This window comes from Curtobacterium sp. P97, assembly GCF_023712445.1.
GTDB lineage: Bacteria > Actinomycetota > Actinomycetes > Actinomycetales > Microbacteriaceae > Curtobacterium.
Genome location: NZ_JAMAYF010000011.1, coordinates 1 through 56,233 on the forward strand (window position 1 = coordinate 1; position 56,233 = coordinate 56,233).

Annotated in this window: 55 protein-coding genes (1 of these 55 cut by a window edge); 27 read left to right on the plus strand and 28 right to left on the minus strand. The window is 73.4% G+C overall.

What is annotated here, in order from left to right; genetic code table 11:
* Positions 1–258 precede the first annotated feature (258 nt).
* From M3677_RS12470 to M3677_RS12480, 3 genes are all read left to right on the plus strand, one after another.
* On the plus strand, positions 259–429 hold the full coding sequence (locus tag M3677_RS12470; protein ID WP_066656081.1) for a CsbD family protein: 171 nt from the start codon (positions 259–261) through the stop codon (positions 427–429).
* Positions 430–494: 65 nt separating this feature from the next.
* Positions 495–1,670 carry an Asp23/Gls24 family envelope stress response protein gene (locus M3677_RS12475; RefSeq protein WP_251160701.1) on the plus strand — a complete coding sequence of 392 codons (1,176 nt, stop codon included), beginning with the start codon at positions 495–497 and terminating at the stop codon, positions 1,668–1,670.
* Positions 1,667–2,080, plus strand: coding sequence for an MFS transporter permease (locus M3677_RS12480; RefSeq protein WP_251160702.1), 414 nt, complete (start codon positions 1,667–1,669; stop codon positions 2,078–2,080). The genes M3677_RS12475 and M3677_RS12480 overlap by 4 nt, the downstream gene beginning before the upstream one ends.
* Positions 2,081–2,107: 27 nt before the next feature.
* Here M3677_RS12480 and M3677_RS12485 read toward each other — a convergent pair whose 3' ends face one another.
* From M3677_RS12485 to rimK, 4 genes are all read right to left on the minus strand, one after another.
* Positions 2,108–3,082: an NAD(P)-dependent oxidoreductase gene (locus tag M3677_RS12485; protein ID WP_066658648.1), complete on the minus strand. Its 975-nt coding sequence runs from the start codon at positions 3,080–3,082 to the stop codon at positions 2,108–2,110.
* Positions 3,079–5,838: an alpha/beta fold hydrolase gene (locus M3677_RS12490; protein ID WP_251160703.1), complete on the minus strand. Its 2,760-nt coding sequence runs from the start codon at positions 5,836–5,838 to the stop codon at positions 3,079–3,081. The genes M3677_RS12485 and M3677_RS12490 overlap by 4 nt, the downstream gene beginning before the upstream one ends.
* Positions 5,835–6,908 (minus strand): 3-oxoacyl-ACP synthase III, encoded by a 1,074-nt coding sequence (locus M3677_RS12495; RefSeq protein WP_066658652.1) that lies wholly within the window; start codon positions 6,906–6,908, stop codon positions 5,835–5,837. The genes M3677_RS12490 and M3677_RS12495 overlap by 4 nt, the downstream gene beginning before the upstream one ends.
* Before the next feature lie 68 nt (positions 6,909–6,976).
* Positions 6,977–8,155, minus strand: a complete 1,179-nt coding sequence (gene rimK / locus M3677_RS12500) for a 30S ribosomal protein S6--L-glutamate ligase (protein ID WP_251160704.1) — start codon at positions 8,153–8,155, stop codon at positions 6,977–6,979.
* A gap of 68 nt (positions 8,156–8,223) precedes the next feature.
* Here rimK and M3677_RS12505 point away from each other — a divergent pair, with 68 nt between their 5' ends.
* Together M3677_RS12505 and M3677_RS12510 are read left to right on the plus strand one after the other, a co-directional pair.
* Positions 8,224–8,685 carry a RimK/LysX family protein gene (locus M3677_RS12505; protein ID WP_066656091.1) on the plus strand — a complete coding sequence of 154 codons (462 nt, stop codon included), beginning with the start codon at positions 8,224–8,226 and terminating at the stop codon, positions 8,683–8,685.
* A 289-nt stretch (positions 8,686–8,974) separates the two neighbouring features.
* On the plus strand, positions 8,975–9,655 hold the full coding sequence (locus M3677_RS12510; protein ID WP_251160705.1) for a peroxiredoxin-like family protein: 681 nt from the start codon (positions 8,975–8,977) through the stop codon (positions 9,653–9,655).
* 105 nt (positions 9,656–9,760) lie between these two features.
* Here the strand turns inward: M3677_RS12510 and M3677_RS12515 are convergent, their stop codons facing one another.
* On the minus strand, positions 9,761–10,315 hold the full coding sequence (locus tag M3677_RS12515) for a TetR/AcrR family transcriptional regulator (RefSeq protein WP_251160706.1): 555 nt from the start codon (positions 10,313–10,315) through the stop codon (positions 9,761–9,763).
* Positions 10,316–10,338: 23 nt separating this feature from the next.
* Between M3677_RS12515 and M3677_RS12520 the strand changes: the two genes are divergently transcribed.
* The 5 genes from M3677_RS12520 (at position 10,339) to M3677_RS12540 (ending at position 15,621) form a co-directional block, all read left to right on the plus strand.
* Entirely contained in the window at positions 10,339–11,568 is a 1,230-nt protein-coding gene (locus M3677_RS12520; protein WP_251160707.1) for an MFS transporter, read from the plus strand.
* Positions 11,569–11,578: 10 nt separating this feature from the next.
* Positions 11,579–12,847, plus strand: a complete 1,269-nt coding sequence (locus M3677_RS12525; protein ID WP_209685822.1) for a sensor histidine kinase — start codon at positions 11,579–11,581, stop codon at positions 12,845–12,847.
* The gene (locus M3677_RS12530) at positions 12,829–13,536 is read left to right on the plus strand and encodes a response regulator transcription factor (protein ID WP_251160708.1); all 708 of its coding nucleotides are present in this window, start codon (positions 12,829–12,831) and stop codon (positions 13,534–13,536) included. The genes M3677_RS12525 and M3677_RS12530 overlap by 19 nt, the downstream gene beginning before the upstream one ends.
* Before the next feature lie 130 nt (positions 13,537–13,666).
* Complete coding sequence (locus M3677_RS12535) at positions 13,667–14,548, plus strand: ABC transporter ATP-binding protein (RefSeq protein ID WP_251160709.1); 882 nt, start codon at positions 13,667–13,669, stop codon at positions 14,546–14,548.
* On the plus strand, positions 14,545–15,621 hold the full coding sequence (locus tag M3677_RS12540; protein WP_209685828.1) for an ABC transporter permease: 1,077 nt from the start codon (positions 14,545–14,547) through the stop codon (positions 15,619–15,621). The genes M3677_RS12535 and M3677_RS12540 overlap by 4 nt, the downstream gene beginning before the upstream one ends.
* Positions 15,622–16,177: 556 nt before the next feature.
* Here M3677_RS12540 and M3677_RS12545 read toward each other — a convergent pair.
* Complete coding sequence (locus M3677_RS12545) at positions 16,178–17,242, minus strand: YeiH family protein (protein WP_251160710.1); 1,065 nt, start codon at positions 17,240–17,242, stop codon at positions 16,178–16,180.
* Positions 17,243–17,295: 53 nt separating this feature from the next.
* Here M3677_RS12545 and M3677_RS12550 point away from each other — a divergent pair, with 53 nt between their 5' ends.
* Entirely contained in the window at positions 17,296–17,988 is a 693-nt protein-coding gene (locus M3677_RS12550; protein ID WP_251160711.1) for a hypothetical protein, read from the plus strand.
* 19 nt (positions 17,989–18,007) lie between these two features.
* Here the strand turns inward: M3677_RS12550 and M3677_RS12555 are convergent, their stop codons facing one another.
* Positions 18,008–18,631 carry an LppP/LprE family lipoprotein gene (locus M3677_RS12555; protein ID WP_251155782.1) on the minus strand — a complete coding sequence of 208 codons (624 nt, stop codon included), beginning with the start codon at positions 18,629–18,631 and terminating at the stop codon, positions 18,008–18,010.
* Positions 18,632–18,803: 172 nt separating this feature from the next.
* Between M3677_RS12555 and M3677_RS12560 the strand changes: the two genes are divergently transcribed.
* A complete protein-coding gene (locus M3677_RS12560) occupies positions 18,804–19,145 on the plus strand; it encodes a hypothetical protein (RefSeq protein WP_066656115.1) in 342 nt (113 codons plus the stop codon).
* Between the two features lie 100 nt (positions 19,146–19,245).
* Here M3677_RS12560 and M3677_RS12565 read toward each other — a convergent pair whose 3' ends face one another.
* Positions 19,246–20,103 (minus strand): ABC transporter permease subunit, encoded by an 858-nt coding sequence (locus M3677_RS12565; RefSeq protein WP_251160712.1) that lies wholly within the window; start codon positions 20,101–20,103, stop codon positions 19,246–19,248.
* Positions 20,100–21,020 (minus strand): ABC transporter ATP-binding protein, encoded by a 921-nt coding sequence (locus tag M3677_RS12570; protein WP_209685835.1) that lies wholly within the window; start codon positions 21,018–21,020, stop codon positions 20,100–20,102. The genes M3677_RS12565 and M3677_RS12570 overlap by 4 nt, the downstream gene beginning before the upstream one ends.
* A 214-nt stretch (positions 21,021–21,234) precedes the next feature.
* On the opposite strand from M3677_RS12570, the gene M3677_RS12575 reads away from it, so the two are divergent.
* Positions 21,235–21,693: a DUF4383 domain-containing protein gene (locus M3677_RS12575; RefSeq protein WP_066656120.1), complete on the plus strand. Its 459-nt coding sequence runs from the start codon at positions 21,235–21,237 to the stop codon at positions 21,691–21,693.
* A 237-nt stretch (positions 21,694–21,930) separates the two neighbouring features.
* Here the strand turns inward: M3677_RS12575 and M3677_RS12580 are convergent, their stop codons facing one another.
* Genes M3677_RS12580 through M3677_RS12590 form a run of 3 tightly spaced genes read right to left on the minus strand, consistent with a single transcriptional unit; the run spans position 21,931 to position 24,693 of the window.
* On the minus strand, positions 21,931–22,872 hold the full coding sequence (locus M3677_RS12580) for a 3-oxoacyl-[acyl-carrier-protein] synthase III C-terminal domain-containing protein (protein ID WP_251160713.1): 942 nt from the start codon (positions 22,870–22,872) through the stop codon (positions 21,931–21,933).
* On the minus strand, positions 22,869–23,696 hold the full coding sequence (locus M3677_RS12585) for an MBL fold metallo-hydrolase (RefSeq protein ID WP_251160714.1): 828 nt from the start codon (positions 23,694–23,696) through the stop codon (positions 22,869–22,871). Before M3677_RS12585 ends, M3677_RS12580 begins: the two co-directional genes overlap by 4 nt.
* On the minus strand, positions 23,689–24,693 hold the full coding sequence (locus M3677_RS12590) for an NAD(P)-dependent oxidoreductase (protein WP_251160715.1): 1,005 nt from the start codon (positions 24,691–24,693) through the stop codon (positions 23,689–23,691). Before M3677_RS12590 ends, M3677_RS12585 begins: the two co-directional genes overlap by 8 nt.
* A 51-nt stretch (positions 24,694–24,744) precedes the next feature.
* On the opposite strand from M3677_RS12590, the gene M3677_RS12595 reads away from it, so the two are divergent.
* Positions 24,745–25,998, plus strand: a complete 1,254-nt coding sequence (locus M3677_RS12595) for a glycosyltransferase (RefSeq protein ID WP_251160716.1) — start codon at positions 24,745–24,747, stop codon at positions 25,996–25,998.
* 56 nt (positions 25,999–26,054) lie between these two features.
* On the opposite strand, the gene M3677_RS12600 is transcribed toward M3677_RS12595, so the two are convergent.
* The 3 genes from M3677_RS12600 to M3677_RS12610 are packed head-to-tail and all read right to left on the minus strand — an operon-like array spanning position 26,055 to position 29,415.
* A complete protein-coding gene (locus tag M3677_RS12600) occupies positions 26,055–27,212 on the minus strand; it encodes a Gfo/Idh/MocA family protein (RefSeq protein ID WP_251160717.1) in 1,158 nt (385 codons plus the stop codon).
* Positions 27,209–28,051 carry a sugar phosphate isomerase/epimerase gene (locus tag M3677_RS12605; RefSeq protein ID WP_251160718.1) on the minus strand — a complete coding sequence of 281 codons (843 nt, stop codon included), beginning with the start codon at positions 28,049–28,051 and terminating at the stop codon, positions 27,209–27,211. Before M3677_RS12605 ends, M3677_RS12600 begins: the two co-directional genes overlap by 4 nt.
* The gene (locus M3677_RS12610) at positions 28,048–29,415 is read right to left on the minus strand and encodes an MFS transporter (protein WP_251160719.1); all 1,368 of its coding nucleotides are present in this window, start codon (positions 29,413–29,415) and stop codon (positions 28,048–28,050) included. The genes M3677_RS12605 and M3677_RS12610 overlap by 4 nt, the downstream gene beginning before the upstream one ends.
* Before the next feature lie 302 nt (positions 29,416–29,717).
* Here M3677_RS12610 and M3677_RS12615 point away from each other — a divergent pair, with 302 nt between their 5' ends.
* Entirely contained in the window at positions 29,718–30,023 is a 306-nt protein-coding gene (locus M3677_RS12615) for a putative quinol monooxygenase (protein WP_066656138.1), read from the plus strand.
* Positions 30,024–30,143: 120 nt separating this feature from the next.
* Here the strand turns inward: M3677_RS12615 and M3677_RS12620 are convergent, their stop codons facing one another.
* Positions 30,144–31,400 (minus strand): endo-1,4-beta-xylanase, encoded by a 1,257-nt coding sequence (locus M3677_RS12620; RefSeq protein ID WP_251160720.1) that lies wholly within the window; start codon positions 31,398–31,400, stop codon positions 30,144–30,146.
* Positions 31,401–31,603: 203 nt separating this feature from the next.
* On the opposite strand from M3677_RS12620, the gene M3677_RS12625 reads away from it, so the two are divergent.
* The 6 genes from M3677_RS12625 (at position 31,604) to M3677_RS12650 (ending at position 39,098) form a co-directional block, all read left to right on the plus strand.
* Positions 31,604–33,655, plus strand: a complete 2,052-nt coding sequence (locus M3677_RS12625) for a glycosyltransferase family 39 protein (RefSeq protein WP_251160721.1) — start codon at positions 31,604–31,606, stop codon at positions 33,653–33,655.
* Positions 33,656–33,683: 28 nt separating this feature from the next.
* Complete coding sequence (locus M3677_RS12630) at positions 33,684–34,292, plus strand: molybdenum cofactor guanylyltransferase (protein ID WP_251160722.1); 609 nt, start codon at positions 33,684–33,686, stop codon at positions 34,290–34,292.
* Positions 34,293–34,296: 4 nt separating this feature from the next.
* Positions 34,297–34,629 (plus strand): DUF6457 domain-containing protein, encoded by a 333-nt coding sequence (locus M3677_RS12635; RefSeq protein WP_251160723.1) that lies wholly within the window; start codon positions 34,297–34,299, stop codon positions 34,627–34,629.
* Positions 34,626–35,822, plus strand: a complete 1,197-nt coding sequence (locus tag M3677_RS12640) for a molybdopterin molybdotransferase MoeA (RefSeq protein WP_251160724.1) — start codon at positions 34,626–34,628, stop codon at positions 35,820–35,822. Before M3677_RS12635 ends, M3677_RS12640 begins: the two co-directional genes overlap by 4 nt.
* Positions 35,823–35,928: 106 nt before the next feature.
* On the plus strand, positions 35,929–36,795 hold the full coding sequence (gene fdhD, locus M3677_RS12645; RefSeq protein WP_066656158.1) for a formate dehydrogenase accessory sulfurtransferase FdhD: 867 nt from the start codon (positions 35,929–35,931) through the stop codon (positions 36,793–36,795).
* 38 nt (positions 36,796–36,833) lie between these two features.
* The gene (locus M3677_RS12650; RefSeq protein WP_251160760.1) at positions 36,834–39,098 is read left to right on the plus strand and encodes an FdhF/YdeP family oxidoreductase; all 2,265 of its coding nucleotides are present in this window, start codon (positions 36,834–36,836) and stop codon (positions 39,096–39,098) included.
* A 145-nt stretch (positions 39,099–39,243) separates the two neighbouring features.
* Here the strand turns inward: M3677_RS12650 and M3677_RS12655 are convergent, their stop codons facing one another.
* From M3677_RS12655 to M3677_RS12675, 5 genes are all read right to left on the minus strand, one after another.
* Complete coding sequence (locus M3677_RS12655; RefSeq protein WP_251160725.1) at positions 39,244–40,113, minus strand: hypothetical protein; 870 nt, start codon at positions 40,111–40,113, stop codon at positions 39,244–39,246.
* Positions 40,110–40,670, minus strand: coding sequence for an RNA polymerase sigma factor (locus M3677_RS12660; RefSeq protein ID WP_066656163.1), 561 nt, complete (start codon positions 40,668–40,670; stop codon positions 40,110–40,112). Before M3677_RS12660 ends, M3677_RS12655 begins: the two co-directional genes overlap by 4 nt.
* Positions 40,671–40,737: 67 nt before the next feature.
* Positions 40,738–41,247: a hypothetical protein gene (locus M3677_RS12665; protein WP_251160726.1), complete on the minus strand. Its 510-nt coding sequence runs from the start codon at positions 41,245–41,247 to the stop codon at positions 40,738–40,740.
* Between the two features lie 128 nt (positions 41,248–41,375).
* On the minus strand, positions 41,376–42,977 hold the full coding sequence (locus M3677_RS12670; RefSeq protein ID WP_251160727.1) for an MFS transporter: 1,602 nt from the start codon (positions 42,975–42,977) through the stop codon (positions 41,376–41,378).
* Positions 42,978–43,165: 188 nt separating this feature from the next.
* Positions 43,166–43,390 (minus strand): PLDc N-terminal domain-containing protein, encoded by a 225-nt coding sequence (locus M3677_RS12675; RefSeq protein WP_066658679.1) that lies wholly within the window; start codon positions 43,388–43,390, stop codon positions 43,166–43,168.
* Between the two features lie 111 nt (positions 43,391–43,501).
* On the opposite strand from M3677_RS12675, the gene M3677_RS12680 reads away from it, so the two are divergent.
* From M3677_RS12680 to M3677_RS18470, 3 genes are all read left to right on the plus strand, one after another.
* Positions 43,502–43,918, plus strand: coding sequence for an HIT family protein (locus M3677_RS12680; RefSeq protein ID WP_209685867.1), 417 nt, complete (start codon positions 43,502–43,504; stop codon positions 43,916–43,918).
* A gap of 106 nt (positions 43,919–44,024) precedes the next feature.
* The gene (locus M3677_RS12685) at positions 44,025–44,456 is read left to right on the plus strand and encodes a hypothetical protein (RefSeq protein WP_251155735.1); all 432 of its coding nucleotides are present in this window, start codon (positions 44,025–44,027) and stop codon (positions 44,454–44,456) included.
* Between the two features lies 1 nt (position 44,457).
* Positions 44,458–45,888: an FtsX-like permease family protein gene (locus tag M3677_RS18470; protein WP_251155734.1), complete on the plus strand. Its 1,431-nt coding sequence runs from the start codon at positions 44,458–44,460 to the stop codon at positions 45,886–45,888.
* A 32-nt stretch (positions 45,889–45,920) separates the two neighbouring features.
* Here the strand turns inward: M3677_RS18470 and M3677_RS12695 are convergent, their stop codons facing one another.
* Both M3677_RS12695 and M3677_RS12700 read right to left on the minus strand, forming a co-directional pair.
* Positions 45,921–46,349, minus strand: coding sequence for a hypothetical protein (locus M3677_RS12695; protein WP_251160728.1), 429 nt, complete (start codon positions 46,347–46,349; stop codon positions 45,921–45,923).
* Between the two features lie 211 nt (positions 46,350–46,560).
* A complete protein-coding gene (locus M3677_RS12700) occupies positions 46,561–47,010 on the minus strand; it encodes a DUF4383 domain-containing protein (RefSeq protein WP_066656188.1) in 450 nt (149 codons plus the stop codon).
* Positions 47,011–47,171: 161 nt separating this feature from the next.
* Between M3677_RS12700 and M3677_RS12705 the strand changes: the two genes are divergently transcribed.
* Complete coding sequence (locus tag M3677_RS12705) at positions 47,172–47,894, plus strand: tyrosine-protein phosphatase (RefSeq protein WP_251160729.1); 723 nt, start codon at positions 47,172–47,174, stop codon at positions 47,892–47,894.
* A gap of 101 nt (positions 47,895–47,995) precedes the next feature.
* Here M3677_RS12705 and M3677_RS12710 read toward each other — a convergent pair whose 3' ends face one another.
* Positions 47,996–48,862, minus strand: a complete 867-nt coding sequence (locus tag M3677_RS12710) for an SMP-30/gluconolactonase/LRE family protein (protein WP_251160730.1) — start codon at positions 48,860–48,862, stop codon at positions 47,996–47,998.
* Between the two features lie 29 nt (positions 48,863–48,891).
* Positions 48,892–49,920, minus strand: coding sequence for an LLM class flavin-dependent oxidoreductase (locus tag M3677_RS12715; protein WP_251155731.1), 1,029 nt, complete (start codon positions 49,918–49,920; stop codon positions 48,892–48,894).
* Between the two features lie 59 nt (positions 49,921–49,979).
* On the opposite strand from M3677_RS12715, the gene M3677_RS12720 reads away from it, so the two are divergent.
* On the plus strand, positions 49,980–51,890 hold the full coding sequence (locus tag M3677_RS12720; protein ID WP_251160731.1) for an ABC transporter ATP-binding protein: 1,911 nt from the start codon (positions 49,980–49,982) through the stop codon (positions 51,888–51,890).
* Positions 51,891–51,997: 107 nt separating this feature from the next.
* Positions 51,998–52,765, plus strand: a complete 768-nt coding sequence (locus M3677_RS12725; protein ID WP_251160732.1) for an SDR family NAD(P)-dependent oxidoreductase — start codon at positions 51,998–52,000, stop codon at positions 52,763–52,765.
* Here M3677_RS12725 and M3677_RS12730 read toward each other — a convergent pair.
* The 3 genes in view from M3677_RS12730 to M3677_RS12740 are tightly spaced (each overlapping or abutting the next) and all read right to left on the minus strand, a layout consistent with a single transcriptional unit that may run on beyond the window.
* Positions 52,722–54,980: a beta-galactosidase gene (locus M3677_RS12730; RefSeq protein WP_251155728.1), complete on the minus strand. Its 2,259-nt coding sequence runs from the start codon at positions 54,978–54,980 to the stop codon at positions 52,722–52,724. The two genes, M3677_RS12725 and M3677_RS12730, sit on opposite strands and share 44 nt — an antisense overlap.
* Positions 54,977–55,876: a carbohydrate ABC transporter permease gene (locus M3677_RS12735; RefSeq protein ID WP_251155727.1), complete on the minus strand. Its 900-nt coding sequence runs from the start codon at positions 55,874–55,876 to the stop codon at positions 54,977–54,979. The genes M3677_RS12730 and M3677_RS12735 overlap by 4 nt, the downstream gene beginning before the upstream one ends.
* Positions 55,873–56,233 carry the 3' portion of a carbohydrate ABC transporter permease gene (locus M3677_RS12740; RefSeq protein ID WP_251155726.1) on the minus strand. 590 nt of this gene lie beyond the right edge of the window, so the window shows 361 of its 951 coding nt (coding positions 591–951); its start codon lies beyond the right edge, outside the window; the stop codon is at positions 55,873–55,875. The genes M3677_RS12735 and M3677_RS12740 overlap by 4 nt, the downstream gene beginning before the upstream one ends.

Consider the following 56,233-nt stretch of genomic DNA (forward strand, 5'->3'; position numbering starts at 1 on the left):
ACCGTCCTCGACGCCGTCGACCACGCCCTGACCACCCTCGACCAGACCCTCGGCCGACAGATCCCGGTCCTGGTCCACCTCACCGGCGGCACCCGCACCGCACTGGCACGCACCACCCGCGTCCAGTGACGCCACCCGGCGGACGACGCCGGACACGAACGCACCACCAGCACCACCGCAACCCGGTCGGACGAGGCAGACCGAGCCTCCCGACCGTCACCACCGGGCACCAGCCCACGAGAGAGAAGGGAACCCACCATGGGACTCGACGACAAGATCAAGAACGCCGCACAGGACCTGACCGGCAAGGCCAAGGAGGCCTTCGGCAACGCGACGAACAACGACGAGAAGGTCGCAGAGGGCAAGAAGGACCAGGCCGCTGCGAGCGCCAAGCAGACCGGCGAGGACGTCAAGGACGTCTTCAAGTAACAGCGGACCACGGCCGTCGCTCCCCGTGGGGAGCGACGGCCGTCCTGTTCACAGAGGAGGAAGCCATGCAGCACGATCCGAACGCCCGGACGCAGATCACCGAGGTCGACCTGCCGCCCGAGCTGACCACCCCGCTCCCCGAGGATGCCGGGCCCCTGGTGGTCGCCGCCCGCACCGCGGCGGAGACGGCGCTCGGCGTGCCGGGCGTCCACCACCTGGGCGGGCTCGTCGCCCGCGCCGCCGACCGCGTCCGCTCGCAGCTCGGCCGCACCGCCGGAGCGCCCGGGGTGCAGGTCGACGACAACGACGGCACGCTCGACGTGACCGTGTCCGTCGTCATCAGCTACCCGCAGCCGGTCCGCGAGGTCGCCGAGGAGGTCCGCCGCCAGGTGGCCGCCGCGGTGTCGCAGCTCGGCGCCGGACAGCCCACCACGGTCGACGTCCGCGTGCTCGACGTGCACGGACCCTTCGACGACGAGCCGACCCCCGTCGACCGGGCCCGGGAGGCCGTGGGCGATGCGGTGGACCGCACGAAGGAGGCCGTCTCGGGTGCCGCGGAGGACGTCCGCGGCGGTGCCGCCGAGGTCGCCGAGCGTGCACGGGACGCTGCGCAGGACGCGGCGGGTGCCACGCGCGAGGCCGCCGGTCGCGCACGCGACGCCGCCGGCGGCGCCGTCGACCGGGCACGGGAGACCGCGGGGGACCTGCGCGAGCGGGCGTCCGACGCCGTGGACACCGCGCGGGCGAAGGCGGCCGACGCCGTCGACACGGCGCGCGAGACCGCATCCGACGCGGCGGAGCGTGCCGCGGAGAAGTCCTCCGACGCCGGCGACGCGGCGAAGCAGGCCGTCAGCGCGGCGAAGGACGCCGCGGCGGACGCCTCGCAGGAGGTCCGCGACCGTGCCTCCGGTGCTGCCTCGGCAGCGACCGACGCCGCGGCCGACGCGGGCGCAGCGGCCTCGGACGCCGCCGACTCCGCAGCGACCGCGACGCAGGACGCGGTGACCGCGACGCAGGACGCAGCGGACGGTGCACGTCGCGAGGGCAGCACCGACGCCGACGAGCCGTCGGTGGAGAGCGCACCCGCCGCGGACGAGCAGGTCGCCGACGCGCTGGACGAGGCGGCCGACCGCATCGAGCACGCCGCGGACGTCGTCCGCGACGAGGCCGACGCCCGCCACGACCAGGCCGCCGCCCACCGCAGCGGCAGCGGCGACGGCGACGGCGAGGCACAGCGATGACCGCGTGGGCGGGACGCCGGGGCACCACCGCCCGGCGTCCTCGCCCGCGCGGCGTCTGGACCACGTCGGGCATCGGCATCGTGCTGGTGCTCGCCGTGGCCCTCGGCGGGTACCTGCCGCTCGTCGGGTTCCTCGGCGGCGTGACCGCCACCACGGCGGGGCTCGTGCCGTTCCCGTTCGTCCGGATCGCCCTCGTCACCGCGCTCGGCCTGGTGGTGGTCCTCGCCCTGTTGCTCTGGGCGCTGACCCGACGGCACACGGTCACGTCGGTGTTCGCCGTCGTGCTCGCGATCCTGGTCAGCCTCGCGGTCACGGCCTACCCCGTGGTGACGATCGCCATCGCCTCGGCGGACCGCGCGGGCGACGTGTGGCCGATCGTCACCGAGCTCTGGCAGCGCTTCACCGGCTGACGGTCCGCCCACCCGACCGACGGCCGGTCAGTGTCCGGCGGCGGCCGCCAAGCGGGCCAGGCCCTCGTCGATCGTGATCGTCGGGGACCAGCCGAGGTCGTGGCGCGTCCGTCGCTGGTCGAACCAGTGGGCGGTGGACAGCTGCTCGGCGAGGAACCGCGTCATCGGCGGCTCGTCCGCCCCCGGACGCACCCGCCACACCGCCTCGACCACGGACCCGGCTGCACGGGCGACGGCGGCGGGCACGTGCAGCCGCGGTGCAGGGACGCCGGATGCGGTGCAGATGCCCGCCAGGAGCTCCCCCACCGGCCGCGGCTCTCCGTTCGTCACGACGTAGGCGTTGCCGTGCACGGCGTCGTCCGCCGCGTGCTCGAGCGCAGCGACCATCGCCGAGGCCGCGTTGTCGACGTAGAGCGTGTCGATGAGCGCGGCGCCCGAGTCGAGGAGCGGCAGCCGGCCGGCACGTGCCCGGTCCACGATGCGTCCGACCAGCTGCGTGTCGCCCGGTCCCCACACCAGGTGCGGGCGGACGGCCACGACCGCGAAGCCCGGCTCGTCAGCCGCCAGCGCGAGGAGCTCCGCGGCGCCCTTCGTCCGCGCGTAGTGCCCGCGGGCGGCCATCGGCTCGGCAGGGTCGGCAGCGGCGCCGGCCAGCGACGACCCGGTGTGCGCCACGGACGGCGACGACACGAAGACGAAGCGCCCCACCCCGGCGGCCCGCGCGGCGTCGAGCAGCGCGCTCGTCCCGGCGATGTTGACCCGCGCGAAGTCGGCCGGGTCCCCGGCGAGCGAGACCTTCGCCGCCAGGTGCACCACGGCGTCGACGCCCTCGACCGCGCGCGCGACCGCAGCGGTGTCCGTCATCGTGCCGAGCGAGTCCTCCACACCGTCGACCCGGGACGGCCGACGCTGGAACGTGCGGACGTCGTGCCCGGCGTCCCGGACGGCAGCGGCGGTCGCCCGGCCGAGGAAGCCGCTGGCACCGGTGACCAGGACCCTCACGGGCGGGTCATCCGGCCGCCGCCGAGCACCGTCGTCGCCCATCGCGACAGCCGGGCGCGGTCGACCTTCGAGTTGTGCCGGACGTCCGTCGGCAGCACCGGGACGACGAGCACCGCGGCGAGCGGGACCCCGGCGGCGGTGCGGACGGCGGCGGCGAGCTCGGCCGACGCGAGGCCGGGACGCCGGGCTGCGGGGACGGTCTCGACCACGGCGACGACCTGCTGGGTGCCGGACGGTCCGGTGCTCGCGATGCCGGCACGGCCGACGCCGTCGACGCGCTCGATGCGCTGCTCGGGTCCGACGGGTGTCACGACACCGTGCGGGGTCGTCACGACGTGCTGGAGCCGGCCCTCGATCCACAGGCGCCCGTCGGCGTCGAGGTGCCCCACGTCGCCGGTGCGGTGCCCGCGCGGGTCGTCGACCCCGAGCCGCGAGACGCGGTCCGTGCGCCAGAGTCGGTCGTAGTGGTCGCGGACGTGCGGGGCCGCGACGACAACCTCGCCCGTGACGCCGGCCTGCTCCGTGAGGTCTCCGGTCGGTGCGCCGTCGGCGTCGAGCGGCGCGATCCGCACGCGCACACCGACCGCCGGTCGACCGACGCAGATGCCGTCGTCGGGAGCGGAACCCGCCGACCGGACGCCGTCCAGGTCGACGTCCGTCATGAGCAGGCCCTCGGTCATGCCGTAGGGCGTGTGCGCCGCTGCGTTCGGCATGAGGTCGGTGGCCGCCCGGAGGAGCGCCGCGGGCACCGGTGCCCCCGCGGACAGGAACAGACGCACCCGACCGAGGGCATCGCGGTCGCCGGCCGCCAGCGCCGGTGCCGTCGCGACGACGTTCGCCAGCGCTGCGGGTGAGAGGAACACCACGGTCGCGTCCACGGCGGCCACCGCGTCGGCCACCGCCGACGCCGTCAGCGTGCGCGGACGGGTGACGTCCATGTCCGGGGCCACCGACCGGGCACCGAGGGCGGGACCGAGCAGGGCGAACGGCGCGAAGCCGGCGACCAGCCCCGTGCCGACGCCGACGCCGTACTGCGCCGCGAGGACGTCCCGCACCGCGGTGAGCTGCCCGTGCGTGTAGACGACGCCCTTGGCCGGACCGGTCGAGCCCGAGGTGAACAGGACGGCCGCGGGTGCGTCCGGCGACGGTGCAGCGGGCAGGCCTGCTCCGGCTGCGAGTCGTCGGGCGCCACGTCGGGCGACCTCGGTCAGGGTGTGCTCCACGCCGAGGACCGCTCGCGCGGGGGCCGGGAGCGCGACCGTCGCGATGCGTCGACCCGGCCACCCGAGTGCGCGCGCAGCTCCGAGACCGGGCAGCGCCCCGATCACCCAGTCCGGCCGGGCGCCGCGGACGGCACGGGTGAGCCCGCGCAGACCGAGGCCGGCGTCCGCGACGACGACCACGGCACCGATCCGGACGCAGGCGTACAGGACGGCCGTCAGGTCGGCCCCTGGCGTGACGAGCAACGAGACGCGGTCGCCGGGACGCACGCCGAGGTCGGCGAGACCGACGGCGACCTCGCGGACACGGCGGGCGAGCAGCCGCCACGAGACCGTCCGCGGGCCGCCGGGAGCGGCCATCTCGACGAGCGCCGGGCTCGCGTCGTCCGCGAGGTCGTCGAGGGCTGCCCAGAGCGGTCGGTCGGTCGCGGGGCCCTCGGTGGTCGCGCCGGTCGCGTCGCTCGCGTCGGCCGTCCGGGCGTCGGCCGTCCGGGCGTCGGCCTGGAGGCTCGACTCGCCACCGCCGGGCGCGTGCCCGTCCGGCAGGCGGTCGCCGAGCCAGTCGAGCACCGTGCCCGCGACGTCGGCGTCGTCCGGAAGCAGGTGACCGGCACCCTCGAAGCGGTGCACGTCGGCGTGCGGCAACCGGTCGGCCAGGTCGTCGAGGTACCGCTCGAGGAACACCGGGTCACGCGGTCCCCACATGACGAGCGCCGGGACCTCGAGCGCCGCGACACCGGCCGCGATCCGGTCGAGCTCGGTCGCGCTGGGGTGCGCGGCGTCGACGGGGATGTCCGCCACGAACCCGCCGATGCCCCCGCGGCGGGCTGCTCCGCGGTACGGCGCCCGGTAGGCGTCGGCGGTCGGCCGGTCGAGCGTCGGGTGCGCGATGGCGAGCGTCGTCTCGAGGAACGCGGGCGTCAGGACGGTGCCGCGACCGAGCACGCCGGGACGCAGGGCCAGCCGCAGCGGTGCGGGGATCGGGGCGTCGTCGGGCTGGTGCACGGCGGTGTTGCACGTCGCCACGCCCACGACGAGGTCGGGGTGGTCGACCGCCCAGCCGAGCGAGACGACGCCGCCCCAGTCGTGCCCGAGCGTGACGACGGGTCCGGCGAGTCCGAGCTCGTCGGTCAGGGCACCGAGGTCGCGCACGCGGTCGGCCAGACGGTGCTGGTCGGCGATGCGCTCCGAGAAGCCCATGTCGAGCTGGTCGACGGCGATCACGCGCCAGGCCGGGCCACCGGCCCGGGCGACGCTGAGCGTGCGGGCCGCGACGGACCGCCAGAGGTAGGACCAGGTGGGGTTGCCGTGCACGCAGAGCAGGGTGCCGACCGGGGTGACGCCGAGCGCCTCGAGCTGACCGGCCGTGTCGAGGAGGTGCCAGGTGCGCGCGGGGTGGTGCGTGCCTCCCGGCCGGCCGTCCGGCGACCCGGGGACGGTGACCAGACGGGACCAGGCCGGGTCGAGTCCGGGCAGGGGCGGCGGGAGCGTCGCCGGGGCCGTGCTGGCAGCGACGCGCGGGAGGCCGGACCTCACCAGCGCAGTTCCATCATCGCCGTGTTGATGCCGGAGCCGACGCCGCCCAGGAAGACGCGGTCACCGCGGGTGATGCCGCCGCGGTCGACCTCGTCGGCCAGGGTGATCGGGATCGACGCCGGGCCGACGTTGCCGTAGCGCTGGTAGGTGGTCGGGACCTTCGTGCGCGGGATGCCGATGGCCTCGACGAAGGCGTTCGTGTGCACGTCGGAGACCTGGTGGAGCACGTAGCGGTCCATGTCCTGCCAGTCGAAGTGCGAACGCGCCTCGGTCCAGGCGGCGACGACGAGCTCCATGCCGCCCTTCAGCAGCATCTTCGCGTCGGTGAACATGCCGTCCACGCTGCCGACGCACAGGTCGTACCACTGCGTCGCCGCGCGGGTGACGCCGCCGATGATGCGGTGCCCCTCGGGGTGGACGTCGGACGGGCCGAGCACGGCGGCCGCGGCGCCGGACCCGAGGGTCAGGCTCGCGAACTCGCTCATGAAGTCCTTGCGGTTCCGGCCACCCTGGTTCAGGCGGTCGATCGTGTTGAGCTGCACCTGGTCGGCGTCCTCGCCGTCCACGATGAGCGCGTACTTGATCTGCCCGGAGTCGATCATGCCCGCGGCGACGCTCATCGCGTTGACGAAGCCGAGGCACGCGTTCGCGATGTCGAAGTTGATGGCCGACGTCGGCAGCCCGAGCCCGTGGTGCAGGCGGACGGCGACGCTCGGCTCGAGGTGCGGACGGGTCACCGAGGTGTTGATCAGCAGGCCGACGTCCTCCGGGCGGATGCCGGCCTCGGCCATCGCGCGACGGCCGGCGTCGATCGCGGCGTCCTGGAAGGTCTGCCCCTCGCCCCAGTTGCGGCGCTCGGTGACACCGGCGACGCGCTCGAGGAGACCGGTCGGGAGACGGAGCCGACGCAGCGCCCCGCGGAGCTTCGCCTCGATGTCCGCGGAGGTCGTCACGCGGTCCGCGACGGTCGTCGCCACCGACAGCAGCGACACGTTCTGGTGCTTCGCCGTGGCGTTGCCGGGGCGCTCCGGTTCGCTGCTCGTCGACTGGTCGACCGGTCGTTCCGTCATGATCGTCACCGACACATACTTCCGCATCCGACCTGGATGTGCGATCCGGGTGCGCTGGGCGGCACCGGTCAGGTGTCCTTCGGCAGCTTGCGGACCTTCGACCGGCGACGCCGACGGTCCGGGATCATCGACCGCATCTCCTCGAGCTTGCCGAAGCAGAGCAGGCGGTCGCTGGCCTGCAGCTCGACGCCGCTGCGGGGGTTCGGGATCACCGAGGCGCCGCGGTGCAGGGTCAGGACCGTGATGTCCCGGTCCCAGAGCCCGGACTCCTTGATGGTCTTGCCGACCAGGTCGGCGTTCGTGTGCACGAGGAGCTCGGCCACGCCGTAGCCGGTCGAGACGCTGAGGCGCTGACGGACGTCGATCTCCGGGAACGCGACCTGGTTGCCGATGAAGTCGATGATCGCGCCGGCGACGTCGAGACCCGTCGCACGCTCGATGCCCTCGAGCCCCGGCGAGGAGTTGACCTCCATGACGAGCGGTCCGTCGTTGCCCTCGAGCATGTCGACGCCCGCGACGCGGAGCCCCATGATCTGCGCCGAGCGCACCGCCGCCTCCTCGTACTCGGGGCTCAGGGTGACCTTCTCGACGGTGCCGCCGCGGTGCACGTTCGAGCGGAACTCGTCGCCGGAGGCACTGCGACGCATCGCAGCGACGACCCGGTCCCCCACGACCAGCGCACGGATGTCCCGGCCCCGGCTCTCGGAGACGAACGCCTGGATGAGCACGTTCTGCTTCGTGGAGTGCAGCGTCTCGACGATCGACTCGGCGACCTTCGCCTCGGGTGCCAGGATCACGCCGATGCCCTGCGTGCCCTCGAGCAGCTTGATGACGACCGGCGCCCCACCGACGCTGTCGATCGCCCCGCGGACGTCGGCACGGCTGTTCACGAACGTGGTCGCGGGCATGCCGATGTGGTGGCGGGACAGGATCTGGTTCGCCCGGAGCTTGTCGCGCGAGTTCGTGATGCCCGTCGCCGTGTTCGGCGTGTAGACGTCCATCTGCTCGAACTGCCGCACCACCGCGGTGCCGTAGTAGGTGATCGAGTTGCCGATCCGCGGGAGCACGGCGTCGTAGTCGCTGAGCAGCTTGCCCCGGTAGAGCAGGTCGGGCTCGTCCCCGGACAGGTCGATGGCGAACCGCAGGGTGTTCAGCACCTTGACCTCGTGGCCGCGATCGACCGCTGCGGCACGCAGACGCTGCGTCGAGTACGCGTGCGGGGCGCGCGACAGGATGGCGAGTTTCATCGGGGTTGCTCCACGGGGTCGAGACGTCGACGGCGACGCTCAATCAAAGCATGCGACAGGATGGGCACATGGCCCGGAACCCGACGATCGCAGGATGGCGTGAGTGGGCTGCCCTGCCCGGGCTGGACCTGCCCTGGATCAAGGTGAAGCTCGACACCGGGGCGCGGAGCTCGGCACTGCACGCGTTCGACCTCGAGGAGCTCCCCGGCGACCGCGTCCGCTTCTCGGTGCACCCGTGGCAGGACACCGACGCCGACGCCGTCACGCACGAGTGCGACGTGCACGACCGACGGATCGTCCGGAGCTCGACGGGGCACACGCAGGAGCGCATCGTCGTGCTGACGCCGATCACGCTCGCGGGTCGCACGATCGACGCCGAGGTCACGCTGAGCAACCGCGACCAGATGGGCTTCCGCATGCTCGTCGGCCGCGAGGCGCTGCGCCAGGGCTTCCTGGTCGACCCCGCGCGGTCGTTCATGGCCGGCCGGGCCCCGAAGGAGATCCGGCGGCGCAACCGCGGTCGCGCCTGAGGCGCGGGGCGGGCCGCTTGCGCGACGGTGCGCGCCGCGCGCAGCGCGCTCCTCGTGGCCGACGGCGTCTGGCCGTGCGCGGCGCTCCCGCACAACGGGGAGCAATCCGCGCCACGTCGTTGCGTGGTGCGGCGTGCTCTCGGTTGTGCGCGCCTCCCGTCCGCCGCTCGGGTCGCGCTCCGCAGCCCGGATGACGCTCCGTGACGACGCCCGTTCCCCCGCCGAGGTGACGTGCCTACGCTCCACGCACCGGCCCAGTCGCCGGCGTCCCGGACCCGAGGAGACCGACGTGACCGACGTGACCGACCAGACCATCGCCCGCCAGGTGGACGACTTCAACCAGGGCTTCACCACCCAGATCGGCCCGGAGCTGTCCGCGGTCTTCGACGGCGAGCAGGCCGACCTGCGCGCCTCGGGGGTGCCCGACGGGGTCGTCGGTGTCGGCGAGACCGCCCCGGACGCGCGACTCGTCACCCCGACCGGCCACGAGACGTCGTTCGCCGCCGTCCGCGGCTCCACGCCGACCGTCGTCGTCTTCTACCGCGGCGCCTGGTGCCCCTACTGCAACATCACGCTGCGCACCTACCAGCAGGAGCTCCTGCCGGCGCTGCGGGAGCGGGACGTCCAGCTCGTCGCGGTCTCGCCGCAGACGCCGGAGGCCGCCGAGCAGTCGATCGCGAACGGGGAGCTGGAGTTCCCGGTGCTGACCGACCCGGAGAACGTGCTCGCCGGACGCTTCGGCATCGTCACGGAGCCGAGCGCAGCCGCGCGGGCGGCGCACACGCAGCTCGGGTTCGACGTCGCCGACAGCAACGCCGACGACACCGCGGCGATCCCGTTCCCGTCGGTCTTCGTGATCGACGCGGACGGCGTGGTCCGCTCCGCTGACGTGCACGTCGACTACACGACGCGCACCGAGGTCGCGGACGTGCTGACCGCGGTCGACGCCCTGGTGGTCCCCGCGCCCTGACCGGCCGCTCGGCGCGGAGCCGACCGGAGCGGACGGGAGGCGCGGGCCGGGTGACGGACGTCCGTCACCCGGACCGCGCCTCCCGACCGCACCGCGGCGCGGCCGTCAGGGCAGGAGTGCGGACGCGACCGCGCGTGCGGTGGCGGAGTCCACAGCGGGGTCGCGCAGGCGCATGGCCAGCGCACCCGAGACGACGAGCAGCAGCTGCTCGGCGAGCGCCGGGGCACGGTCGCCGACGAGCGGACGAGCCGTCTCCGTCAGCCGCCGTCGCAGGGTGTCGGTCTCGCGGTCGAGGACGGCGCGCAGGTCCTCCGGGGCATCGACGTACTCGGCAGCGGTGCCGAGGAAGGCGCACCAGCGGGAGCCCGTCGGGGTGGACCGGTACTCGTCGAGCGCGTCGAACACGGCGAGCAGGCGGCCGCGGTCGTCGGTCGCCCGCTCGAGGGCACGGTCCCACGTCGCGACCCAGTCGTCGTGTCGTCGGTCGAGCGCCGCGGCGACCAGGGCCTCCTTGCTCGGGTACCCGCGGTAGAGCGTCGCCGACGACACCCCCGCGCGTTCGAGCACCGCGTCGACGGGGGTCGCCGCGATCCCGCGGGTGAAGAACAGTTCCTCGGCGGCGTCGAGCACCCGTTGCTCGGTCCCTGGACGCATCGCCATGCAGCCAGCCTAGGGTCGCAGAAGTGAAACGATCGTTTTCGTTACCGACTTCCGTCCTGCTCGCGAGCGGGCTGGGGCTCGTCGCTGCGACCTACGGCCTGGTGCGCCTGGCGTTCGGGCTCTTCCTGCCGGACGTCCAGCGCGACCTCGGCTTCGGCGCGGACGTCGGCGGTGCGGTGTCCTCGGGCGCCTCGGTCCTGTACTGCACCGGTGCCGTCGTGGGGTTCCTGCTCGCCGACCGCGCCGCCCGGGAGCTCGTCGTGGTCGCGGCGCTCACCGCAGGCCTCGGCGCGATCACGACGGCGGCGAGCGCGACGACCGTCGTGTTCGGGGTGGCCGCCGTGGTGGCGTCGACCGGGGCCGGGCTGGCGTCGCCGGCGATGGTGCAGCTGGTCGCCGGCCGGCTCGACGGCGCCGCACGCGACCGGGCCCAGGCGGTGGTGAACTCCGGGACGGGCCCGGGGCTCGTCGCGGCCGGGGTCCTCGCGCTCGTGCTGCTGCCGGACTGGCGCACCGCCTGGGCCGCCGCCGGCGTGGTCACGCTGCTGGTCGGTGCGGTGGTGTTCCTCGCGGCCGGAAGAAGAGCACCGGACGCGCGCTCCACCCCGGCAGCGGCCCAGCGCTCCGCGCTCCAGCGCCCCGCGGTCCGGCGCCCCGCGCTCCGCGCGGCGCTCCCGGGACGGTCGTGGTTCGGCGCACAGGTCGTGCCGGTCGTGGTGGCGCTGCTCTTCGGTGCGGGCTCGGCGGCGGTCTGGACCTACGGCCGCTCGGCGCTCGTCGGAGCCGGCGTGCCGAGCGGACTGACGGTCGTCGCCTGGATCGCGCTCGGCGTCGGCGGGGCCTCGGTCGCGGTGACGGCACGGTGGACGAGCGGGCTGCCCGCTGCCCGCCTGTGGCTGCTGACGACGACGCTCGCCGCCGTCGCGGTGCTCACGCTCGGGCTGCTGCCCCACGTCGTCGGGGCCGCACTGGTGGCGTGCGCGCTGTTCGGGTGGGGCTACACCGCGGCGACGGGCGCGCTCATCGCCTGGACGACGGAGATCGACCAGGGCCACGCGGCCGCGGGCACCGCGCTGCTCTTCGTGGTGCTCGTCGCCGGCCAGGCACTCGGGGCAGCGGCGGCCGGCGTGCTGGTCGGGCCCGCGGGCACGGCGACGACCTTCACCGCGGCAGCCGCCGTCGTGGCGGTCGCTGCCACCACACCGCTCGTCGTCGCCCGGCGGGACCTGCGGCCGGCGGCGCCCACCCGGTAGCGTTGCCCGCATGGGGTGGACGAGGGAGGGGTGGGCCCGGTTGCCCGTCGGACCGCGGGAGCACCGGCAGGACGCACTGCTCGCGCTCGTGCTCGGCGTCGGGTTGGCCGTCACGACCACGCTGTACGGCGCCGCGGGCGTCTACGAGGACGACCAGGCGCCGTGGTGGGTGTCGGCGCTCATGGTGGTCGCGAACGCCGCGCCGATCGCGTTCCGCCGCCGCTGGCCGATGACCGTCGCCGTCGTGTCCGCGCTGGCGTTCGCCGCGACACAGCTGCTCCACGTCCCCGAGATCATCCTCGTCAACTTCACCCTCTTCATCGCGCTGTACACGGTCGGGGCGTGGTGCTCGGACCGGATCCGTGCCGAGGTGGTCCGCTGGGTGATCATCGGCGGGATGTTCGCGTGGGTGTTCCTCGCGCTCTCGTTCGGGTGGGCGGTGCCGAACGCGCTGCCGAACGACGACGACGCCCTGATCCCGCCGTACATCGCGTACTCGCTCGTCAACATCCTCATCAACGTGCTGTACTTCGGCGGCGCCTGGTACGCCGGCAACCGCGCGTGGGCAGCCGCGGTGGCCAAGCACGACCTCGCCGAACGCACCGCGGAGCTCGCCGCCGAACGGGAGCGCACGGCTGCCCAGGCGATCACCCTCGAGCGCGTGCGGATCGCCCGCGAGCTGCACGACGTCGTGGCCCACCACGTGTCGCTGATGGGTGTCCAGGCCGGAGCCGCCCGACGCGTGGTCGGCCGCGACCCGGAGCAGGCGACCGCCTCGCTCACGGTGGTCGAGGACAGCGCACGCACCGCGGTCGAGGAACTCCGCCGGATGCTGGGGACCCTGCGCGAGGACGACCCCGGCGCGAGCGCGACCGACACCGCGCCGAGCACGGCCGGGCTCGGTCGGATGCCGGAGCTGGTCGACGCCGTCCGCTCCTCGGGCCGGGACGCCGGGCTCGTCGTGGTCGGTGACGAGCGCTCGGTGCCGCCGACCGTCGGGGCCGTGGCGTTCCGCATCGCGCAGGAGGCCGTGACGAACGTCGTCAAGCACGCCGGCCCCACCGCCCGCGCGGACCTGCGCCTGCGGTACCTCGACGACGGCATCGAGGTCGAGGTCGCCGACGACGGACACGGCGCCGGCGCGGTCCGCGACCCGGGCGGCAGCGGGCTGGGCCACGTCGGCATGCGGGAGCGCGTCGCCGCCGTGGGCGGTCGCATCGAGATCGGGCCCCGCGCCCGGGGAGGGTACCTGGTACGGGCATGGCTGCCGACGACCTGACGATCGTGCTCGCGGACGACCAGGACCTGGTGCGTGCCGGCTTCCGCGTCATCCTGGAGTCCGAGCCGGGCTTCCGCGTGGTCGGCGAGGCCCCGGACGGCGGCGCCGCGGTCGACGCGGTCGTCGCGCTGCGACCCGACGTCGTGTGCCTCGACGTCCAGATGCCCGGCGTCGACGGGCTCGAGGCGGCACGACGCATCGGCGCGCTCCCGGACCCGCCGGCGGTGCTCGTGCTCACCACGTTCGACGACGACGACGCCCTGTTCCAGGCGCTCGAGGCGGGGGCGAGCGGGTTCCTGCTGAAGAACGCCTCCCCCGAACGGCTGATCGACGCCGTCCGCACGGTCGCCGCCGGGGACGCCCTGCTCGCCCCCGACGTCACGCGCCGGGTGATCAGCCGCGCGACCGCCGGGCACGGGCCCACCTGCCCCGCGCACGCCGGCCACACGGCGTCCCCGGTCGACGACGGTGCGGCCGCCATCGCCGACGCGGGGCTCACCGAACGCGAGGCCGAGGTCCTGCGACTGCTCGCGCGCGGCTGCAGCAACGCCGAGATCGCCCGCGCGCTCTTCGTCGGCGAGGCGACCGTCAAGACGCACGTGTCGAACGTCCTGCAGAAGACCGGCGTGCGCGACCGCATCCAGGCGGTCGTGTGGGCCTTCGAGCACGGCGTCTCCTCCGCGGCCTGACGGACCCCGCTCCCCCGTGCGGTGGAGCCGGGGCGTCGGGAAGTCCCGCCTCCCGCCGGAGGTGGGCAGCGCCTCCCGGACCGTAGCGTCGAGACGTCGGCGAGGACCGCCGGCGGAAGGGGAACGGGCGATGCTCACCATCGAAGGCGTGACGAAGCACTTCGGCGACCGCCGGGTGCTCGACGACGTGGGGTTCTCGGTCGGCAGCGGCCGGCTGACCGGGTTCGTCGGCGGCAACGGCGCCGGCAAGACGACCACCATGCGGATCCTGCTCGGCGTGCTGCAGGCCGACACCGGGCACGTGTCCATCGACGGCGCCGAGGTCGGCCCGACCGACCGCCGCCGCTTCGGCTACATGCCCGAGGAACGCGGGCTCTACCCGAAGATGCCGGTCGCCGAGCAGATCACCTACCTCGCACGCCTGCACGGTGTCGACAAGCGGACCGCGGGGCAGCGGACCACCGCGCTGCTCGAACGACTCGACCTCACGCAGCACGCGAGCGACGCCGTCGAGAAGCTCTCGCTCGGCAACCAGCAGCGCGTGCAGGTCGCTGCGGCGCTCGTCCACGACCCCGAGGTCCTGGTGCTCGACGAGCCCTTCTCGGGCCTCGACCCGATGGCCGTCGACACCGTGCTCGGCGTGCTCCGCGAGCAGGCGGCGAGGGGTGTCCCGGTGCTCTTCTCGAGCCACCAGCTCGACGTGGTCGAGCGGCTGTGCGACGACGTCGTGGTGATCGCCGACGGGACGATCCGTGCCGCCGGCTCCCAGGAGGACCTGCGCCGCAGCGCCGGCCCCGCCGCGTGGGAACTGCTCGTCGACGGCGACGTCGCGTGGATCCGCGACGAACCCGGCGTGACCGTGCGCGAGTTCGACGGCGGGTACGCGGTGTTCGAGGCCGACGAGCCCACGGCGCAGCGCATCCTGCAGCGCGCCGTCCAGCACGGCACGGTGGGCTCGTTCGCCCCGCGCGTGCCCCGTCTCAGCGAGGTCTTCCGGGAGGTCGTCCGATGACCAGCCACTTCGTCGACGCCGTCCGGCTCGTGACCGTCCGCGAGATCCAGGCCCGCGTCCGCAGCAAGGCCTTCGTGGTCTCCGCCGCGATCCTGGTGCTCGCCGTCGTCGTGTCCGTCGTCATCGCGGGCATCATCGGCAAGGCGACCGCAGACGACACCACGCCCGTCGCGGTGGTCGACGGCGTCTCGCTCCAGTCCACCGACGGCCTCGACGTCACCCCGACCACCACCGTCGCCCAGGCCGAGCGCCTCGTGCGGAGCGGTGACGTGGACGCCGCCGTCGTGCCGTCCGACGACACCCTCGGGTACAGCGTCGTCGGGCTCGAGGACACCCCGACCGACGTCGTCGGTGCCCTCAGCGTCACCCCTGCGGTGGAGCTCCTGCAGCCCGGCACGCTCTCGGCGGGCCTGGTGTCCGCCATCGGCATCCTGTTCGGCGTCGTCTTCTTCACCTCCGCCGTGACCTTCGGGTCGTCGATCGCGCAGAGCGTCGTCGAGGAGAAGTCGACGCGGGTGGTCGAGATCCTGATGGCCGCCATCCCGGCCCGTGCCCTGCTCGCCGGGAAGGTGCTCGGCAGCAGCATCATGGCGTTCGCGCAGATCATCGCCATCGCGATCGCCGGCGCCGTGGCCCTCGCGGTCACCGGGCAGGACAACCTGTTCACGTTGCTCGGCCCCAGCGTCCTGTGGTTCGTCGGCTTCTTCGCCGTCGGCTTCGTGCTCATCGCCGCGCTGTTCGCCGCGTCCGCCGTGCTCGTGTCCCGCCAGGAGGACGTCGGCAGTGTCACGATGCCCGTGATGCTCCTCGTGATGATCCCGTACATCCTCATCGTCTCGGCGGCGGACAACGAGACGATCGTCGGGATCATGTCGTACGTCCCGTTCAGCGCGCCGATCGGGATGCCGATGCGGATCTTCCTCGGGACCGCCGAGTGGTGGGAGCCGATCCTGTCGCTGCTGCTCGTCGCCGCGTCGGTCGTCGTGGTCGTCGCCGTGGGCGCGCGCATCTACGAGAACGCGCTGCTCCGGACCGGCGGACGGGTGAAGCTGACGGAGGCGATCCGCGGCTGACGTCGCCGCACGACGGACGGGAGGCGCGGCGCCGGCTGGCACCGAGCCTCCCGTCCGGAACGCAGCCGCGCCGGGCGCGGGGCGCCCCGCACAACCAGGAGCACGTCGCGCCACGGAACCGCACGGCGCGACGTGCCTCCCGTTGTGCGGGAGCCCGTCACGTCACGCTGGCGCCGCCGGACGGGAGGCACGGTGCCGGCTGGCACCGTGCCTCCCGTCCGGAACGCAGCCGCGCCGGGCGCGGGGCGCCCCGCACAACCGGAAGCACGTCGCGCCACGGAACCGCACGGCGCGACGTGCCTTCCGCTGTGCGGGAGCCCGTCACGCCACGCAGGCGCCGCCGGACGGGAGGCACGGGACCGGACCGCACCGTGCCTCCCGACCGGAACGCAGCCGCGCCGGGCGCGGGGCGCCCCGCACAACCACACGCACGTCACGCCACGGAACCGCACGGCGCGACGTGCCTTCCGCTGTGCGGGAGCACGTCACGCCACGCAGGCGTCGCCGACGCGACGGCTGACGCACGGTGCCGGCTGGCACCGTGCCGCCGGGCCCGTCAGAGCTGGCCGAGGGCCGCCTGCACGCCCAGGCTCGTCCCCGCGACGAGCACCCACAGCACGATGCCGAGCAGCATCGGCCGGAACCCGGCCCGGCGGAGCGCCGCGAAGTCCGTCGAGACCCCGACGGCCGCCAGCGCCACCGTGATGAGGAAGGTCGCCGCCGTCGAGAACCCCGGGGCCGCCGCCGCGGGCAGGACCCCGGTGGTCCGGAGGAGGACCACGACGAGGAAGCCGACCAGGAACCACGGGACCAGCCGCAGCACGCGGACGCCCCCGGCGCGACCCGTGCCGTCGACGGCGGCGTGCTGCGAGCGGGCGGTGCGGCGCGCCTCCAGGCCGGCGAGCCCGATCACGATCGGGATGATCATCAGGGTCCGCACGAGCTTGACGACGACGGCGGTGTCCGTCGCCTGACGGCCGTAGACCGTGGCGGTCGCGACGACGGAGGACGTGTCGTTCACGGCGGTCCCGGCGAAGACGCCGAACGCGTGCTGGGACAGGCCGAGCGCGTGGCCGACGAGCGGGAAGACGAAGACCGCGGCGATGTTGCAGAGGAAGATCGTCGACAGGGCGTAGGCGACCTCGGCACTGGCGGCACCGACCACGGGGGTGACGGCGGCGATGGCCGATGCGCCGCAGATGCCCGTGCCGACCCCGATGAGCGTCCGGAGCGTGCTCGACACCCGGAGCAGCCGGCCGATCCCCCACGCCGCGACGAGGCACACCACGAGCGTGGTGAGCATCACGGGGAGGGTCTCGCCGCCGATGCGCAGGACCTCGCCGATCGACAGCTGTGCGCCGAGGAGCACGACCGCTGCCTGCAGGACGCGGCTCGACGCGAACTTCACGCCGGGCTGGAGCCCACCGAGGTCGGCTGCTCCGTCGTCCTGGGCCCGTCGACGCCGGACGAGCCAGCCGACCAGCGCACCGAGCAGGACGGCCGGCACCGGACCGCCGACGACAGGGACCGCGCGGCCGACCAGGGTCGCGGCGACGCCGATCACGACGGCGAGCGCGACACCGGGCAGGGCAGCGACGAGCGCCGGGCGGGACAGGGGCATGCGGACCAGCATCCCACCGTCCGGGGCCCAGACGGTACGGGCAGGCTGAGGTGGTGGACCATCAGTCGGAGCCGTGGGTGCAGCGACTGCGCGACGGCGTCGTACCGCCGCTGTGGCCGTTCGTCGCGGGCGCGCTCGGCCTGTTCGCCGTCGCGGTCGCCGTGCTCGTCGTCGAGGCCCGGTTCGTCGACCAGGCGTCGCTCACCGGCCGCGGCTCGGTTGCCGTCCTCCTGCCGCTGCTCGGCGCCGTGGGGTGCGTCGTCGCGCCGATCAGCGCCTGGCGGGACGGACGACGGGACCGACGTGCGCTCCGGCACGCGCACGGCCACGGCCGGGGTCGACCGGCGTTCCACCTCCCGGTCTCCGCCCGCGGGACCATCGCCGGACAGGACCTCCCCGACCCGCGGATCGCACTCGTCACCGTCGACCGGAGCGGGCTGCTCGGCTGGTCCCCCGTGTCACCCGACCCGGTGGTGACGATCCCCTGGACGCGCGTCGCACGGATCGACCTGGCCACGAAGGACCACCGCGGGCGACGGGAGGACTACGGGCTGTGGCTCACCCTGACGGACGGCGGAACGTTCGTCCTCGAACCGCGTTCGGCACTCGGTCGACCGTTCAGCGCAACCCAGCCCCGGCTCGGCGTCCTGCGGGACGTGCTGCGGGCGCTGCGCCCCGGGTCAGGGCCCGGGTCACGGCCCGGGTCCGGGTCCGGGTCCGCCGGTCGACGCGGAGCACCGCGCTGAGTGACAGGGCGGCGGGACGTCACCGGGCGGGCGGGACGTCCCCGGACATCTCAACGCGACCGGCAGCGTCGTCCCACGTGTACGTCGCGGTCGCTCGACCGGAGGGGTCGGCGTTGCTGTCCGCACCCTGCGGGTAGCGGTACTCGACGCGGATCGCCCCCGCGGACTCCCGCGTCACCTGCGGGACGAACGGGTACTGCTCCTTCGTCGCCGTCCCCAGGTACGTCCCGTCGTGGAAGAGCAGGATCGCGACCGGCGAGCTCGCGGTGCCGTCGACGACGCTGACGGTCACCGCGGACAGCGCGGCGCAGCCGTCGTAGACCGAGGTGTCGGCGTTCGACGCGTCCCACCGCGCCGACTCGAGGCCGGCGGGCAGCGGGAGGTCGGCGATCGGACCAGCGGCGGCGGCGGCCCCGTCGGACGGTCCGCAGGAGGGTGTCGCGGTCGGCGTCGACGACGGGCCCGGGGTCCCGCTGCCCGTCGTCGACGACGAGGACGACGCCGAGGTCGAGGGCGTGACCGTCCGCGTGACGGTCGCGGTCGGGCCACCGCCGCCCCCGCCGGTGCACCCCGCGAGGGCGAGGGACGCCCCGACGACGATCAGGAGCAGGCCGGCGGGACGGGAGTGACGTGTGGTGCGCATGGGACCACCCTGCCCGCCGCGCTGCCCGGATGTTCATCCCCCGACCGCACCGACGCCTGGAGACCCCACCGCCTGTCGGCGTACCATCCAGGCGGAAGCAAGGGCGGTTCCGAACACCTCCCGAGCACCGACCTCACGGGCCGGTCGAGTCAGACACAGATCAGAGCACGCCGTGACCGAACACCTCATCGAGTACGTCGCCCGCGACCGGACGGGCATCACCACCGTCGTCACCACGACCGGTGTCTTCGACGTCGACACCGTCATCGACCACATCCGCGCCGGGCACGCCGGCTACTACGTCGCCGCCGATTCGTGGAAGCGGACGCCGGTCCGGAGCATGTCGTTCATCGGCGGTTCCTACCTGTTCGCGAACTGGGACGGCTCGAAGCGGAACATGCTCCACGACCTCGCCTTCCGGATGCCGACCCGTGCGGTCGAGGTCGTCCAGCAGCCGCGGCGCTCGTGGCGACTGACGCGCGCCCTGCGCGGGCTGTTCTCACGGGCGGCCTGAACCGCCGGTACCCGGCTGCGGACGGACGGGAGGCTCGGTGCCGGTCGGCACCGAGCCTCCGTTCCGTCACGCCCCGCGTCGCGAGCCGCGCGGCTCGTCGTCAGACGTCGCGCTTCTTGACCGCGGCCAGGGCGAGGACACCGATTCCGACGACCCACGCTGCCAGGACCCCGCCGCCGGCCCAACCGTTCAGCACGACGCCCTCGGGTGCGGGCTGGCCCGCGGACCGCTCGTAGGTGTAGAGCTGGCTGCCGGCCTGGTCGGGCAGGAAGCGGGACACGTCGAGGAGCCACTGCTGGTCCACCAGCCCCGCGAAGAGCTGCAGCACGATCGGCAGGACGAGCAGCACGCCGAGCGCGATCGCGATGCCACCGGCGCTCGACCGGACCAGGAGGCCGATGCCGAAGGCGAGCAGTGCGATCCCCGTGACGTAGACCGACGAACCGAGGATCGGCATGAAGACGGCGGGGTCGGCCAGGTCGGCGTGCACGCCCTTGTCCGCCTGGAACAGCGCGACGAGCACGACCCCGATCCACGTCGCCGCCGCACTGACCACGAAGGTGGCCACGGCGAGGACGACGGCCTTGGCGAGGATCGCGCCGGTGCGCCCGGGGTCGGCCGTGAAGGTCGAGCGGACCTGCCCGGTGCCGTACTCACCCGTGATGATGAGGACACCCAGGACCGCGGCGACCAGCACGGTGAAGCCGACCGACGAGATGCTGAGGTTGACGATCTGGGCGTTCGCGACCGCCTGGGTCACCTCGGCGCCCTCGGGCAGACCGACGATCGGCGCGTAGAGCCCGAGCAGCGCACCGAGCCCGATGGTCAGCGCGACGATGATGGCGTAGCACCACCACGTCGACCGGATGCTGCGGAACTTGATCCACTCGCTGCGGACGAGTCGACCGAACCCGAGTCCGACGCGGTCGGGCATCGCGGTGGCCGTCGCGGCGCTCATCGTGCGACCTCCGCCTGGTACTCGACCTCGTCCTTCGTGAGGGCCATGTACGCCTCCTCGAGGCTCGCACCCATGGGGGTGAGTTCGTGGAGCACCGCGCCGGCACGGGCGGCGATGGTGCCGATCTGCTGTGCGTCGGGACCGACGACCACGAAGGCGCCGTCCTCGCGCGGGGTGATCGACGACGCCGCTGATCCCACGGCATCGAAGAGCTGGTCGGGGTGCGGGGTCCGGACGAGGGTCCGTGCGCCGCCGCCCTGTCCGCTGCCCGCGACGAACTCCGCGATCGGGGCGTCGGCCAGGACCTTGCCGCGGCCGAGCACGACCACGCGGTCGGCCGTCTGCGCCATCTCGCTCATGAGGTGACTGGAGAGGAAGACCGTGCGTCCCTCGGACGCCAGGTGCCGGGCGAGCTGGCGCACCCACACGACGCCGTCCGGGTCGAGGCCGTTGACCGGCTCGTCCAGGATCAGGGTCCTCGGGTCGCCGAGCAGTGCCGCCGCGATGCCGAGCCGCTGCCCCATGCCGAGGGAGAACCCGCCGACGCGCTTCTTCGCGACCGACTCGAGGCCGGTGAGCTCGATCACGTGGTGCACGCGGGACTTCGGGATGCCGTGCGTCGCCGCGAGCGAGAGCAGGTGGTTGTACGCGCTGCGCCCGGAGTGGACGGCCTTCGCCTCGAGCAGCGCGCCGACCTGGCGGAGCGGGTCGCGGAAGGACCGGTAGTCCTGGCCGTTCACCCGGACGCGTCCGGACGTGGGCGTGTCGAGGCCCATGATCATCCGCATGGTCGTGGACTTCCCGGCGCCGTTCGGCCCGAGGAAGCCGGTGACGCTGCCGGGACGGACGACGAAGGAGATGTCGTCGACGGCGGTCTTGGCGCCGTAGCGCTTGGACAGATGCTCGATCTCGATCACGTGGTCCACGCTATTTCCGGGACACCGTCGAGCGCGTCCCCCCTGGGGCGGAGACCCGGGGTCATCCCGCAGGAGGACGCCGCGCTGGAAGGACACCCGGACGGCGCACCAATCCGGCTGCGCACCTGCTCCGAAACCCCTGTACGACGACGACGCTGCCCCTGCGCGGTGACCCGGAGACGCCGTCGTGGAACGCATTCGGAAGGACCGCACCATGACCAGCAACGCAGCATCACCCCGTACCGGTTTCGCGTCGACCCTCGTCCAGAAGGGCGCACTGCTCTTCGGCGTCGTCTTCCTCATCGTCGGCATCGCCGGCTTCATCCCGGGCCTGACCATGGACATGGGCACCATGTCCTTCGCCGGCAACAGCTCGATGGCCATGCTCCTCGGCCTGTTCCAGGTGTCGGCCCTGCACAACATCGTCCACCTGCTGTTCGGCATCGTCGGCATCCTCGCCGCCCGCTCCGCCGCAGGGTCGCGCTCGTACCTGCTCATCGGCGGCATCGTCTACGCCGTGCTGTTCGTCTTCGGCCTCTTCGTCGCCGGCATGGCCGGGGCTGCGAACTTCGTCCCGCTGAACAGCGCCGACAACGTCCTGCACGCCTTCCTCGCCGTCGCGATGATCGTCCTCGGCGTGCTCCTGCCCCGCGCCGGACGCACCGCGCGCTGACCGACCCCGGTGGACCGCCCGGTGCTGGGCGGTCCACCGGACCAGCGGTGGCCTCCCCGGGGATCAGGGGTCATCGGACGCCCCCGTCGCAGCAGCGGCGGGGGCGTCGTCGTGTCCCCGGGGAACCCGGCGCAGCGCAGACCGCGCGCGCCAGAGGCGCAGCGCCGACCGCGTGCGCGTCAGAGGCGCAGCGCCGACCGCGTGCGCGTCAGAGGCGCAGCGCCGACCGCGGGCGCGTCAGAGGCGCAGCGCGAGGGCGTTCGCGGTCAGGCCGGCAGCCGTCCCGCAGAGCAGCACGGTGTCCCCGCGCCGGAGCCGACCGTCGTCGAGGCACCGCGCGAGCATGAACGGCACCGACGACGAGACCGAGTTCCCGAACGCCGCGACCTCGTCGACGTACTTGTCCGTCGGGAACCCGAGCCGGCGCATCGCGAGCCCGATCGCGCCGCTGGCCTGGTGCGGTACGACCAGGTCGACGTCGTCCAGCCCGAGACCGCTGCGCTCCCAGAACCGCGCGAAGAACCCGGGCAGGACCCGGAGCATCCCGGTCAGGGCGCGCCGGCCGTGCATGTCGAACAGGTAGTCAGCGGGGTCGCCGTCGGCGTACTGCTGCGCCGGGTACCGGGACAGGCCGCCCCGGAGCTCGGTGTCGTGGGCGTGCTCCGGCCAGGTCTGCTGCAGCGCCGACAGCACCCCCTGCGTCCCGTCGCCGCGCGTCAGCACCACCGCGGCCGCAGCGTCGGAGAACAGCTCGGCGGACTCCCGTTGCGCCGGGTCGAGGAAACGTGACCCGACGTCCCCGGAGACGATGAGCACCCGGTCGTGGTCGCCGTCCTCCAGGTAGCGGGAGGCGATGTCGAGTGCCGTGATGAAGCTCGTGCACGTCGAGTTCACGTCGAACGCGGCCGCTCGGGCGTCGGGCGCGACCCGCTCCGTCACGAGTGCCGCCGTGCAGGGGATCGGCTGCACGCCGGCGGCGCAGGCGGCGATCACGAGGTCGAGGTCGGCGGCGTCGATGCCGGCGTGCTCGATGGCCCGGGACGCTGCCGTGGCGAGCATGTCGAGGTGCGACACGTCGTCGGCGATGCGGTACCGGGTGACGGTGCGGGCACCGCTGCCGTAGGTGACCGTCCGGTCCGGCAGTGCCGTCCCCCACCCGGCGATGGCGCAGTGCTTCATGGTCCCCCTCGGTCCTCGTCGTCGTCGACGAGCAGGTCCACCCCGGTCCGGTGCTCGTCGTGGCTGAACAGCAGTCTGACACCTGCGCGCTCGAGGGCGAGCAGGCGCTCGGCGGTGTCGCGCTGCGATCGGGCGTCGTGGGCGACCGCACGCGGCAGGAGGCGCAGGTCGCGCTCGCGTCCGAGCAGGTCGCGGCTCCAGGCAGCGTCGCCCGCGAGCAGCACACGGTCCTCGACCAGGAGGCCGAGGTGCCCGTCGGCGTGCCCGGGCAGCCGGACGAGCCGCGTGCGACCGTCGCCGAACGGGTCGGCCGTCGACAGACCGACCGCGGCGAGCGGCCCGGTCGGGGCGGGGCCGAAGGCGCTGTCCGGGACGACCTGCAGCCGGTCGACGAGCCCCGCGGGCAGCAGCCCCCGCAGCTGCCCGGCGAGCACCCGCGGGCAGGCGGTGCTCCGGGCCACGCCCTCGGAGACCAGCACCCGCGCGTGCGGCGCGGCAGCCAGCCCGCCGACGTGGTCGGGGTGCAGGTGCGACAGGACGACGTGCGTGACGTCGTCCGTGTCGATCGCGTCGGCGAGTGTGCTGCCCGGGGGGACGACGGGCGGGAGCAGGCGTCGGTACAGCCACCCGGCGGCACCCGTGCGCCACGGCAGGGGCGCGTACCCGGTGTCGAACAGCACGGAGCGGTCCGGACCGGACCAGTGGAAGACGTTCGCGGGGAAGACCCGACGGCCACGGGGTGCACCGCGGAGCAGACCGTGCACGTCGTGGGTCGTCCACCCGCAGGCGGCGGCGCGCAGGGTACCGACCGGGCGCTCAGCCACGCGGCTGCCCACCGACGCGCCGGCCGGCGGTCGCGTAGCTCGCGAGTGCCTCGTCGAGCCCGACGACCGGCTGGTAGCCGAGCACCTGCCGGGCCCGGGTCAGGTCGAGGGTCTGCGAGTGCGTGATCGTCGTCACCGTGTACCGGGTGATGGGCGGCTCGGGCTGCCCGGGCAGCACCGTGCACACGGCCTCGAGCACGGTGGCCAGCGCGGACACCGGCCCGGCCGGCAGGTGCAGGTGCCGCGGCCGGATCCCGAGTCCGGTGAGCAGCTGGTCGAGGAGCTCGACGAACGGACGCGGGTCCCCGTTCGTGATGTTGAACGCCAGCCCGGCGGCCCCGGGCACCTCGGCCGCGAGCCGGACGGCGTGCGCGACGTTCTCGACGGCGGTCAGGTCGGCGAGTCCGCGTCCGCCGCGCAGGAGGGGCACGCCGACCCGTTCGTGCACACGGAGCAGCCTCGGGACGAGTCCGGTGTCGCCCGCACCGATGATGCCGCGCGGCCGCAGGACGACGATCTCGGGTCCGTCGGGGTCGCCGGTCGCGGCGCGGAGGAGCGCCTCGGCGTGCAGCTTCGAGCGGATGTAGTGGTTCATCGGGCGGCTCGGGTCGACCTGGTCCTCACGGATGTCGAGCCGGTCGCGCGGTGCGGCGTAGATGCCGGGCGACGACACGTGCACGAGCCGCCGCGCCCCGACGCGACGTGCGTACTCGAGCACCCGGGCGGTCCCGGTGACGTTGGCGTGCTCGAAGGCCGACCACGAGCCCCACGGCGAGCTGAGCGCCGCGCAGTGCACGACGACGTCGGCGGGGACGTCCGCGCGGGCGAGGTCGTCGAGGTCGCCGACGTGGACGTCCCCGGCGGGCAGCGCCGATGCCCGCCGACCGGACGCCGTGACGCGGTAGCCGTGCTCGCGCAGGGTCCGCACGACGTGACCGCCGACGAACCCGCTCGCCCCCGTGACCAGCGCGCGCTCCCCGGTGCCTGCTCCCCCCATGCCCCAGATCCTACGAGCCCGGCAGGAGCCGACGGCCCCTAGGCTCGGGGCGTGCGGATCGCGCTGGTCACCGACTACTACCTGCCGACGCTCGGGGGCGTCCAGACGGCGGTGCGCTCCCTGGCCGAGGCCCTCACGGCAGCGGGACACGACGTCACGGTCTTCTGTCCCGACGACCCGGCGGGCCCCGCGCACTCGGCGGGCACGGCGCAGGCACCCGGCACCGCCACCGTGCCGGCCGTCGTCGGTCTGCCCGTCTCCCGCGTGTTCCGCCCCGACGGCTACCCCTTCGCGTGGTCCCCGCGTCGCCTCCGCGCCCTGCTCCGCCGCGAGTTCGCCGCACGCCGGGTCGACGTCGTGCACACCCACTCCGAGATGTTCGCGGCGCTCGGCGGGATCCGGGCCGCGCAGGACCTCGGCATCCCGGTGGTGCACACGATGCACGGCCGCATCGACGTCTACACGCGGAACGTCCTGCCCGTGCCCGCCGTCACGACCGCGCTGCTCGCCTTCCTGCACGCGACGCAGGTCCCCCGGCGGGGCGTCCGTGTCGCGGCCGACACCCCGTACACCCGGACCCGGACGGCGCGGCGGATGTGGCGGGTCATGCTCGCGCAGTCGCGGGCGAGCGACCACGTCGTGGTCCCGTCGCGGCACTTCGCCGACAAGCTCGTCGACCGGGGCGTCCGGACCCCGGTGTCGGTCGTCTCGAACGGCATCGAGCCCGCGGTCCTCGACGCGATCGGACCGGCGACCGTCCGGACCAGGACCGCAGGCGAGCCGCTCCGGGTGCTCTGGGTCGGGCGCCTGTCGCCCGAGAAGCGTCCGGAGGTCCTGGTCGAGGCCGCCCGCTCCTTCCCACCCGGCACCGTGGTCGACGTGCTCGGCGACGGCGTCGCGCGTGCTGCGGTCGCCCGGGCAGCGGCCGGCACCCCGGTCCGGCTGCACGGCTCGACCCCGCACGACGAGGTCCTCGCCGCCATGCGCCGTGCACACGTGCTCGTGTCGAGTTCCTCCGACTTCGACAACCAGCCGATGGTGATGCTCGAGGCCGTCGCCACCGGCCTGCCCGTCGTGCACTGCGACCCGGACCTCGCCGAGGTCGTCCCCGACGGCGGTGGCTTCACGACGCCGACGCCGGACGCCGCGGGGATCGCGTCGGTCGTCCGACGGCTCCACGACGAGCCGGAGCAGCTCGTGCGGGCGAGCGCCGCGCTGGTCGCGGCCCGCGACCGCGTCGAGCAGCGCGTCGACGAGCTGGTGGCGGTCTACGCGAGCGTCCTGCGGCCGTCCCGCACCACGTGACGGACGGGAGGCTCGGTGCCGGCCGACACCGAGCCTCCCGTCCGTCGTGTGGCCGCTCAGACCGTGGCGGACGCACCCTCGAGGGTCGCGGCGAGCGGGTCGAAGTCCTCGGGCAGCGACGCGATCGGCGCCACCGTCGACGCGACCTCGACGAACGCGCGGCGCGCGACGGACTCCTCGACCGCGACCATGGTGTCGAGCACGTGGTACCCGACCTCGCCGGTCGCGACGTGCGCACCGCCCCCGCGGATCGCCCGTGCCATGTCGAGCACGCCGAGACCACGGCCGACCGTCGGTTCCTCGTCGGACAGGGTCTCCCACGCCTGCTCGATCGGGAACGACACGTCCGTGCCGAGCGGTCGTGCGATGCGGATCGGGTGTCCGCCACCGAAGGTGTTCGGGTCCGGGAGCACGATCGTGCCCTCGGTGCCGTTCACCTCGAAGACGCCGTGCCGGAACAGCGGGGTGTCGAACGACAGCAGCGACTGCGCGCTCCCGCCCTGCTCGAAGGACGTGAGCACCGAGAGGTGCGTCGGGACCTCGACCGGGAACTCCTGCCCGGCGTTCGGACCGACCACCAGCTGCCGGGTCTCGCGCGACCGGGACCCCGTCGCCACGACGGACGCGACCGGGCCGAGCAGGTGCACGAGCGCCGTGAAGTAGTACGGGCCCATGTCGAACAGCGGTCCGGCACCCTTCGCGTAGAGGAAGGACGCGTTCGGGTGGAACACGTCCGGTCCCTGCCACTGGAAGCTCGTGACGGCGGTGAGGGGGGTGCCGATCGCGCCGGCCTCGATCGCGCGCTTCGCGGTCTGCCACCCGGTGCCGAGGACGGTGTCCGGTGCGATGCCGAGGCGCAGGCCGAGCTCGTCGGCGAGCGCCACGAGTCCGGCGGCGCTCTCGCGGTCGACGCCGATCGGCTTCTCGCTCCAGACGTGCTTGCCGGCGCGGAGTGCCGCCGTGGAGACCTCGACGTGCGTGGCGGGCAGGGTGAGGTTCACGACGATCTCGACGTCGGGGTCGGTGAGGACCTCGTCGCCGGTGCCCGACGCGGGGATGCCCCACTTCGCCGCCGACGCCGCGGCGCGCTCGGTGTCGATGTCGCCGATCCGGACGACCTCGACGTCCGGGAAGGTCGTGATGTTCGTCAGGTACTGCTCGCTGATCATCCCGGCGCCGATGAAGCCGACGCCGACGCGGCCGGTGCGGGTCATGCGGACACCCCCGTCGTGGCGGTCTCGTCCGACCCGGCGAGCGCGGCCTGCAGCCAGCGGTACGACTGCTCGACCCCGTCGAAGATCTCCCCGTCGAAGCCGTCGAACTCGATGACGGCGTACTCGAGCGCCGGCGCTGCGGCGAGCGCCTCGGCCAGCCGGACGTCGCCCTGGCCGGCCGGGGTCTGGTCGGTCGGCACCTGCGCGGTGGAGATCCCCTCGCGCATCGGGCCGTCCTTGACGTGCACGGCGACGATGCGGTCGCCGAGCTCCTCGACGAAGGGCACGAGGTCGATGCCCGCGGCGGACGCCCAGTACAGGTCGAGCTCGAGCACGACGCGCGGGTCGAGCAGTTCGGCGAGCACCTGGAGCGCGGGCTTCCCGCCGATGCGCGGCCGGAGCTCGTGGTCGTGGTTGTGGTAGCCGACGCGCAGGCCGTGGACGGCGGCTTCCTCGGCGGCGGCGTTCAGCCGGGCGGCGACCCGCTCGACGCCCTCGCGGGTCGTCCAGTGGTCGGGACCGACGAACGGGTCGATGACGATCTCGATGCCGAGCGCCGACGCCTCGGCGAACGTCTCGGCGTGCGACGGGGCGGTCATCACCGTGCCGTCCGGCAGCGGGATCGACTCCTCGACCAGGAAGGCGTGGCCGGTGCGGGCGCTGATGCCGTGCGCGTCGAACGCCGTCCGGAGCTCGGCTGCGCGGCCGACGAAGGCGAACGCCTCGACGGTGTCGAACCCGATGCCGGCCAGGCGGGCGACGCCGCCGTCGAGGTCGGGCGCCAGCGCCTTGTCGACCGTGTAGAGCTGGAGGGAGATGCGGGGTGCCACGGTGGTCACCGGACCTTCTTGATCGGGAGGATGACGAGCGCACCGAGGAGCACGGCGACGCCGGCACCCCAGAGCATGAGCGTGTAGTTCTGGCCGCCGCCGAGGCCCAGCAGGAACAGGCCGACCGCCGGGGCGAGCGACTGCGGCAGGGCGTTGGCGATGTTGATGACACCGAGGTCCTTGCCCGGACGCTCGGGGTCGGGCAGCACGTCGACGACGAGCGCGGTGTCGATCGCTGCGTAGATGCCGAAGGCGAACCCGAGCACGATCTCCGCGAAGTAGAACCCGCCGACGCTGTCGACGTGCGCGAGGATCACCAGGCCGACCGCGGTGAGGGCGGTGGAACCCCAGACGAAGACCTTGCGGCGTCGGACGCGGTCGGACACCCAGCCCGAGACCGCGGCGCTGACGAGCAGGGCGACCGTGTACAGGAGCACACCGAACGCGACGGTGGCGGTGGCCTCGGCCAGGTCCTCGATCCCGATCTGCTCCTGCATGTACAGCACGCGGTACGTCGTGAACATGAACGTGCCGAAGGTGATGAGGAAGCGGCCCCACCAGGCGAGCCCGAAGTCGGGGTGCTTGATCGGGTTCGTCCAGAACGACGCGATCAGGGTGACCCAGCTGAAGGGCTTGGTCGTGGCCGGGAGCTCGTCGCGGGCCACGACCGCGTAGACGAGGATCACGACGATCGCCAGGATGCCCGGCGCGATGAAGAGGACCGGCAGGTTCCCGACCAGGTACACGGCGAGGTAGAGGCCGGCGAGGATCGCGATGTTCTGCGCGAGGGCGATGACGCTCGACGCCTTGCCACGCTGGAACTCGGGCACGTTGTCCGCGAAGCTCGCGGTCAGGGTGGCGAGGACGGCGTTCGCGGCGACCTGGGCGAACACCCACGCGATGGTGAGCTGCAGGACGTCCGGCGCGAACGCGAGCCAGGCCAGCGCGACGACGAAGACGACGACGCCACCGACCATCCAGGGCCGACGGCGACCCCAGCGCGTGCGGGTGCGGTCGGAGAGTGCCCCCGCCAGCGGGTTGGCGAGCAGGGCGCCGAGGGCACCGAACGGCAGGACCGACCCGACGATCGTCTCGGGGCTGTCCGGGTTCAGCACCGTCGCCTTGATCGCCATGCCCACGAACACCGGGGTGAGCAGGGCGGCGAAGAGGCCGAACTGGGCCAGGCTGAGTGCCCAGAGGTACTTCGGGCCGACCCGGACGGTGCTGACGTTCTGCGTGAGGCCCTCGACCGAGAACGCGCGCGATGCGGCTGCGGGGTCGGTGCTCGTGGCTCCCGCGGCCGCGGTGACCGGCGGGTTCGCGGTACCGGCGAGACCGGACTGCGGTTCTTCCTTCGACGTCGGTGTCGACATGACTCCTCCTCGAGCCATCGGGGGCGGCGTGCCCTCTCGAATACCTAGTGCTGCTAGGTGATCAGGACAGTAACACCGAAAACCTTCCTCCGGAAGCTTTCTTTCCGACATGTGTCGGCGTCGGGCCCGCAACGCGCAACCCCGGCGGTTCCCCGCAACGCCCCACCGCTGCGAGCAGTCGCCGACGTTGCGTTCTGCACTTCTCCGTCGGTCCGCGGAACACCACGGGTCACCCGGACGTTGGCGCACTCGGCACCCGACGGACGGGTGCCGAGAACGAGCACCTGACGAAAGGCACGCACATGACCCAGACGGTCCTCCTCGAGGTCCAGCTGCGAGACGACGTCGCGCAGGACACGATCGACTCCGCGATCCGCGAGACCCTCGCCCAGACGGCGACCTTCGCCGGCAACGAGTCGCTCGAGGTCCTGGTCGACGACTCCGACCCGCTGCACCTCGTCGTGCTCGAGCGGTGGACGACGCCCGCCGACCACGACGCCTACGTCGCCTGGCGCGCGACCGACGAGGGTGCCCCGAGGGCCCTCGCCGCGATCGTCGCCGCGCCGCCCGTCACGCGGACGTTCGGCCGGACGCTCGACCTCGGCTGAGCACGCGGCAGGGCCCCGTCCGCGGCCCCGACGACGTCGCACCGGCCGGCGCGGGACCGGGGGCGACACCGGACGGGAGGCACGGGACGGACCCGCACCGCGCCTCCTGTCCGCCGCTGGTCACGTCGCGGACGCGACCACCTGCTGCTCGCCCGGCTCGCGCCCGACGGTGACCGCCGCCGACGTGCCCCGCACCTCGGCCCGGTACTCCCCCCGGAACCCGCGCACCCGCACCTGCCCGCGCTCGTCCGTGCGGAGCACCGTCGGCCCGGTCCACCACTCGTCCTTCACCAGGCGACGGAGTGCCTCGTACGACGGCTTCGGCGTCCCGTCCTCGCGGACCAGCCCGATCGGCGCGCCGAGCCAGGCGCCCGCGTCGGTGATGCCCCAGGAGGTGACCGCCTCGACCGCGGGATGCCCGACCAGGCTCCGGTAGTGCCGCTCGACCTCGTCCGCCTGTCGGGCCTCGCCCTCGGGCGTCGAGGGCCACGAGTCCACCACGTGGTCGTTCAGGTCCACGATGTCCGCGGGCATGAGGTCACCCGACACGAGCGAGGTCTCGGTCAGGTGCAGCGGCAGGCCGTACCGGGCGAAGCGGTCGACCATCGCGAGCATCGTCTCCTCACCCCAGTACCCCTGGTGCATGTGGGTCTGCAGCCCGATGGCGTCGATCTGCACGCCGGCCTCGAGCACGCCCTCGATCAGGCACTCGTACGCGCTCGACAGGTCGAAGTCGTTGAGCAGCAGGGTCGCGTGCGGGTTCGCGGCGCGGGCCTCCTCGAACGCCATCCGGATCGTCGGGATGCGGCCCTTCGCCCGGGCGAGCGGGGTGATGGCGTTGTCGCCGTTGTCGAACACGGGCATGATGACGACCTCGTTGATCGCGTCCCACGTGTCGACCAGCCCGGCGAGGTCGCCGACCTCGCGGCGGATGCGCTCCCGCTGCAGCTGCTCGACCTCGTCGAGGGGCAGCCCGAGGAGCCAGTCCGGCTGCACGGTGTGCCAGACGAGCGGGTGCCCCTTGAGCGCGATCCCCCGGTCGCGGAACCACTCCGCGGTGCGCCGGAGACGAGCGGTGTCCGGGCGCCCGCGCTCCGGCTCGAAGCGACCCCAGTAGAACGGCAGCGTCGCGGTCGTGAAGACGTCGGCGTACAGGTCGGCGAGGCGTTCGAGGCGCTCCCGTCCGGCACCGTCGACCTCGTCGTTCGCCAGCTCCACGAAGTCGAACCCGATGTTGCCGAACCCGAAGGCGTGCCGGGTCTGCTCGACGGCGACCTCGACGTCCGGCAGCGGTGCGCCGTGGTGGTCGACGACCGTCAGGACCGTCTCGCCGGTGCGGTGCGCGACCGACTCGTGCTGGACTCCGTGCTCGACCATGGGCTGCTCCTCCGGCGGCCGCGTCGCCACCGTCGTCCGGTTTTGTTGTGCTGCCGAACATAGCCGGTGCTCGGCGGACGCGACAGCCCCGACCCCACCGTCGTCCGGAGACCGCGGTTCCCTGGGGGCCTGGCTGAACGGATCCGTTGCCCCCGGGCGGCTCAGCACGGCTGCTCCATCGACTGCGGCGGGACAGTCACCGCATGACGACGATCGACGCGGCCGCGGAACGCCCGGCCCGGTGGTGGCACCAGAGCCGGTGGGAGCAGACCACCCTCACCCTGGTGGTGGTGCTCGGCGCGGTGCTCACGAGCTGGAACCTCGGCCGCGGCGGCGACCTGTCCTTCTACGCGAGCGCCGTCCGGTCCATGTCCGAGTCCCTGCCGGCCTTCCTCTCGGGCTCCTTCGACCCGGATGCGACCGTCACGCTCGACAAGCTCGCCGGCTTCGCGGTCCCCCAGGCGATCAGTGTGCACCTCTTCGGCATGTCCGCGGCCGCGATGGGCCTGCCGCAGGTCGTCGAGGGCGCCGTCACCACGCTGGCGGTGTCGGTGGTCGTGCTCCGCTGGCTCGGGGCCCGCGCCGGTCTGGTCGCGGCCGCGCTGACCGCCGCGACCCCGATCTTCGTGTCGATGTTCGGCCACCCGATGGAGGACGGCCTGCTCACCGCTGCGCTCGCCGTCGCCCTCGTGTGGTGGCAACGTGCCGCCCTGACCCGCACCTGGTGGCCGCTGCTGCTCGCGGGACTGTTCGTCGGCATCGGGTTCCAGGCGAAGATGCTGCAGGCGTGGCTGGTCCTGCCGGCGCTGGTGGTCGGCACCCTCGTCGCGACCGCCGGTCCGGGTCCGCGCTGGCGTCGGGCCGCCGGTCACCTCGCCGCCCTGGTGTCGGCGACGCTGGTCGCGAGCCTCGGCTGGTCGGTCGTCGTCGCCCTGCTCCCGACGGCCGACCACCCGTTCGTCGACGGCTCCACCGACGACAGCGTCTTCGCGATGGTCTTCGGCTACAACGGGGTCGACCGGTTCCTGCCGGGCGCCTGGCCGGGCGCCGTCAGTGCGCTGCGGACCGCTGGTGACGCGGCCGCGGACCGGTGGTCGCTCGCGGTCAGCCACGCAGCCGGACACCCGCTCCTGCAGCTGTTCTCACCCCGCTACGCCTCGCAGGTCGGGTGGTCGTGGCCCGCTGCGCTCGCCGGGATCGTGCTCGGCGCGTTCCGCTGGTGGCCGCGGCGCACCGTCCGGGAGGCCCGGGTCCCCTCCGCCACGCTGTGCACGCTGGTCGTCTGGCTGGCGACCGCGGTGGTGGTCCTGTCCGTCATGCACCTGCCGCACACCGCCTACGTCGCGGGCATCGGCGTGCAGCTCGCCGCCCTCGCCGCCCTCGGCTGGTGGGGAGCCGCCCGGCTCGCGGACGCGCCGGACCGCCGACTGCGGCTCGTCCCCGCCGGGCTGCTCGTCCTGCAGGGCGCCTGGTGGACCTGGCTCGCACGCACCTCGGCAGAGCCGGCACTGCTCGCGACCGTCGCCGTCGGCACGACCGCCGCCGCCCTCGTCGTGCTCGCTGTCCGGAGCCGTCGGTCCGGGTCGGCGGCGACCGGACGAGCGCCGGGCGGGGCGGGGCGCCGGACCGCGGGGGCCCTGCTCGTCGCCGCGGTCGTGCTCGGGCCCGCGTGCTTCTCCCTGCAGGCGCTCGACGCCGCTCGCGACGGTGACCGGGGCGACGCGTCGGTCGGGGTGCGACAGGACGCTGCGACGTGGGACGCTGCGCGATCGCAGCGGGTGTCGGCGCCGGGCCGAGGCGGTCCCCGCCGCGTCGGGCAGGCGACCGAGGACGCTCCCTTCACCGTCGCGGCACCGGACCCGTGGGGCGCTGGGCAGGGCCTGCCCACGGCGGACGCCGAACTGGTGCGGGACGCCGAGCGCGCAGGTGGCGGGCGGGACGGCGCCCCGCTGTTCCTCACCGACTCGTGGCGGGTCGCGTCGGACGTGATCGGTGCCACCGGGAAGGAGGTCCTGACCGACGGCGGGTTCTCCGGTCAGGTCGCCGTGTTCTCCGCGGCGCAGATCGAGTCGATGGTGCACTCCGGTCGGGAACGGCTGTTCCTCGTCGCACGGGACGGACGCGCCGCGGACCCGGTGCGCCAGGCCACGACCGCGCTCGGGTGCCGCGTCCTGCACCGGTGGGGCCCCGCGTTGGGCCAGGGACCGTCGCAGTGGGACGCACTCCAGTCCTTCGCGCTCGAGCGCTGCTCCTGACCCCGGGCCGTCCGGCTACGGTGCAGGCATGACCTCCCCGGCCGCACCGCACCACGACGCCGTCCTGCTGGCCGGCGGCCGAGCGACGCGCATGGGTGGGATCGACAAGACCGCCCTCGTCGCCGACGGCGTCGCACTGTCCGACCACGCCGTCGCCGCGGCCGCCGGCGCTCGTCGGACCGTGCTCGTCGGGCTGCGGGCGGGACGGGGTGCACCCGCCGGGGTCGTGCACACGCGCGAGGACCCGCCCCTCGGCGGGCCGGTCGCCGCGATCGCCGCCGGACTCGCCGCCGTGGCCGACCCCGCGCCGTGGACGCTCGTGCTCGCGTGCGACCTCGTGCGCCCGGAGCCGGCGGCCGCGCTGCTGCTCGACGCCGCCGGCACGGCACCCGACGACACGGACGGCGTCGTCGCGGTCGACGAGGACGGGCGTCGCCAGCACCTGCTCGCGCTGTACCGCTCGGACGCGCTGCGCGCCGCGGTCCGGGCGCTCGGCGACCCGACCGGCGCGGCGGTGCGACGGCTGACCGACGGCCTCCGGCTCGTCGAGGTCCGGCTGCCCGCCGCACTCTGTGCGGACGTGGACGAACCGGAGGACGCCACGCGGGCCACGGCGGACGCCCGGCTGCTTGACTGACCGCATGACCACTGACGACGTCCTCGCCGCCTGGACCGCCGAGCTCGCCGAGGCGCTCGGCCTCCCCCAGGGCTCTGCGCTCGACCGCGACGTCGTGCTCGACCTCGCCCGTGACGCCGCGCACGGCGTGGCCCGTCCGGCTGCCCCGCTGACCACCTTCCTGGTCGGGTACGCCGCGGGGCTCCGCGGCGGGTCGGAGGCGGACCTGGCCGACGCCGCAGCGACCGCGACACGGCTCGCACTCGCGCACGGGGACGCCCCGGACACGACCGACGGCCCGGACGGACCCGAGCACACGGGCCGGACCGACGGCACCACCGGGTCCGACGCCCGGTGACGCTGGTCCTGCCGTCCTGGTCCGACGCCCGACACGAGGCACACCGGCAGGGCGTCCGCCTCGCCGCCGACACCGCCGCCGACCCGGGAGCCGGATCCGTCCGGCTCGACCTGGCGTCGGCGCTCGGCCGGACGCTCGCCGGCGACCTCGCCGCCCGCGGCGACGTCCCCGGGCACGACGGCGCAGCCATGGACGGGTGGGCCGTCGCGGGGCCGGGGCCGTGGGTGCTCGGCGCGCCGATCGTCGCCGGAGCGGTCCCCTCCGGCGCGCCGCTGACGACGGGGCACGCCCGACCGATCACGACCGGGGCACCCGTCCCGCCCGGCACGGCGGCCGTGGTGCGGTCCGAGGACGCCACCGTCGACGACGACGGCCGGTTGGTCCGCCACACGCCGTCCACCCGACGACACGTCCGGCCGGCGGGCGAGGAGGTCACCCGGGACCAGGTGCTGTTCACCGGCGGCACGGTGCTCACGCCTCCGCGTGCAGCGTTGGCAGCCGCCTCGGGGGTCGACGACGTGCGCGTCGCGCCGGTCCCGACCGCCCGGGTCGCGGTGCTCGGCGACGAGGTCGTCGGTGCCGGGGTCCCACGACCCGGACAGGTCCGCGACGTCTTCTCGCACACCCTTCCCGCGGTGCTCGGGACCTTCGGTGCCGACCCCGTCGCCGCGGACCGCGTGCCGGACGACGCCGACACCACCGCCCGCGTGCTCGACGCCGCTCGCGAGCGCCTCGTCGTGAGCACGGGCGGCACGGCCGGTTCGTCGACCGACCACGTCCGCGGTGCGCTCGCCCGGATCGGGGCCGAGCTGCTCGTCGACCGGGTCGACGTGCGTCCGGGTCGACCGATGCTGCTGGCCCGCCGGGGCGCGACGGTGTTCCTGTGCCTGCCCGGCAACCCGATGGCCGCGATGGTCGGCCTCGTGCTGCTCGGTGGACCGCTCGTCGCCGGACTGCTCGGGCGGCCGCTCGAGCCGATGGGACGGGTGCGGCTCGCGGTCGACGTGCCCAACGACCGGCCGGGCGCGCTGGTGCTCGCGTACCGCGCGACGCCCGAGGGTGCCGTCCCGGCGTCGCACCAGACCTCGGCGATGCTCCGGGGCCTGGCCGACGCGGACGGACTGCTGGTCGTCCCGGCCGGGGGCGGCGTGGCGGGCGAGGACGTGCCTCCCGTCCGGCTGCCGTGGTGCTGACGGGCGCACCGGACGGTCCGACGGCGGGCCTGAGGACCGCCACAGGACGGCGTGCGGGAACCGCACCGCCCTGGCGGGTGCCGGGCACGGGTGGTAGACCCGGAGCATGAGCCGGATCACGGCGCGGAAGCGCGTCACCCGCATCACCGTCGCGACGTCCCGGTCGGTGCGCGACGACCTGCTGGCCGTCGAGGAGCCGCTCGAGATCCGCGTCGGCGGGAACTCGCTCGCGATCACCATGCGGACGCCCGGCAACGACGTCGACCTCGCCGCGGGGTTCCTGGTGTCCGAGGGCGTGATCGCCCGGGGTGACGACTTCGCCGCCGCCCGGTACTGCGCCGGCGCGACGGACGAGGGGCTCAACACCTACAACGTGCTCGACGTGACGCTCGCACTCGGCGTCCCCGCGCCGGACCCGAGCCTGGAGCGCGCGTTCTACACGACGAGCTCGTGCGGCCTGTGCGGCAAGGCCAGCATCGACGCCGTGCGCACGACCTCGCAGCACAGCGTCCTGCACGACGACCTCGTGCTCGACCCGGCGCTCCTCGCGACGTTCCCCGACCGGCTGCGCGAGGCCCAGGACGTGTTCGAGAAGACCGGCGGCCTGCACGCCGCAGCGCTGTTCGACGGCGCCAGCGGGCGGATGCTCGTGCTCCGCGAGGACGTCGGTCGGCACAACGCCGTCGACAAGGTCGTCGGGTGGGCCGTGAAGGAAGGACGGCTGCCCCTGCGGGGCACGGTCCTCATGGTCTCCGGCCGGGCGAGCTTCGAGCTGACGCAGAAGGCCTCGATGGCCGGGATCCCGGTGCTCGCCGCCGTGTCCGCGCCGTCGTCGCTCGCGGTCGACCTGGCGAAGGAGGTCGGCATCACGATCGTCGGCTTCCTGCGCGGCCAGAGCATGGTCGTCTACAGCCGCCCCGAACGCATCACCGAACCAGCACCAGCCCCTCGAGAGACCGTGAGCGCACCGTGACCGAACAGCCCCCGAAGGACGACGTGACCGACGCCGAGATGACGGTCGGCGAACCGAAGGAGTGGGCCGCAGGCGTCCCCGGCGTCCTGCACTCGATGGCCCCGGCGATCGAGCAGCTGGGCGTGGCCCGCACCGCCAAGCTCATGCTGAACCTGAACCAGAAGGGCGGGTTCGACTGCATGAGCTGCGCCTGGCCGGACCCGGACAAGCGCAAGACCGCCGAGTTCTGCGAGAACGGCGCAAAGGCGGTCGTGTGGGAGGCCACCCCGCTGCTCGTGCCGCGCACGTTCTGGTCCGAGCACTCGGTCCACGACCTCGCCGACAAGACCGAGTACTGGCTCGGACAGCAGGGCCGCATCACCGAACCCGTGTGGAAGCCCGCGGGGAAGGACCACTACGAGCCGGTCAGCTGGGAGCGGGCGTTCCGGATCATCGCGGACAAGCTGAACGGGCTCGACTCCCCCGACCAGGCGTCGTTCTACACCTCCGGGCGCACCTCGAACGAGGCGGCCTTCGTCTACCAGCTCTTCGTCCGTGCCTTCGGCACGAACAACCTGCCCGACTGCTCGAACATGTGCCACGAGTCGACGAGCCTCGCGATGGCGGAGGTCGTCGGCATCGGCAAGTCGACCATCGCCTACGACGACTTCGAGGAGACCGAGCTCATCATCGTGATGGGCCAGAACCCCGGCACGAACCACCCCCGGATGCTCACCGCGCTCGAGGACGCCAAGGAGAACGGCGCCGAGATCGTCGCCGTCAACCCGCTCCCCGAGTCGAGCCTGAAGCGCTACAAGAACCCGCAGAAGGTCCGGGGCATCGTCGGCCGCGGGACCGAGATCGCCGACCAGTTCGTGCAGATCCGGCTCGGCGGCGACATGGCCCTGCTGCAGGCGCTCGCGAAGCGCGTCGTGCAGGCCGAGCTCGCCGCCCCCGGCACGGTCGTCGACCACGCCTTCATCGCCGAGCACACCAGCGGGTACGAGGCGTTCGTCGAGCACGTCCTGCGGGTCGACGACGACGAGGTCCTCCGCGCCACCGGCCTGACCACCGAGGAGATCGACGAGCTCGCCGAGCGCTACATGCGCTCCGAGCGGACGATCATCACCTGGGCGATGGGCATCACGCAGCACACCAAGGCCGTCGACACGATCAAGGAGATCATCAACCTCCTGCTCCTCCGCGGGAACATCGGCCGACCCGGCGCCGGCGCCTCGCCGATCCGCGGGCACAGCAACGTGCAGGGCGACCGGACGATGGGCATCTGGGAGCAGATGCCGGACAGCTTCCTCGACGCCCTGGCGGAGGAGTTCCACTTCGAGCCGCCCCGCGAGCACGGGGTCGACGCCCTGAAGGGCATCACGGCGATGCAGCGCGGCGAGATCAAGTTCTGGATGGGGATGGGCGGCAACCTCGTCGCCGCGATCTCCGACAGCCAGCTCGCCGAGGCGGCGTTCCGCGGCACCGAGATGACGGTGCAGGTGTCGACGAAGCTGAACCGGTCGCACGCCGTCGTGGGCGAAGAAGCCCTGATCCTGCCGACGATGGGCCGCACCGAGATCGACGTGCAGGCCGCGGGCCCGCAGTTCGTCTCGGTCGAGGACACCGTGTGCTCCGTGCACGGCAGCCACGGGCAGGTCCCGCCGGTCGCCCCCGGGCTGCTGTCCGAGGTCGCGATCGTCTGCGAGCTCGCGAAGGCCACCCTCGGTGACCGCGTGGCCGTCGACTGGCAGGGCATGCGGGACGACTACGACGTGATCCGCGACCACATCAGCCACGTCGTCCCCGGCTTCGACGACTACTCCCGCCGCGCCGCGAGCAAGGAGGGCTTCGTCCTGCCGAACGGTCCCCGCGACTCCCGGACCTTCGCCACGAAGACCGGCAAGGCGATGATCACCGTGAACGAGCTCGAGCACGTGGAGCGCCCCGAGGGCACCCTGCTGCTGCAGACGCTGCGGTCGCACGACCAGTACAACACGACGATCTACAGCCTGAACGACCGGTACCGCGGCATCAAGAAGGGCCGCCACGTCGTCTTCGTGAACCCGGACGACCTGGTCGAGCTCGGGCTGCAGGACGGCGACCGGGTGGACGTCGCGACGGTGTGGGACGACGACGTCGAGCGCGTGCTGCGCGACTACCGGGTCGTCGCGTACCCGAGTGCTCGCGGGTGTGCGGCGGCGTACTTCCCCGAGGCGAACGTGCTCGTGCCGCTCGACAGCGCGGCGAAGGGCAGCAACACGCCGGTGTCGAAGGCGGTGCCGGTGCGGTTGACACGGGTGGCGGTGCCCGCGGGCGTGTGAGGCACGCGGGCGGCGGCGCGTGACACGCGTCCTGCGACGAGACCGCTGTCGTTCGACAGCCGCGACGTCGCGGGACGCGCACCGCTGACGGACGGGAGGCACGGTGCCAGCCGGCACCGTGCCTCCCGTCCGTCGCGGTGCCGGGTCAGGGCTCCGGGTGCTCGCCCTGCCAGATCGTGTCGACGGCCTCGAACTCGCGCGGGTAGCACTGGGTGTCGTAGACCTCGATGCTCTCCGACGCGATGCCGTACCGGTACCAGGGCCCGTCGCCGCCCGGTGTCGAGCTCGACAGGCCGTCGGCGGCGTACGTGAGCGGGACGACGGCCATCGGGTGGCCGGCCTGCGCCATGCACGCCTGCAGCCGGTTGAACGCCGTCGTGTACTCCTGCAGCGTGACGACCCCGTCGTCGGTCTCGGCGTCCTGCTGCGGCGACGGTCCCGCGATCGTCGCCCGCTCCGTCCACGACGTCCACAGTGCCCACCGTGCCGATCCCGAGGCCGCGACCGTCACCCGCACCGCCCCGTCGTCGACCGGCAGGAGGCCCACCGTGACCGGATCGTGGCCGTCGCGTGCGGGTGTGCAGGACTCGCCGCCGACCGGGGTGCCGTCGACCTCGACGCGGAAGCTCCCGGCATCGAGGCAGGTCCACGCGACGGTGAGTGCGTCCGCACCGCGGGGCGGATCGACGACCGTCGTCGTCCGGTCCCCGTGCGCCACGAGGAAGACCGGGTCCCCGAGCACGCGCGCGTGGTCGCCCTCCTCGACCTGGTACCGGGCGGAGATCGCCAGCCCGGTCTCGACCGCGGCGTCGGGGTCCGCGCCCGGCAGCGCCGCTGCGGTGAGGCCGCCGGTCAGCCCGCCGCCGACCACGAACGCGGCGAGGACCGCGAGCACGGTGGCACGCGTCGGGCGTCGGTGACGGGCCGGGGCCGTCCCCGGAGCACCGGTGCGGTCGACCTCCGCGACGAGCGCGTCGCGCATGGCGGTCAGGCGGGGGGAGAAGTCGTCGTTCACAGTGCGCCTCCGAGGGGTTCCGCTGTGGCTGTGTACCGCTTGTGGAGCCGGGCCTTCGCCCGGTGGAGTCGGGACTTGACGGTCCCGGGGGCGACGCCGAGCACCGCCGACGCCTCGCGCTCGCTGAGTCCCTCGAGCACGCAGAGGGTCAGGACGCGCTGGTCGTCGAGCGACAGCCGCCCCATGGCCGCGACCGCACCGCCGTCGCCGAACTGCTCCGCGGGGTCGGGCGCCGGCTCGGGCGCCGGGAACCGGCCGAGGAACGCCCGGTGCCGGTGCGCCGACCGGGTGACGTTGTGCGCGGTGTTCGTCGCCGTGACGAGGAGCCACGGCAGGAGCGAGTCGTCGACGAAGCGGACGTGGTCACGGCGCCGCCAGGCCTCGAGGAAGGTCATCGCGACGACGTCGTCCGCGTCGGCCGGTGCTGCTGCCGGGACGAGGCCGACGGCATGTCGCCGGAGCCTCGCGGCGTGACGGTCGAAGACCCTGCCGAAGGCCTGCCCGTCCCCCGCGAGGCTCAGGGCCCAGTCGGCCCGGTCCCCCGTGATCTGGTTCATGTCAGGTGGTGTCCGCACCGACGCGATCGGTTCCCGGCTCGGCGTGTCGCGCGCGGGCGCGGCGTGTTCAGCGCTGGTCGGCGGCCTCGCGCGGCTCCGTGATCCGCTCCCCGGTCTGCGGGTCCCAGCCGATGGTCCTCGGTTCCTGCGCACGCGGGCGTCGCTCCCAGCGAGGGAACCACGGGCGTGCCGACGGCAGGTACAGCAGCACGGCCGCGGCGACGACGGCGACCGGCTCGAGCGTGGGCCGGTCCGCGCTCCCGACGGCCACGGCGATCACGACGTCCACCAGGGCGAAGGCACCCATCACCCCGAGCCACACCCGCGCGGTGCCGGAACAACGCCACACGAGCAGGGTCGCCCAGGCGAGCAACGCGCAGATCCCGATGCCGAGCACCCCACCGATCGCGGCGATGAACCAGCCACCGGACTCGTCCTGCGCCAGCTGCACCGATGCCACCGAGAGCGTGGCGACCCGTACCAGCAGCACGACCGCCCAGATCGCCACGGCAGCGGTGACCACCGTCGGTCGTCGCAGCGGTCGGTCGCTGTCCTGCGCGCGCTCGTCCGTCGTCACGGTGCCCCCTCCGGTCGGTCGCGGACTCGCCGCCCGCGTACCGCGACGGTAGCGGAGTCGGTGCACGGCAGACCAGTCCCCCGCGTGGTCACCGGGCGGAGCCGGCACCCGCGGAGCCGTGTGTCGGCTCAGACGGACGCCTCCGTCCCGCGCACCTTCCCCACCACCACGTCGACGATGCCCGCGACGAGCGCCGCCGCGACGAACACCAGGGACACCCCGAGGCCGAGGGGCAGCCCCTGCGAGTAGTCGCCCTTCGTGCTCGCCAGCGACGAGTAGAACACGCTGCCGACCGCGGCGATGCCGATCGCCGAGCCGACGCGGGCCCCCACCTGGATGAGACCACCTGCGGACCCGCCCTGCTGGACCGGTACCTCGGAGAGCGTGAGCGTCTGGTTCGGCGAGATGGTGAGACCCGACCCGATGCCGGCGACGAGCAGCGGCAGCACGAGCCACCAGCCGAGGTCCGGGCCGTAGTGTTCCGCGACGACCCAGACGACCGCGCCGAGGCCGATGAGCACCAGCACGGTGCCGACCACGATGAGCTGCCGACCGAAGCGGTGCACGATCCGGCCGCCGACGGTCGACGCGATGCCCGAGCCGATGGCGAACGGCACCGACGCGACGCCCGCGAGCAGCGCGGAGTACTGCAGGCCCGACTGCAGCGCCAGGGTGAGGACGAAGAACAGCGGGGTGAACCCGGCGAAGTAGACCGTGGCGAGACCGACCCCGAGCGAGAACGACCGACGGCGGAACAGCCGCAGGTCGACCACGGGCTCGTGGTCCCGGCCGTAGCGGCGCTCCCAGAGCACGAACAGCACCGCGAACACCACCGCGGCGACGACGAGCCACCACTTGGCGTTGCTCTTCCACTGCTCCGACTGCACGAAGGGCAGCAGCAGCGCGACGACCGCGGCGCCGAGCAGGACGATCCCGACCGGGTCGAAGTCGTGCTTCTGGCCGCGCTCCGCCTTCGGCGTGGTGGGCAGGTAGCGGAAGGCGAGCAGGATCGTGACGAGCCCGACGGGCAGGTTCACGAAGAAGACGAAGCGCCACCCGTTCTCGGTGCCGAACGCCGTGATGAGCAGGCCGCCCACCAGCGGACCGATCGCGGTGGCGATGCCGACGGTCGCGCCGAACAGGCCGAAGGCGGTGCCGCGCTCCTTGCCGCGGAACAGCTGCTGGATCAGCGCGGTGACCTGCGGGGTGAGCAGACCGCCGGCCAGGCCCTGCACCAGGCGGGCGACGACGAGCACGAACCCGTTCGGGGCGAAGCCGCAGAGCGCGCTCGCCACCGTGAAGAGTGCGACACCGACGACGAACATGCGGCGACGGCCGACGGCGTCACCGAGCCGGCCACCGGGCACGAGCAGCAGTCCGAACGCCAGGGCGTACCCGGACAGGATCCACTGGACGGCCTCGGGGGTCGCGCCGCTCAGGCCGCTCGAGATGGACTGGAGTGCGACGTTGACGATCGACACGTCGAGCAGGACGATGCCGCCGCCGAGCAGGCAGATGACGAGTGCCTTCCACCGGTTCGGGTCCGGGGCGTCGTCCTGCTGCTGCGCCGGTCGTCCGCCGGTCGGCTGCTGCTGGTCGGAGTGCTGCTCGGGGTGTTGCTCGGCCTGCGGCCCCGAGGGCTGCTCGGCGCTCGCGGCGTGGTGCGCGGTGTGGTGCGCGACGGTGGGAGCCGCATCGGGCTCGACGGGTCTGCGGTGTTCGGCTGCCATGACGATGCCACGCTAGGCCGGGCCCTCGGGGCGATCCGCAGGCTGTGCGGTTCTTGTCCCCCGATCCGACCCGCGGACGCCGAGGACACCGCGAACACCTCGGACACCTCGAACACCTCGAACACCTCGAACACCTCGAACACCTCGGACGCAGCAGACGCCCCGGACGGGCCGGAGGGGCCGGAGGGTCAGCGCCCCGTGCGCTGCAGGCCGTCCGCCGCCCTCCCCAGGAGCCAGTTGACCGCCCAACCGAGCACGCCGACGACCGGCACCAGGACGATGACGAGCGTCCAGACGATCTTCACCGCGTCGCTCCGGCGTCGGTCGCGCCAGACCTGCACCAGCGCCAGCACGTCCAGGGTCAGCAGCAGCACGAGCACCAGCACGTGGGCACCAGCGAGGTTCTCGAACACGTCGTCCTCCTTCGTCGTCGGAGGTCCCACGCTAGGACGCACCCCGTGTCGGTCGCGTCCTCCGCGAGGACGACCTCACTCCCCCTGGTCGGCGTCGACCAGACTGGAGCGATGGAGTCGTGCACGTTCTGCAGCATCATCGCCGGCGGGGAACCGGTCACCTGGGTCGAACGCGAGGAGCACGCCGTCGCCTTCGCCCCGCTCCCGGCGTCGGCGCTGGCGCCCGGGCACACGCTGGTCGTCCCGGTCGCCCACACCGCGGACCTGCTCAGCGCCGACCCCACCTCGCTCGCAGCCTGCACGGCGCTGGCGCGACGGGTCGGCCTCGCGCTGCGGGGTGCCCTCGGCGCGACCGGGACCGTCCTCCTGCAGGCCTCCGGCACCGACGCCGGGCAGAGCGTGCCGCACCTGCACTTCCACGTGGTGCCCTGCTGGCCGGACGACGGCACGACGCACTGGCCGGAGCCGCCGTCGGCGCACGTGCACGACGGCGATCCGTACGCCGACCTGCGGGCGATGTTCGAGTAGGCGCGGCACCGGATGTCATCCCGGAGGAGCACGTCGGTCCTCCGCTGTGCCGATCCCGCCGTGGGCCGCGGTGCGCTGTGATCGTCCCAGACACGAAAGGCTCGACATGCCCCGCTCCACGATCACCGCTCCCCTCGCCGTCGGCGTGCTCGCCCTCGGCGCCCTGACGCTCACCGGCTGCTCGGCCCTCGGCGACCTCGCCCACGACCGGGTGACCTCCGAGGCCTCGACCCGCGCCGACCTCGACTCCGCACCCGACTGGCTGCCCTCGGACGCCAGCGACATCACCTCGGTCGCAGGCACCGGCGGGAAGGGCTCCGACACGACCCCGACCACGCTGGTCTTCACGAGCACCGACGGTGTCACCGACGACGCCTGCAGCACGACGCCCCGGCAGTCCGCGCCGACGATGGACGTCGACGGTGCGCCGGACGTGTACAAGGCCACCTCGGTGCTGCGGTGCGGCCCGTGGTCGATGACGTCGACGGGTGACCGCTGGGTCGCCTGGACGCCGAACCCGGGCGACGGCGGGTCCTGACGTGCCCCGTCCCCGCGGCCGCCACCGACGCACGAGGACGCGGCGCGCCCGTCCGTTCGGCGAGCACCGCGCCACGGTCGCCGTCGCGGCCCTCTCCGCCGGCCTCGGCGCCCTCGTCGTCACCGGCGCCGAGGCCGCGCACCGGATCGTCGAGCTCGGCGAACGCACCGGGTCGAGCGCCACGGTGGCCGCGATCCTGCCCGTCGTGGCGTGGGTCTTCATCGGGATCGCCCTGTACGTCAGCGCCGTGGTCGCGTCCAACACCTGCGCGACCGTCATCGCCGGCCGCACCCGCTCGCTCGGACTGCAGCGTGTCCTCGGTGCCACCGGTCAGCAGCTCCGCTGGCAGGTCACCCGGACCGGGGCGACCTGCGGGATCGTCGGCGCCGCCGTCGGCACCGTCCTCGGCGCGGTCGTCGCGGACGCCGCGCTCGCCGTCGCCGCGGCCGCGGACGTGCTCCCGTCGCTCGGCGTCGTCGCCCCGCCGTCCCTGGTCCCGATCGGGCTCCTGGTCGCGGTCATCACGACGGTCGCGTTCCGCATCGGCTCCCGCGCCGTCCTCACCATCTCCCCGCTCCGCGCGCTCGAGGCCGGCGTCGAGGCCGCTCCCGGCACGACCCGTTCCGTCGGCCGCACGGTGACCGCGAGCACGCTCTCCCTGCTCGGCACGGCGGGGCTCGGCGTCGCCGTGGTGCTCGGCGCGACGAGCGTCGACTCCCTGCTGCTCGCGGTGGCCTGCGGTGCCCTGTCGTTCACGGGCGTCGTGGTCGCCGCCCCGGTGCTGCTCCCCGCCGTCCTGCGGATCGCGGCCGCCGCGTCCGCCCGGTCGGTCGTGCCGGCGATGGCCGCACGGAACTCGCTCCGGGCGCCGAAGCGCACCGCCCGCGCGACGGTGGGGCTGCTCATCGCGGTGACGCTCATGGCCACGTTCGCCGTCGGGTTCTCGACCTACGCCAGCATGCTCCAGGGCCAGGCCGCGGACGACCCCGAGTACTACCGCGGTATCCAGGAGCAGTTCGACCAGCTCGCGGTCATGTTCACCGGCCTCGTCGGTGCCGCCGGGGTCATCGCGGCCGCCGGGGTCGTCGCCGTCACGGCCCTGACGACCGCGCAGCGGGGACGTGAGCTCGGACTGCTCCGGGTGGTGGGCGCGACGCGGCAGCAGGTCCGCGCGCTCGTCCTCGCGGAGACGGCGATCACGGTCGCGGTCGCGGTCGTGCTCGGCGGGCTGCTCGGCACCGCGTACGGCTGGGCCGGGGCGTACACCCTGCTCGGCGCGACGAAGGGTGCGGAACTCATCGCGCCCGTCGTGCCGCTCTGGCTCGTGGTCGTCGTGGTGGTCGGCGCTGCGGGCACCGGGCTCGCCGCTGCGCTCGGCCCGGCGGCACGAGCCGTGCGGGCGGCCCCGGTGACCGCGCTCCGGTACGAGTAGCGCCCGACGGGGCCGGGGGGGGTGTCGCGGGGTCAGCCGGCCGCCCGGCGCACGAGCTCCCGGAGCCGCTGCTCGACCTCGTCGGTCCACTCGACGACGGCGAACGAGGTCGCCCACATCACGCCGTCGTCGAGCGTGGCGTCCTCCTGGAACCCGACGGTCGCGTAGCGCGCACCGAACTTCGAGGCCGGCTGCACGAAGGTGACGACCTTGCCGTCCCGCGCGTACGACGGGAACCCGTACCAGGTCTTCGGATCGAGCTCCGGAGCGACCTCGGTCACGAGCACGTGGTAGCGCGCGGCCAGGACCTGGTCGAAGCCCTCGAGTGCCTCGATCGCGGCCGTGCACGCCTCGCGCTCGGCCTCGCGCTTCGCGGCGCCCTTCAGCCCGCGCGTCGCCTTCCGTTCCGCTGCTGCCTGCTGCATCGCGGCTCGCTCCGCGTCGCTGAACACCTCGGCCATGCCCGTCTCCCTCACCGATCCGCCCGGTCCGCGACCGGTGCTGACGGCATCCTGGCACCGCCGGTGCGGACCGCGCGACCCGGCGGACGGGAGGCACGGTGCGGGTCGACCACGAGCCTCCCGTCCGTCCCGGCGCACGCCCGTGGCCCACGGACGACAGGAGCGCGCCGGTCCGAGGACCGACGCGCTCCTGTCTGCGCTGGGCTGGGTGTCAGCGGGTGGTGCGTCCGGCGCGGGGCAGGAGCACGCCGAGGACGATCATCGCGACGGCGAGGAAGGCGTGCAGGACGTTGTCGGCGCTGTTCAGCGGGACGAAGTTCGCAGCCCCGGCCATGCCGGCGACGAAGAGGCCGAAGACGAACAGCACGGCGTAGACGATGCCGCCGATGAGCAGGTACGAGCGCGAGCCCGCGGCCGAACGGGCGGCGAGCAGGCCGACGATGCCGAACAGCAGGTGCACGATGTTGTGGAGCACCGACACCTGGAACAGGCCGAGGAGCATGGCCATCGAGCTGTTGCCCGCGAAGGACAGCGTGCCCATGTCCATCGTGAGTCCGGGGATGAAGCCGGCGATGCCGACGATGAGGAAGACGATCCCGAAGAGCAGTGCGCCCTTCTGGACGAGGGTCGAACCGGTACGGGGGGTTGCTGCGCTGGACATGTGGTCTCTCCTTGTGTGCGAGGACCGGGTCGTGGTTCCGGTCGGGGACGTGACGCGTGTCACGCTCGGTTGCCTTTCACGGTAGACATGCAGCCTGCTCTCGGTTTCCCCCCGTCCGGGGGCACGCGCCGAACGGACAGGACCCGTCGTACCGTGGAAGGGTGCGGGAACTCGACTGGGACGGCTACCGGAACGTGCGGGACCTCGGCGGGCTCCCCACCCCGTCGTCCCCGACCGGTGCGACGCAGCGCGGCCGGATCGCACGCGGCCCGCGCCGCGAACTGCTCACTGACCGGGGCTGGCAGGACGCACGCGTGTGGGGTCTCCGGTCGGTGGTCGACCTGCGGTGCGCCGACGAGGTGGGGCGTCGCGACGGCGATCCCCTCGTCGCTCCGGACGCCCTCACCGACATCACCGTCGTCGCGGCCCCGACCGAGGACCAGGACGACCCGGAGTTCCGCGAGGTGTGCTTCCCGATCCTCGACTCCCCCGAGTACTGGCGGCACAACTGGCGGATCCTGCCCGACCTGGTGCTCGGTGCGCTGCGGGCGATCGCGGACGCGCCGTCCGGGGTGCTCGTGCACTGCAGTGCGGGGCGCGACCGGACGGGCATGATCAGCACGCTGCTGCTCGCGAACGCCGGCGTCCCGCCGACTGCCGTCGCCGAGGACCACGCGGCTTCCGTCCGCGCGATGGCCGGCACCGGGACCCACGCTCCGGGTGACCGCCAGGCGACCTGGGATGCCGACCAGGTGACCGAGTGGCTCGCCACCGTCACACCGATCGTCGAGGACGTCGCCGCCGACGTCGACGCGGCGTTCGCCGCCGTCGGTGCCGACGACGACCTGAGCGCACGGTTGCGCGCCCGACTCACCACCCCCTGACCACGCGGGAGCCGTCGGACGGGAGGCGCGGTGCCGGCCCGCACCGCGCCTCCCGTCCGTCAGCTGCGCCCCGCCGTCGACTGCTCAGGTCGGTCGTGTGGTCACGGCCCGGGGACGGTGACGCGGACGGCGCTGATCCGCCCGGCGCGCGTGCGCGCCGTGGTGTCCGGGTCGTAGCTGTCGGCGGTGGCGAGGTAGAGGGTGCGACCGTCCTCGCCGCCGAGCGCGCAGTCGATCGCGCACAGGCCGGGGGCGTCGATGCGGTCGGTGACCTCGCCGCCCTCGACGACGCGGAGGAACTCCCCCGTGTCCACCGAGCAGACCCAGATCGCGCCCTCGGCATCGACCGTGCTGCCGTCCGGCGTGACGCCCTCGGGCAGCGTCGCCCACTCGCGGCGGCCGGTGAGCGACCCGTCCGGCTCGATGTCGAACGCGGTCAGTCGACCACCCCAGGTCTCGCTGACCACCAGGGTCCGCGTGCCGGGGAGCACGTTCGCGCTGTTCGGGAACACCAGGCCGTCGGCGGCGAGCCGGGCGGAGCCGTCCTGGTCGACGACGTAGAGCGGTCCCGGGCGGAGTTCTTCACCGCCGTACAGGTCGTAGCCGAACGCGCCGACGTACGTCCGGCCGGTCGCCTCGTCGACGACCAGGTCGTTGAGGAGCGACGGTTCGGTCGACGACAGGTCGGCGAACGGCTCGTTCGAGCCGTCGGGACGCACGACCTGGATCGTCCGGGCGTTCATGGCACTGACGATCAGCCGACCGTCGGCGAGCCACCCGAGGCCGGACGACTGGCCGTCGATGGTCGTCTCGAGGCGTGGTCGCGCGTCCGCCGCACCGGGGTCGACCGAGAAGACCTCGCCCGTGTGCATGTCGGAGTACCAGAGCCGGCCGTCGTGCCAGCGGTTGCCCTCGGGGAAGCGGATGCCGGAGACGACCTCGGTCGCGGAGTCGATGGTGGTGTGCACCCGTCCAACCTGCCACTCGGGACTGGCGGTCACCTGGCGCTCGTGGCCGGGGTCCAGCCGAGCTCGGGGCCGAGCCGACCGGCCATGTCCTCGATGATCTGCGCGTAGTCGTCGGGTGCGAACGAGAACGGCAGCGCGAAGGCCACCTCCGTCGCCACCTGGTACCCGGCGTCGGCGCGGAGTCGATCGGCGATCTCGGCCGAGCTCCCGACCAGGTCGGCGGCGAACAGCAGCTTCCCCGGCCCCTGCGGGACCCCGACCCGACCGGCTCGCGCCGCGGCGTAGGCCCGGTACCGCTCGACCTGCTCCGGCGTCGCCGAGTCGGTCGGGATGACCACGAGGCCCTGCGAGACCCGCGCCGCAGCAGGATCCGGGTGCGCGTCGAGGTAGGCGTCGACCTGCGCGCGCTGGTTCGCGGCGAAGTCCGTGCCGACCTCGCTCCGGGTCACGCTCGAGGTGAGCAGGTGGAAGCCGTGCTCGGCCGCCCACACCGCGGACCGCGTGCTGCCGGTGCCGTACCAGATCCGGTCGGCGAGACCCGGGCTCTGCGGTTGGACGGTCGTGGCGAACTCCTCGATCCCCCGGCGCTCCACGGCCGCCGTGACGGGGTCGCCGCGCACGAGGTCCCGGAAGCGCAGGAGTCGGTCGTTGCCGAGGTCCTCGTGCTCGGCGGTGTCCGGGTGGATCGCGTCACGGTAGAGGTCGTAGTGCATGGGCGTCCCCACGGAGAAGCCGGGCTGCAGCCGACCGCCGAGCAGCACGTCCACGGTGCCGAGGTCCTCGGCGAGACGGAACGGGTTCTCGGCGCCGATCGGGGTGACCGCGGTGCCGAGGGCGATCCGCGAGGTGCGCTGCGAGGCTGCGGCAGTGATCGCCACGGGCGACGAGATGCCGTGCTGCAGGTGGCGGTGCCGGAGCCAGGCACTGTCGAAGCCGAGGGCCTCGGCTCGCTCGATCACGCGGAGCGTCTCCTCGTGGCCGTCGGCCGGGCGCACGGGGTCGAACGAGCCGATGGTCAGGAAGCCGAGGCGCTCGAGGGGCCGGTCGTCGGAGGGCATGCTCCGATCGTCGCAGACCGGGGCGCGGGGCGTCGGTGGTCCCGACGTATCCTGGCTGCATGAGCATGGAAGGCGCTGCCTGGAGCTCGCTGTACAAGATCTCGTCCGCGAAGGACGCCGGGCGGGGCTTCTCCCGCGAGTCGCTCCGACGGATCATGACGTTCGCCGTGCCCTACAAGGTGCAGCTCGTGGTGTTCATCGCGCTGTCCGTCGTGGGGGCGTTCCTCGCGGTCGCGACGCCGGTGCTCGCTGGCCAGGTCGTCGACGTCATCGCGGCCCGCGGCGCCGGGTCGACGATCGTCTGGTTGGCCCTGGTCATCGCGCTCGTGGCCGTCGCCGACGCCGCGTCGTCGCTGCTCACCCGTTGGTACTCGGCGCGGATCGGCGAGGGCGTCATCCTCGACCTCCGCACCGCGGTGTTCAACCACGTGCAGAAGATGCCGATCGCGTTCTTCACCCGGACCCGGACCGGCGCGCTGGTCAGCCGGCTGAACAACGACGTGATCGGCGCGCAGCAGGCCTTCAGCGGGACGCTCTCCGGCGTCGTCACGAACTCCGTGGCACTCGTGCTGACCCTCGTCGTCATGCTCAGCACCTCGTGGCTGGTGACGGTCATCGCCGTCGTCATGCTCCCGGTGTTCCTCGTCCCCGCACGTCGGATGGGCAGCCGCCTCGCCGCGCTCCGCCGCGAGGCCGCCGACCACAACTCCGCGATGAGCACCCAGATGACCGAGCGGTTCTCCGCACCCGGCGCGACGCTCGTCAAGCTGTTCGGGCGCCCCGACGAAGAGGCCGAGGAGTTCCGCGTCCGCGCCGCCCGCGTGCGGGACATCGGCGTCCGCACCGCGATGCTGCAGTTCGTCTTCGTCACCGCACTCATGCTCGTCTCGGCGCTCGCGCTCGCACTCGTGTACGGCCTGGGCGGCACGCTCGCCCTCGGTGGCCAGCTGAACACGGGCGACGTCGTCACCCTCGCACTCCTGCTCACCCGCCTCTACGCACCGCTCACCAGCCTGGCGAACGCGCGCGTCGAGATCATGAGCGCCGTCGTGAGCTTCGAGCGCGTCTTCGAGGTGCTCGACCTCCGGCCGCTCATCCAGGAGAAGCCCGACGCCGTCACCCTGCCCGACGGCCCCGTCGCGGTCGAGTTCGACGACGTCCGCTTCGCCTACCCGTCCGCCGACAAGGTCTCCCTCGCCTCGCTGGAGGAGGTCTCCACGCTCGACACCCGCGGCGGTGACGAGGTCCTGCACGGTGTCTCGTTCCGGATCGAGCCCGGGCAGACCGTCGCCCTGGTCGGGTCCTCCGGCGCGGGCAAGTCCACGATCGCGCAGCTGCTCTCCCGCCTGTACGACGTCGACAGCGGTGCCGTCCGACTCGCCGGGACGGACGTGCGCGACGTCACCTTCGCGTCACTGCGGCACACGATGGGCATGGTCACCCAGGACGGGCACCTGTTCCACGAAACCATCGGCGCCAACCTGCGCCTCGCCCGCCCCGAGGCCACCGATGACGAGGTGTGGGACGCCGTCCGACGTGCGCGCCTCGAACCGCTCATCCGGTCGCTGCCCGACCAGCTCGACACCATGGTCGGCGAGCGGGGCTACCGACTGTCCGGCGGCGAGCGCCAGCGCATGACGATCGCCCGGCTCCTGCTCGCGCAGCCCCGCGTCGTGATCCTCGACGAGGCGACCGCCGCGCTCGACTCGACGTCCGAGGCCGCCGTGCAGGCCGCCCTGAGCGAGGCACTCGACGGTCGCACGGCGATGGTCATCGCGCACCGCCTGTCGACCATCCGGAGCGCGGACCTCATCCTGGTCATCGAGGACGGCTCCGTCGTCGAGCGCGGCACGCACGAGGAACTCCTCGCCGCGGGCGGCCGGTACGAGGAGCTGCACCGGACCCAGTTCGCCGTCCAGGCGGACCAGGCGCCGGACCCCGCTCCGCTCCCGGAGACCAGCGTCCGCTAGCACCTCCCGTCGCGGCACCTCCACCTGCACGACACCTCAGCCGATCCGCCGGACCTCGGGAGCGACATCGGAGCACCGTGGGCAGCACCGGACCCACAGGAGGAACCATGCTGCTCGAGGGCAAGACCATCGTCGTCACCGGCGGGAACAGCGGGATCGGTGAGCAGATCTGCCTCGCCGCCGCAGCGGAGGGCGCGAACATCGTCATCGACTACGTCGCCCACCCCAAGGCGACCGACTCGCTCATCGCCCGGATCGAGCAGGCCGGCGGCCACGCGGTCGGGGTCGACGCCGACATCACCAGCGCCGCGGACCTGCACCGCATGGTGCAGAAGGCCGTCGACGCCTTCGGCTCGCTCGACGTCCTCGTCAACAACGCCGGGATCGAGGACCGGAAGTCCCTGCTCGAGGAGACCGAGGAGGGCTACGACAAGGTCATGGCCGTCAACATGAAGAGCGCGTTCTTCGGTACGCAGGCCGCGGCGAAGCAGTTCATCGCACAGGGCAACGGCGGGCTCGTGCTCAACATCTCGAGCGTGCACGAGGACTGGCCGATGCCCGGCAACCTGGCCTACTGCGTGTCGAAGGGCGGCATGCGGATGCTCGCCCGGAGCGGCGGCGTGGAGCTCGGGCCGCACGGGGTCCGGATCGTGAACATCGCTCCCGGTGCGGTCGACACCCCGATCAACACGGCGACGACCTCCGATCCCGACAAGCTGGAGCAGCTCGACGACGCGATCCCGCTCGGGCGCCCGGCGAAGCCGCACGAGATCGCCGAGGTCGTCGTGTTCCTGGCGTCGGGCAAGGCCGCGTACATGACGAGCACCACCGTCACGATCGACGGCGGGATCTCGCAGGGCAGCGTCGGACTCTGAACGTCACCCGCTGACGGACGGCCACCACCTGCACGTCCCAGGCCCCGAGCGACAGCTCGGTCCCCGCCGCGAGCGCCGCGCCGTCGAGGACGTCCTCCGCGTCGACCGGCACGGTGAAGGTGCTCGGCGTCCAGGACCAGTTGTGCACGACGTGCACGGTCTCGCCGCGGGCGTTCGTGGCGGTCTGCACCGACTGGGTCTCCGACTGCGGCCGCCAAGCAGTCGCTCCGTTGCCCCGCTCGACCGCCCAGGCGGCGATCGCCGCGGCCAGCGCCGGGTCCGGCACCGTCCCGACGTACGTCACCCGTCCCGCACCGTGGGCTCGGGTGGTCACCGCGGCGAACCGGCCGTGGTGCGGGTGGTCGTAGTCGACGAGCACGTCGGCGTCGTCGACGAGCAGCCCGTCCGCCCAGCGGGTCGCCGTCGCGCCGGTCGGCACCGTGAAGCCGTGGTCCGCGGCAGCAGCGCCCGCGGACACCGGTACGCGTCGGCCGAGGTTGCTGAACTCGTCGTAGTGCACGCCGGCCGCGGTGTCGAGGAAGGCCGGCTTGCGCTCGAGTCGGGCGCGGGCCTCCTGGTCCTCGTACCCGGTGCGGATGCCGACGACCAGGTGTCCGCCGGCTTCGGCGTAGTCCGCGAGCCACCGCAGCTGGTCGTCCGTCGCGATGGTGAACGCCGCTGCGACGAGGACCGGGCGCTCCCGGGCGACCACGGCTGGATCGCGGTCGAACACCTGCGAGGAGTGCACCGTGTTCGCCTGCAGGCCGGCCTCGAACACCCCGCGGGCGAACGCGTCGTACACGGTCTGCCACGAGCGGCGGTCGGGCTCAGCGCCGTCACCGAGCGCCGGGTGCTCGTTCAGCGCCCACTTCGACTCGTTCGAGAACAGCAGGGCGACGTCGGCGTGCGGCCGGAGCCCGGCGACCCGGTCACCCGCGTGCCGGAACTCGGCGCCGATGCGGGCGATCTCCTCGTAGGTGCGCCCCGGCTGCTGCGAGTGCGGCAGCACACCGCCCCAGTAGGTCTCGACACCGAAGTGCAGCGTGTGCCAGTGCCAGTACTCGATCATCGACGCCCCGCGGGAGACCAGCGCCCACGCCGCCTGCCGCCACTGGCCCTCGTAGGCGGGTTCGTTCATCCACGAGAAGCCGATCGCCTGCGCGTTCGTCTCGGTCACCAGGAACGGGGCCTGCTTCGACCCGTACATCCGGTCGCCGGTCGCGACGACGGACCACGCGCCGGAGGACGTCCAGTACTGCGGGGCCTCGTCCGTGTTGGGCAGTTCGAGGGCGTCCTGCATCCGGTAGTACGGGTTGCCCGCGGTGACGTCGAGGGCCCGGGTGAGAGCGTCGTCCTCCACCGTCGGTCGCTCGTAGGAGATGCAGGTGGTGACGAACTGGTCCTCGCGGGCGTACTCGCGCACGATCTCGGCCTGCCACGCGATGAAGTCCGTCGTGAGGGACGCCTGGAACCGGCGCCAGGCGAGGTCGTACTGCGGCTGCACGTTGCCGTCCGGTGTCCACAGGTCCGCCCAGGTCGAAAGGCGGTGGGACCAGTAGGTCAGGCCCCACTCCTCGTTGATCCGCTCGACGCTGCCGTAGGTGTGGCGGAGGTGGTCGACGAAGCGCTGGAAGACCTCGGGGTTGGCGATGAGCTCGTTCCCGGGCTCGTTGTCGACCTGGTAACCGATGACGGCCGGGTGCTCGGCGTACCGGGCGACGATCTTCCGGATGACCCGCTCGGCGTGGAACAGGAAGGCCGGGTGGGCGTGGTCGATCTCTTGGCGGGCGCCCCAGCCCATCGGCTCCCCGGCCGTCCGGCGTCGCACGTTCACCTCGGGCACGATGCGGGCGAGCCACATCGGCAGCGCGTAGGTCGGCGTGCCGAGGATCACGCTGATGCCGTGCTCGTGCGCCGCGTCGAGCACGGGCGCGAGCCACTCGAGCTCGAACCGGCCGTTCTCCGGCTCCCAGGTGCTCCAGACGGACTCACCGACCCGGATCACCGTGAAGCCGGCCTCCTGCATGAGGCGCATGTCCTCGTCGAGCCGTGGGGTGGGCTGGTACTCGTGGTAGTACGCGGCGCCGAAGAGGACGCGGTCGTGCTGCATGGTGCGGGGTGCTCCGTTCGTGGTGCGGTGGTCCGTGGTGCGGTGGCCCGTGGCGCGGTGGCCCGTAGCGCGGTGGCTCGTGGTGCGGTCCGAGGTGTCGGTCATCCCTTGACCGCCCCCGCGGTCAGGCCGTCGAGCAGCTGCTTCCGGAGGAGCAGGAACACGAGGATCGTCGGCACGCTCGCCAGCACGGCGCCGGCGAGGACGAGGTCGTACGACCGGTTCTCCGATGCGAAGATCGCGTTCAGCCCGAGCGGCAGCGTGTACTGGTCGGAGTTCGACACCAGCACGAGCGGCCAGAGGAACGAGTTGTAGCTCTGCAGGAAGCTCCACACGGCGAGCGCCCCGAGGGACGGCCGGAGCAGCGGGAGCACCACGCGCCGGAAGGTCCCGAACTCCGAGTTGCCGTCGATGCGAGCGGCCTCGATGATCTCGTCCGGGATCGACTGGGTGATGAACTGCTGCATCATGAAGATCCCGAACGCCGGCGCCACCCAGGGCACGATGAGCGAGAACCAGGGGTTCGCGAGCCCCGACTTCACCACGAGGATGAAGAGCGGCACGAGGATCACCGCGAACGGGACCGACAGCGACGAGAACATCACCGCGAACAGGACCCGCTTGCCCCGGAACCGGAACTTCGCGAACCCGTACCCGGCCATCGCGCACACGAACACCGACACGACGGTGGCGATCACGGCGGTGCCGACGCTGATGCCGAACCACGCCCAGAACGGCTGCGTGGTGAGCAGGTTCACGTAGTTCTCGCCGGTGGCCGGGCTCGGGATGAGCGTGGGCGGCGTGGAGAAGATGTCGCCGCGGCGCTTGAACGAGCCGGACAGCGCCCACAGCAGCGGGAACACGAACACGAGCAGCAGCACCACGAGCGTGGCGTAGAGCAGCCCTCGGCGGGCGATCCACCCGGGGGTGCGCGGCGGGCCGGACCGTGGGCGGCGTGCGCTGCCCCTGGTGGTCACGGCCTCGGTGACGGTGGCGGTCATGCGTCCCTCCCGATGGCGAGTGCGCGGTTGAGGATCTGGCTGACGCCGAAGACGACGGCGAAGAGCACGACCCCGGCGGCGGCGGCGTAGCCGAACTGCTGCCGCTCGAACGCGGCGCGGTAGATGAACATGGCGACGGAGAGCGTCGCTTCGCCCGGGCCGCCCTTCGTGAGCAGGTAGGGCTCGTCGAACAGCTGGGCGGCGCTGATGAAGCTCGTCACCACGACGAAGGCGGTCACCGGACGGATCGCCGGCAGGGTGACGTTCGTGAACTTCCGGAAGGTGCCGGCCCCGTCGAGCGAGGCGGCCTCGTACTGCTCCGGGGAGACGTTCTGCAGCGCAGCGAGGAAGAAGATC

Bases quoted from the DNA above. Each gene is read 5' to 3' on its own strand.
- M3677_RS12625 (WP_251160721.1), top strand. From the start codon at position 31,604: ATGACGACGATCGACGCGGCCGCGGAACGCCCGGCCCGGTGGTGGCAC.
- M3677_RS12535 (WP_251160709.1), top strand. From the start codon at position 13,667: ATGCTCACCATCGAAGGCGTGACGAAGCACTTCGGCGACCGCCGGGTG.
- M3677_RS12730 (WP_251155728.1), bottom strand. From the start codon at position 54,980: ATGACCGACACCTCGGACCGCACCACGAGCCACCGCGCTACGGGCCAC.
- M3677_RS12635 (WP_251160723.1), top strand. From the start codon at position 34,297: ATGACCACTGACGACGTCCTCGCCGCCTGGACCGCCGAGCTCGCCGAG.
- M3677_RS12680 (WP_209685867.1), top strand. From the start codon at position 43,502: ATGGAGTCGTGCACGTTCTGCAGCATCATCGCCGGCGGGGAACCGGTC.
- M3677_RS12630 (WP_251160722.1), top strand. From the start codon at position 33,684: ATGACCTCCCCGGCCGCACCGCACCACGACGCCGTCCTGCTGGCCGGC.
- M3677_RS12590 (WP_251160715.1), bottom strand. From the start codon at position 24,693: ATGGGGGGAGCAGGCACCGGGGAGCGCGCGCTGGTCACGGGGGCGAGC.
- M3677_RS12530 (WP_251160708.1), top strand. From the start codon at position 12,829: ATGGCTGCCGACGACCTGACGATCGTGCTCGCGGACGACCAGGACCTG.
- M3677_RS12565 (WP_251160712.1), bottom strand. From the start codon at position 20,103: ATGAGCGCCGCGACGGCCACCGCGATGCCCGACCGCGTCGGACTCGGG.
- M3677_RS12615 (WP_066656138.1), top strand. From the start codon at position 29,718: ATGACCCAGACGGTCCTCCTCGAGGTCCAGCTGCGAGACGACGTCGCG.
- rimK (WP_251160704.1), bottom strand. From the start codon at position 8,155: ATGAAACTCGCCATCCTGTCGCGCGCCCCGCACGCGTACTCGACGCAG.
- M3677_RS12555 (WP_251155782.1), bottom strand. From the start codon at position 18,631: ATGCGCACCACACGTCACTCCCGTCCCGCCGGCCTGCTCCTGATCGTC.
- M3677_RS12660 (WP_066656163.1), bottom strand. From the start codon at position 40,670: ATGAACCAGATCACGGGGGACCGGGCCGACTGGGCCCTGAGCCTCGCG.
- M3677_RS12700 (WP_066656188.1), bottom strand. From the start codon at position 47,010: ATGTCCAGCGCAGCAACCCCCCGTACCGGTTCGACCCTCGTCCAGAAG.
- M3677_RS12505 (WP_066656091.1), top strand. From the start codon at position 8,224: ATGGCCCGGAACCCGACGATCGCAGGATGGCGTGAGTGGGCTGCCCTG.
- M3677_RS12575 (WP_066656120.1), top strand. From the start codon at position 21,235: ATGACCAGCAACGCAGCATCACCCCGTACCGGTTTCGCGTCGACCCTC.
- M3677_RS12470 (WP_066656081.1), top strand. From the start codon at position 259: ATGGGACTCGACGACAAGATCAAGAACGCCGCACAGGACCTGACCGGC.
- M3677_RS12540 (WP_209685828.1), top strand. From the start codon at position 14,545: ATGACCAGCCACTTCGTCGACGCCGTCCGGCTCGTGACCGTCCGCGAG.
- M3677_RS12715 (WP_251155731.1), bottom strand. From the start codon at position 49,920: ATGCCCTCCGACGACCGGCCCCTCGAGCGCCTCGGCTTCCTGACCATC.
- M3677_RS12600 (WP_251160717.1), bottom strand. From the start codon at position 27,212: ATGACCCGCACCGGCCGCGTCGGCGTCGGCTTCATCGGCGCCGGGATG.
- M3677_RS12735 (WP_251155727.1), bottom strand. From the start codon at position 55,876: ATGACCGCCACCGTCACCGAGGCCGTGACCACCAGGGGCAGCGCACGC.
- M3677_RS12545 (WP_251160710.1), bottom strand. From the start codon at position 17,242: ATGCCCCTGTCCCGCCCGGCGCTCGTCGCTGCCCTGCCCGGTGTCGCG.
- M3677_RS12515 (WP_251160706.1), bottom strand. From the start codon at position 10,315: ATGGCGATGCGTCCAGGGACCGAGCAACGGGTGCTCGACGCCGCCGAG.
- M3677_RS12525 (WP_209685822.1), top strand. From the start codon at position 11,579: ATGGGGTGGACGAGGGAGGGGTGGGCCCGGTTGCCCGTCGGACCGCGG.
- fdhD (WP_066656158.1), top strand. From the start codon at position 35,929: ATGAGCCGGATCACGGCGCGGAAGCGCGTCACCCGCATCACCGTCGCG.
- M3677_RS12475 (WP_251160701.1), top strand. From the start codon at position 495: ATGCAGCACGATCCGAACGCCCGGACGCAGATCACCGAGGTCGACCTG.
- M3677_RS12480 (WP_251160702.1), top strand. From the start codon at position 1,667: ATGACCGCGTGGGCGGGACGCCGGGGCACCACCGCCCGGCGTCCTCGC.
- M3677_RS12650 (WP_251160760.1), top strand. From the start codon at position 36,834: ATGACGGTCGGCGAACCGAAGGAGTGGGCCGCAGGCGTCCCCGGCGTC.
- M3677_RS12580 (WP_251160713.1), bottom strand. From the start codon at position 22,872: ATGAAGCACTGCGCCATCGCCGGGTGGGGGACGGCACTGCCGGACCGG.
- M3677_RS12695 (WP_251160728.1), bottom strand. From the start codon at position 46,349: ATGGCCGAGGTGTTCAGCGACGCGGAGCGAGCCGCGATGCAGCAGGCA.
- M3677_RS12610 (WP_251160719.1), bottom strand. From the start codon at position 29,415: ATGTCGACACCGACGTCGAAGGAAGAACCGCAGTCCGGTCTCGCCGGT.
- M3677_RS12685 (WP_251155735.1), top strand. From the start codon at position 44,025: ATGCCCCGCTCCACGATCACCGCTCCCCTCGCCGTCGGCGTGCTCGCC.
- M3677_RS12495 (WP_066658652.1), bottom strand. From the start codon at position 6,908: ATGACGGAACGACCGGTCGACCAGTCGACGAGCAGCGAACCGGAGCGC.
- M3677_RS12720 (WP_251160731.1), top strand. From the start codon at position 49,980: ATGAGCATGGAAGGCGCTGCCTGGAGCTCGCTGTACAAGATCTCGTCC.
- M3677_RS12620 (WP_251160720.1), bottom strand. From the start codon at position 31,400: ATGGTCGAGCACGGAGTCCAGCACGAGTCGGTCGCGCACCGCACCGGC.
- M3677_RS12725 (WP_251160732.1), top strand. From the start codon at position 51,998: ATGCTGCTCGAGGGCAAGACCATCGTCGTCACCGGCGGGAACAGCGGG.
- M3677_RS12670 (WP_251160727.1), bottom strand. From the start codon at position 42,977: ATGGCAGCCGAACACCGCAGACCCGTCGAGCCCGATGCGGCTCCCACC.